The organism is Brevundimonas intermedia (assembly GCF_027922165.1).
GTDB classification, from domain to species: domain Bacteria; phylum Pseudomonadota; class Alphaproteobacteria; order Caulobacterales; family Caulobacteraceae; genus Brevundimonas; species Brevundimonas intermedia.
Window position 1 is genome coordinate 86,645 of the sequence record NZ_BSFD01000004.1, and the last position, 55,887, is coordinate 142,531.

The window sequence follows — 55,887 nt, forward strand, 5'->3', positions numbered from 1 at the left end:
CCACAGGCGGCGAGGGGAAGGAACAACAGGCCTGCACCCAGCAGGACCGCCCTACGCCACTGTGAATTCGCCACCTTGATCCCTCCATGACACACAGCCCGCCGCAGTGTGTCACATCAGGAACAATTCAACCTCTTAAAGATTTGTCGAAGGTCGCCAGCAGTTTGGTCCAGCCGTCCTTGGCGTCGGCCTCGGCGTAGCTGGCGCGATAGTCGGCGTGGAAGCCGTGGGGCGCGTCGGGATAGACGATGATCTGGCTGCCAGTCTGGCCCGCGCGGGCCAAGGCCTCGCGCATGCGCTCGACGCTGGCCAGGGGAATCCCCTGGTCCTTTCCGCCGTACAGGCCCAGCACCGGCGCCTTCAGATCGCCGGCAAGATCGACCGGCCAGGGCTGGCCGGACGAGACCTGCACCGGGGTCGCGTCGGCGGCGGGGGCCAGGCGGCCGTACCAGGCCACGCCGGCGCCGATGACGGCGAACCGCGCCGCCGCCTGCCACACCACCTTGCCGCCCCAGCAGAAGCCGGTGATCCCGACCTTGCCATCGCGCGCCCACAGCTGCTGGCTGGCCCATTCCAGGGTGGCCGACAGATCGCCCATCACCTGTTCGTAGTTCGCCGCCCCGACGATCTGCATGATCCGGCCCATGTCGGACAGGGGCGCCGGATCCTCGACCCGGTTGAAGAAGGCGGGAGCGATGGCGGCGTAGCCCTGTTTGGCCAGGCGACGGCAGATGTCCTTGATATAGGCGTGAACGCCGAAGATTTCAGACACGACGATCACAACCGGGAAGGGTCCGTCTCCGGCCGGACGCGCCACATAGGCCGGCAGCTGGAACCCGTCGGGGGCCGGATAGGTCACCTCCGCCGTCTCCAGCCCGGCGGCGTCGGTGGTGATCGGCTGGGCCTCCTTGGCCAGGGCCGCGACCGCATAGCCGGAGAACAGCAGGCCCCCCAGGGCGCCCACCGCCCGGCGGCTGAGCTTCAGATCATCGGCGGTCTGGCCTTCGGGACGGATCAGGGTGGTCATGGGACGGCTCCAGAAACGGGGGAGCCGCAGACCATCACGACGCGTCCGAGGCGTCCAGTCAACTTAGGCGGAAGTCGATCGGATCGGCTTGGCGAAACAGACGGCCTCCGGTCGGCCGACATAGCGGCCGTAGGGCGGAATTTCGCGATAGCCGGCGCGGCGATAGAAGCCTACAGCCGCGGTGTTGACGCGGCGCGTTTCCAGACGGATTTCGTCATAACCGAGGCTTTTCGCCCTCGCCTCAAGCGCCGTGAGCACGGCCGAGCCCACCCCCTGGCCGGCGACCGCCGCATACATGCGCTTGATTTCGGCGACCCCGGGCTGGAGCGGACGCAGGGCGCCGCAGCCGAGGGGCCGCCCCTGCTCGTCCCGCGCCAGCAGGAAGGCGGCGCCGGGACCGCGCACATCGTCCGCGTCGAACGAGGCCTGGCCGCTGGAGCCCGTGATCGCCGCCAGTCGCTGGGACAGGGCGGCGATCAGGACTTTGGCGTCGGCATGGTCGGGATCGGCGTCCTCGATAAGGATCATCCGGGGTCGATCCTCAGTGCCGGAAAACGCGGACTCCAGTGAAGGCCATGGCGATGCCCTTTTCGTCCGCGGCGGCGATGACCTCGGCGTCGCGCATGGAGCCGCCAGGCTGGATCACTGCGGTAGCGCCGGCCGCGACCGCTTCCAGCAGGCCGTCGGCGAAGGGGAAGAAGGCTTCGGAGGCGCAGGCCGAACCCTCGGCCAGGGACTGGGTCAGACCCTTGGCCTCACCAGCCTCCTTGGCGCGGATGGCGGCGATGCGGGCGCTGTCGCGGCGGTTCATCTGGCCGGCGCCGATGCCGGCGGTCTGGCCGTCCTTGGCGTAGACGATGGCGTTGGACTTGACGTGTTTGGCCACGGTGAAGGCGAACAGCATGTCCTGGATCTCGGTCGGCGTCGGCTGGCGCTGGGTGACGATCTTCAGGTCCGACGGCTTGATCAGGCTACGGTCGCGGCTCTGGACCAGGAAGCCGCCGGCGACCGAGCGGAAGACCTCGCCCGGTCCGTGCGGATCGGGAAGACCGTCCGTGATCAGCAGGCGCAGGTTCTTCTTGGCGGCGAAGACGGCCTTGGCCTCGTCGTCCGCGCCGGGGGCGATGACCACCTCGGTGAAGATGCCGGTGATGGCGCGGGCGTCGTCGCCGTTCAGCGGGCGGTTGACCGCGATCACGCCGCCGAAGGCCGAGACGGCGTCGCATTCCAGCGCGCGGGCGTAGGCTTCCGACAGATCCTTGCCCACCGCGACGCCGCAGGGGTTGGCGTGTTTGACGATGACCACGGCCGGGGCCTCGAACTCGGCGACCAATTCATAGGCGGCGTCGGCGTCGGCGATATTGTTGTAGCCCAGCTCCTTGCCCTGGACCTGGGTCGCATAGGCCACGCCCGGCCGGCGCTCGCCGGTGCGGTAGAAGGCGCCGGTCTGGTGCGGGTTTTCGCCGTAGCGCAGGGTCTGGGCCAGGGATCCGGCGATCGACTTGCGGGCCGGCGCCGCGTCCTCGACCTGGTTTGCGAACCAGCCGGAGACGGCGGCGTCATAGGCGGCGGTGCGGGCGAAGGCGCGGGCGGCCAGCCGCTTGCGCAGGGCCAGATCGGTCGAGCCCTCGGCCTTCAGCGCCTCAAGGATCAGGCCGATGGACTCGCCGTCGACGGCGACGGCGACATAGCCGTGGTTCTTGGAGCCCGAACGGATCATGGCCGGACCGCCGATGTCGATATTCTCGACCGCCGCCTCGAACGATCCTTTCTCGCCAGGTTGGGCCGCCGCAACCGTGGATTCGAACGGATAGAGGTCGATCCAGACGATATCGATGGCGCCGATGCCGTGGTCGGTCATGGCCTGGGCATGGTCGGCCGCGTCGCGCACGCCCAGCAGGCCGCCGTGGACGATGGGGTGCAGGGTCTTGACCCGGCCGTCCATCATCTCGGGGAAGCCCGTCAGGTCGGCCACATCCTTGACCGGCAGGCCCAGTTTCGCGATCGCCGCGCGGGTGCCGCCGGTCGAGACCAGTTCGACGCCCAGGTCGTGCAGGGTGCGGGCGGCCTCTTCCAGCCCGGCCTTGTCGGACAGGGAGATCAGGGCGCGTTGCGGCTTGACCCGGTCGGGGGCGGGCGGGAAGTCGGGAGCGGCGGGCATGAAGCGGCGTCCGTGAAGGCTGGGGGAGGATGGCGCGCCCTCTAGCGCCAAACGGGCTCCCCGTCACCCCACGGACGGTTTCTAGGTCGGATCGCCGCTCGCGCCCGCCGGGCTCAGCTTCCAGCGGATCCGGCTCTCGCTGTCGGTGCGGGCCGAGCCGCGCACCACGATCTGCAGCGAGCGACGGGTCAGGCCGGCGTCGATATGGACGCTGGGTTCGATGGCCACGTCGGGGCCGTCGGTGCGGAACCACCAGCCCCGGCCTGAGGCGCCGCGCAGCAGGATCGAGCGGCGGTCGCGCGCCAGCGAGGCCTGGACCCCCGGCTCCAGATGGAAGCGGATGGCGTAGGGGGCGGCGATCTGGCGGATCATCTCCTTGCGGCCCGGCGTCGGGAACAGCTTCTCCTCGGCCCGCAGCTCGTCCATCCGCTGGTCGAGATAGAGGCGGCGCTGGTGGTTCAGGCCGAAGGCCTCGTTCCAGCCGTCATGCTCCATGTCCAGCCAGACCGCGCCGTCGCCGTCGCGCTGATCGGTGGTGACATGGATCGGCGGGCCGACCAGGCGGGGGCCCAGCAGTTCGCCCTTCCAGCCGCCCAGGGGTTCGTTCAGCGACCGCTCGCCCAGGGTCAGGGTCGAATGGCCGGGCGTCAGCCGCAGGGCCTGACGATCGGTCGAGGCCGGGGTCCAGCCGGAGCCGGTGATCAGACGATCCTTGCCGCAGGCGATCTCCAGCGCCATCGGCTGGGCGCAGGCGGAGGCCCCCCAGGCGCCCCCTGCGGGCGGGGCGGCGTCGGCGAGGATGGTCAGCAGAGGGCTGGCGATCCGGGTCAGGCCGGCGACGGCGCCGAACGGCGGATGCTCGGGCTCGGCCTTGGTGCGGGCGGTGGCGGCCTCGTCATGGGCGCGGGCGGCGGCGACGCGGGCGACGGTGGACGGGCCCCCGCCCTGGAAGCTGGCCAGACGGCCGTCCGGCAGGGTCAGCAGGCGCAGGCCCTCGGTCAGGCGGGCGATGGCGCCGGTCACGGCCTCGGGCGTGGGCTCCGACAGTTGCGCCAGGGCGTCGTCAAGGGTCAGCAGGTCGAGCAGAAGCTCCAGCCCGGCCTCGGGACTGCGCGAGGCGTGGCCGCCGTCGGGCTGGACGGTGGTCTTCAGCGCCCCGGTCAGGCCGGACAGGGCGCGACGGCGCAGGCCTTGGCCCGGCGCGCCGGCCAGGACGCAGCCGCCGATGGCCGCCGCCGTCAGTCGTTCGGCGCGGGAGGCCAGGCCGCCGGGCGGGCGCAGCAACTGGCGGGTCTGGCGCGCCAGAGTGTCGGCCAGCTTCAGCCGTTCGGCCTCGGTCGCGACGGCGCCCATCTTGCGGGCGGCGCAGGCCAGGTTGATCACCCGGCGCGGCAGGATTTCGGGGCCCCAGGCGAAGGGCGACCAGCGGGCGAAGGCCTCGGTCCAGGCCAGGGTCAGACGCAGGGCCTCGCGGGCGCCGCGCTCGCCCTGGGCCATCAGGGCCGGCAGCCAGTTGAAGGCGTGCAGTTCGACGGCGAAGGGCCGCGACGGGCTGGGGCGGTTCCACGGATCGGCCGGGGCCTCGACCTCCATCGAGGCGCCCGCGAGGATGAAACGGCCGACCAGCAAATTCTTGCCCGGCGCAGCGTCGTGCGGCCGGAAATCGCGCGGCGTGGCCGCAAAGGCCGTGACCTTTCCGCCGCCCAGCACCGGGCTCAGCGTCAAGCCGTAGCCCGGCAGGCCGTAAAGTTCGATCCACAGCTGGCGGGTCAGGATCCGCCCGGCGATGGCGGGCCAGAGGCCGGGGCCAGTGTCGGTCGCGCCCGAACGGATCGGCGTGCGGACCGGCGCGCCGGCCAGGCCGGGGATCTGGCCGGAGGCGACCTCGGGCGTGGCCTCCTGGCCGCGCGGACTGAAAGGGCCGATCGGGCTCACGCGGCGGCCGGCGCGGCCTTCAGGGCGGCGATATTGGTCGCATAATCGCCCTTGAACACGAAGGAGCCGGCGACCAGGGCGTCGGCCCCCGCGGCGACGCAGGCGCCGGCGTTGGCCGAGGTCACGCCGCCGTCCACCTGCAGATGGGCCGCCGATCCCGCGCGATCCAGAATGGCGCGGGCCCCGGCGATCTTGCGCAGGGAACTGTCGATGAATTTCTGTCCGCCGAAGCCGGGATTGACCGACATGATCAGCACCAGGTCCACCAGATCGACCACTTCTTCCAGGATCGACAGAGGCGTGGCCGGATTGAACACCACCCCGGCCTTGGCCCCCAGCTGGCGGATGCGGCCCAGGGTGCGGTGCAGGTGCGGGCCGCTTTCGGGATGGACGGTCAGCAGGTCGGCCCCGGCGTCGCGATAGGCCTCAAGCCACGGATCGACCGGCGCGACCATCAGGTGCACGTCGAACGGCAGGCTGGTGTGCGGCCGGATCGCCTTCACAATGTCCGGACCCAGGGTGATGTTCGGCACGAAATGGCCGTCCATCACATCGACATGGATCCAGTCGGCGCCCGCCGCTTCGAGCGCACGGACCTCTTCACCCAGGCGTGCGAAATCGCTGGCGAGGATGGACGGGCAGATCAGGGGGGTAACGGCCATGGCCATCGGATAGGACGGCTTGCCCGCGGGGGCAAGCCGCCGGGCGTCAGGAAACCCGTTCCAGCTTGGCGGCGAAGAAGCCGTCGAGGCCGCCGTGTTCGGCCCACATGGAGGGCAGGATGCGCAGCCAGCCTTCGGGCGTCAGGGCTTCTTGCGGGGCGCCCAAGGCCGTGGGGTCTGCCGCGACGGTGCGGAAGCCGGGGTTGCGGCGCAGGAAGGCGATGATCTGGGTCTCGCCCTCCTCGCGCTCCAAGGAACAGGTGCAATAGACCATCCGGCCGCCCGGCTTGACCCGTTCGGCGGCGACGTCGAGCAGCCGGTGCTGGACGTCGGCCAGTTTGGCGACCTCGGCCGGTTTGGTGGCGCGCAGGACTTCGGGATTGCGGCGGAAGGTGCCAGTCGCGGTGCAGGGGGCGTCCAGAAGCACGGCGTCGAACGTGCGGTCGTCTTCCCAGTCCTCGGCGGGAACGGCGATCACCTCGGCGGTCAGGCCGGTGCGCTCAAGGTTCTGGCTCAGGCGTTTCAGGCGCGGGGCCGAACGGTCCAGGGCCACGACCGATGCGCCGGCGGCCGCCAGCTGCAGGGTCTTGCCGCCGGGGGCGGCGCACATGTCCAGAGCGGTCTCGCCGGGTTTGACGTCCAGCAGACGGCCAGGGACGGCGGCGGCGGCGTCCTGGACCCACCAGTCGCCGTCGTCGAAACCGGGCCAGGTCGCGACGTCGCCGCGACGGCCGGTGCGGACGGTTCCGCCCTCAAGCGCCTCGCCCTCGACGGCGGCGGCCACGGCGGCGGGATCGACGCCGGGCTTCAGGCTGAGGTCGGTGGCCGGCTCCTCGCGCGCGGCCAAGGCCAGGCCGGTCAGGGCCGCCTCGCCATAGGTCGCCTTCCAGCGGGCGGCGATCCAGTCGGGCAGATTGCTCTCGGCCGTGGTCAGGCCGGGGCCGTCGCGGCCAACGCCGCGCAGCACGGCGTTGACCAGGTTCTTGTAGGGCCGGGTCTTGGGATCGCGTTCGGCCAGTTTGACGGCGGTGGAGACGGCGGCGAAGGCGGGCGTCTCCAGCACCAGGGTCTGGGCCAGGGCGATCCGCATCAGGGTGCGGACGGCCTCAGGCGGCGATTTTTGCAAACGGCGGTTCAGGATCTGGTCGATCTCGCCCAGGCGACGCAGGGCGGCCATGGCCACGGCGCGGGCGAAGGCGCGATCGACGGGCTCCAGGGCGCGGGCGGCCGGCTGCGACAGGGCCTCGTCCAGGCCGTTGCGCTTCTCAAGCGCCGCATTCAGCAGGATGCCCGCCACGACCCGCGCCTCGACCCCGATGTCGTCCTGCGACGGACCGGTTTCGGCGGCGGCGGGCGCCGGGGCCGGGCGCGGCCGGCTCTTGGTCGCCATCCGGCGTCCGCGCGCGTCCGAGTTCCGCCCGCTCCGGGCGTCGGCGCTCAAACCGCCACCTGCGCGCCCAGCTCGACCACGCGGCCGGGCGGGATATGGAAGAAGTCGGTCGGATTGGCGGCGTTGCGCATCAGGAAGATGAACAGCCGGTCCTGCCACAGAGGCATGCCCTGGCGCGCCGACGGGATCAGCGAGCGACGGCCCAGGAAGAAGCTGGTCGACATGATGTCGAACTTCAGTCCCTGTTTGCGGCAAAGGCCCAGGGCCCGGGGCACGTTCGGGGTCTCCATGAAGCCATAGGTGATGGTCAGCTTCTTAAAGTCGTCGTTGATCGGCTCCATCCGCACCCGGTCGGCTTCCTTGACGCGCGGCCGCTCGGAGGTGCGCACGGTCAGGATGACGTTCTTCTCGTGCAACACCTTGTTGTGCTTAAGATTGTGCATCAGGGCGACCGGGGCGACGTCGGGATCGCTGGTCAGGAAGATGGCCGTGCCGGGGGCGCGGTGCGGCGGACGGGCCTGAAGCATCTCGATCAGGTCGTTCAGCGGCAGACTGTCCTTGCGGGTCTTGGTCGTCAAGATCTGAGTGCCGCGCACCCAGGTCCACATGATCAGCACCAGACAGGCGCCCAGCACCAGCGGCATCCAGGCCCCATCGGGGATTTTCAGCAGGTTGGAGGTCAGGAAGACGCTGTCGATGAAGGCGAACGGAATAAGGGTTCCGGCCACGGCCCACATCGGCCATTTCCAGCCCTTGGTGATGACGGAATAGGCCATCAGCGTATTGACCAGCATGGTCCCCGTCACGGCCACCCCATAGGCGGCGGTCAGGTTATGCGAGCTCTGGAACACGACCAGCAGGACCAGGACCCCGACCATCAGGAAGGTGTTGACCGCCGGCACGAAGATCTGGCCGGCCTGGGTCTCGGAAGTGTTGCGAATGTCGATGCGCGGCAGCAGGCCCAGCTGGACCGCCTGTTGCGTGACCGAGAAGGCGCCGGTGATCACGGCCTGTGAGGCGATGACGGTGGCGGCGGTGGCCAGGATTAGCATGGGCCAGTAGGCGAACTCGGGCACCATGTTCCAGAACGGGTTTTCAGCCGCGCCGGGATTGTCGAGGATCAGGGCGCCCTGGCCCAGATAGTTCAGCGTCAGGCAGGGCAGGACGAAGGCCAGCCAGCCCATACGGATCGGCGACTTTCCGAAATGGCCCATGTCCGCATACAGGGCCTCGGCCCCCGTCACGGCCAGGAAGACGCTGCCCAGGATGATGAAGCCCAGGAAGCCGTCATTGATCAGCAGCATGACGCCATAGTGGGGCGACAGGGCGCGCAGAACGCTGATGTCGTCGAAGATATGATACAGACCCAGCGCCCCCAGGCACAGGAACCAGACGGCGGTGATCGGGCCGAAATATTTGGCCAGGCTGGCGGTGCCGCGCGACTGAACCATGAACAGGGCGATCAGGATCCCGGCCGAGATCGGCACGATGAAGGGGTCCAGCCGACCGCTGAGGCCCGGCGCATCCTGCAGGCCTTCGACGGCCGAGAGCACCGAGATGGCAGGCGTGATGATGCCGTCGCCATAGAAGAGGGCCGCGCCGCAGACGCCCAGGATGAAGATCCAGGCGCTGCGTCGACCGACGGCGAACTGGGCCAGGGCCATCAGCGACAGGGTGCCGCCCTCGCCCTTGTTGTCGGCGCGCATCAGGAAGAAGACATATTTGAAGGTCACGACGACCATCAGGGCCCAGAAGGCCAGGGAGACGACGCCGATCACGGCCAGGTCGCCGCCGACGCCGGACTGAGCGTGAGCGATGGCTTCACGCAGGGCGTAAAGCGGGCTGGTGCCGATGTCGCCGAACACCACGCCGATCGCGCCCAGGGTCAGGGCCCAGAAGCCGCCGTGCTTGGCGATCTGGCCCCCGGGGGCGTGGGACTCGGGTCCCGTGGCGTGGGTGGGTTTGTCCGGCGTATTCGACGCGGCGGGGAGAGCGCCCGCGTCGTGGGGAGTATCCCCGGCCATGCGTATCCTCCGGGTCTCCGACGACAGGTCGAGCCCTTCAAAGCGGCGAGCCTTTAGGCTCATTCCGCGCCCGCTTCAATCGTGACGCGCGGGATTCGCTTTCGCAGCGGGGGCCGGCATTTGTGATTCGGCGTCGGAACGCCTATTTTACCTGCAGGAACACAAACATGTCAGACAGCCAGCGCTTCCCCGTCGCCGCCCACGCCCTGGCCTATATGGCCCACAAGGGCGCATTTTCGCCTGCCCAGGCGGCCCCCAGCGGGGTGCTGGCCTCGTCGATCCCGACCAATCCCGTGGTTGTGCGACGGGTGACGGCCCTGCTGGCCAAGGCCGGATTGATCGCCACCCGCCCCGGCGCCACCGGCGGCTCCTGGCTGCTGCGTCAGCCCGAGGATATCCGGCTGGACGAGGTCTTGCGGGCCGTCAACGGTTGCGCCCACATCGGATCCCCCCCCGCCGGGGCCAAGGGCTGCCCGATCAGCGAACATATTCCGCGCCAGGTGGCTAAGGCCCTGACCGCCGCCGACGAGGCCGCGACCGAGGCCTTGTCCAAGATCACCATCGCCGATCTGCTGGCCGAAAATCCGATGTCGCTGGCGGCCTTCACGCCGCACAAGTCCTGCCCCGTCGCGGCTTGACGCTCGGATGAGCCGGACGGTTCTCGTCACCGGCGCCTCGGCCGGCATAGGGGCGGCCTTGGCCCGCACCTATGCGGCAAACGGCTGGAACCTGATCCTGACCGCCCGGCGTGAAGGGCCGCTTCAGGCCCTGGCCGATGACCTGGGCGCCGCGCACGGCGTGACCGCGACCGTGATCCCTGAGGATCTGTCCGACCCGGCCGCCCCTGAACGGTTGATCGCCGCCGTTGCAGCCCGGGGTCTGACGGTCGACGGCCTGATCAACAATGCGGGCTTCAGCCGGGTGACGGGGTTCCTCGACACGGATCTGAGCGCCCACCGGGCCATGATCCAGGTCATGCTGACCGCGCCGGTCGAACTGTCGCGCCTGGTCCTGCCCGGCATGGTCGAGCGAGGCTTCGGCCGGGTGCTGAATGTGGCGTCCCTGGCGGGTCAGATGCCGGCGACCGGCGGCGACACCCTGTATGGGCCGATCAAGAGCTTCCTGATCAAGGCGTCCCAGGGCCTGTATCTGGAGACCCTGGGGACGGGCGTCCATGTCACGGTGCTGAACCCCGGCTACACCCTGACCGAGTTCCACGACGTCAATGGGTCTCGCGATCAGGTGTCGCGCGCCTATCCGGCCTGGATGTGGATGGACGCCGCCCGCGTCGCCCGCATCGGCTATGAGGCCTGCGAGGCGAACCGGGCCAGCGTGACGCCGGGGATCATGAATAATCTGATGGCCGGGCTGGCGCGGTTCCTGCCCGACGGACTGGCGCTGCGCATGGTGGCGAACCACGCCAAACGGCTGGACCGACTTTAAGGGGCCGGATTGGGCGTCCGGGCGGTTTGCAGGGCGTCCATCACCACCCCTTCGGTCAACAGTTGCGGCAGGATGCGGGGTTCGCCGCCCGACGCCGGATAAAGCAGATACAGGGGCACGCCCGAGCGGCCGTGGCGCTCCAGCTCGCGGGTGAGGGCGTCGTCGCGGCGGGTCCAGTCGCCGACCAGATAAACGGCGTTCGCCGCCTGCAAGGCTTCGGCCACGCGCGGCGAGGACAGGGCGGCGCGCTCGTTGATCTTGCAGGTGACGCACCAGTCGGCGGTGAAATTGACCAGGACCGGACGGCCCTGGGCCTGGGCGGCGCCGACGGCCTCGGCGGACCAGGGGGCGGCGGCCAGTGGGCCCGCCTCGGTCGCCTGCCCCGGCGCCTCCGCGCGGCTGGCGGCGAGGCCAGCGAAGCACAGGGTGAAGAAGACGGCGAGGAAGGCCGCAACGGCGCTGACGACGGCGGTCCCGCCCTCAGCCCGGCGCGCCTGGTTTATCCCCGCCAGCCAGAGGCCGAAGGCCAGCATCAGGGTGGCGACGAGGAACAGCCCGAAGGCCTCCGCTCCAGCCTGGCGCGCAAAGACCCAGACCAGCCATAGGGCCGCGCCGTACATGGGGAAGGCCAGCAGGCCCTTCAGCCGCTCCATCCAGGGACCGGGACGCGGAAAACGCCGCAGCAGGCCGGGCGACAGGCTGACGACCAGATAGGGCAGGCCCAGGCCCAGGCCCAGCATCAGGAAGATCAGCAGGGCGGCGGGCCAGGGCATCAGCAGGGCGGCGCCCAGGGCGGCGGCCATGAAGGGGGCGGTGCAGGGGGCGGCGACGACCACGGCCAGCACGCCGGTGAAGAAGGCGCCCGTTCCGCCGGGCAGGCGCGACAGGGGACCGGCGCCCGCGCCTTGAAGGCCTGCCCCGACGTGGAAGACGCCCGACAGGTTCAGTCCGACCGCCAGCATCAGCAAGGCCAGGCCGGCGATCACCGCCGGGGACTGGAGCTGGAAGCCCCAACCGATGGCCTCGCCGCCCGCGCGCAGGGCCAGCAGCACACTGGCCAGGACCAGGAAACTGGCCAGCACCCCGGCCATGAACAACAGGCCGTCGCGGCGGGCTTCACTGGGCTGATGGGCCGAGGCGGTCAGGGCCGCCGCCTTCATCGCCAGAATGGGGAAGACGCAGGGCATCAGGTTCAGGATCAGACCGCCCAGCAGGGCGAACAGGGCCGATTGCAGGATCAGGACTAGGCCGGTCTTTAACGGGGTGGGCGTCTCGACCTCTCCCGACAGAGCCCGGCCGCCGGTGGTTCCCGCCAGAGGCGGGCCGGGGCGGGCCGTGATCTCCCAGGCGCCGGCGTCAGTCGCCAGGACGCCCGAGACCGGACCGTTGAGGCCCCCGGCTGTCAGGTCGCGGGCGGGGGCGAGCCTCAGGCTCAGGCCGTTCGGCCCGGTCTGGCCCGACTGGGCGGCGGCGTGGTCGATGACGCCGCCCTCGAATGGATAGAAGACGGCCTGGGCCGGTTCGCCCTCGGCCAGGGCTGCGGTCAGGGGGCCGCCCGTCGCAGACAAAGTCAGGACGCCGTCGGCCAGGGTCGCGCGGGCCTCGATGCCGGCGGGGCGGGGCGCGGCGGCCAGCACGGCCTCGATGGCGGCGCCGTGATCGGATTCACGCGGCGGGACGCCCTCGCGGATCGGCAGGTCCAGGCGCAAACTCATCTGCACCGGCACGCACATCTGGTCGCTGCACACCAGGAACAGGACGTCGGCGGTCAGGGGCAGGACGGTTCCGGGACGAGCCGAGGCCGGAACCTCGATCGGCACGGGCAGATAGACTTCGCCGGAATAGCCGTAGTTGACCAGGCTCATCAGCCGCTGGCGACTGGGCAGGGGCCAGACGATTTCGCCGGCCTTCACCCCCGGGGGCAGGCGCCAGTCGACGGTGGTCGGTCCGCCTGAATCGCCGGGATTGCGCCAATAGGTATGCCAGCCGGTCGCGATCTTCTGGCGCACCGCGACGACCACGGTCGATCCCGGCGCCGCCCACTGCGACAGGGGGACCAGTTCAGCCTCGATATTGTCAGCCTGCTGCGGTCCCGCCGGGATCGGCGTCGCCGTTTGGGCGGGACGGCTGACCGGCTGCGCCGTCGCCGGGATCGAGCCGCCCGACAGGACCAGAAGGCAGAGGGCGAACAGAAGGGCCATGGCGCGCATGGCCGTGCTTTTAGGCCCTGGCGACAAGTCTGTCAGCGTATTCAGTCGCCGCGCCGGCCCCTATCGGCGCGGTCGGGCGTCCACCACCACCTCGGTGCGGCGACGCAAGGGCTCGGCGGCGCCGCCCGCCGTCGTCGCGCCCGCGTCGCCTGCCGCCGCCACTTCAAACGCCGGAGCCGGTAGGCCCGCAGCGCTCAGAGCCTCGGCCACGGTCCGGGCGCGACGTTGCGAAAGGCTCAGATTGGCCTCGCTCGCCCCTGTCGCATCGGCCAGGCCGAGCACCTGGACACTGCGCACCTCGCAGGTCCGCAGCACGCCGGCCGCCGCATTGATGGCCTGGCCGGCCGCATCGGTCAGCCGCGCCTCGTTTTCGCGGAAATAGATGTCGAACCGCACAGGCATGCAGGGCGAACCGCTGGTCACGATCTCATCCCGCCGCATCGGCGTCGCACAGGCCCCGAGCGCCAACGCCCCGGCCAAGGCTGCAATTCCAAAATTATTCATGCCCATCCCATTCCCCTCAAATGAAAGGGCGGCCCGCCCATGACGAACCGCCCTTCTGAAACCCGATCAACCCGACAGGACCAGCCCGCCGAGCTTGGTCGATCAGTAACGGCGTTGGCCGTTGTCCCAGTAGCATTCGTCCTGGCGGTTATCGTAGCAGTAGTAGGTGCGACCTTGGCTGTCGCGGTAACGCTGCTGGTTGTTGCGGTCCTGGGCCGAGCCGCGGATCGCGCCGGCTGCGCCGCCCAGGGCGCCGCCGATGAGGGCGCCGGTGGCCGCGTTGCCGCCGCCGACATTGTTGCCGATGACAGCGCCTGCGACGGCGCCGAGGCCGGCGCCGATGGCGCCCTGGCGGACCGTCTGGTTCGAATTGCCGTAAGGGTCGCTGGCGCAGGCCGAGGCCAGAAGGCCGGCCCCGGCGATCGCGATGATGGCCTTGTTCATGATAAAATCCTCTATCTGGGTTCGCCCCGAAGGCGAGAACGCTGGAATACGGCTCCGGTTCCCGTGTCTATCGTTGTTCTGCAGAAGGCGTTAAGCTTCATTTTCGGGCCTGGCTCGATCGCGTGGGGGAAATTATGCGGTTTTCAAAGATGGTGCGCGCTGTTGACGGCGCCGAAGGTCCGCTCTGGACGCGGCGCAAGAAGAAAAAAGCCTCGGCCGCCCCGCTGATCAATGTGCTGGTGACGCTGCTGGCCCTGATCGGCGTCTTGACCCTGGTGCTGTCGATCAAGGAACGGTCGGTCGAGGCCGCAGGCCGGATGGTGGACGGCTGGATCGCAACCGGCTGGACCGAAGCCCGGAAACTGGCGGGGCGCGCTCCTGAGGCCGCCGATGTCGCAGCCGACAAGGCAGGCCAGGCCGCGACCAAGACCGGCGATGCGCTCGAGACGGGCGCGGCGACCGCCCGCGACGAACTGAAGCAATAGCCAAGCTTTAGGGAACGGGCGCGCGCGCCGAGCGTTTGGGCGCCATGACCGATATCGTCAGTCCCGAACCCGAGGCCGGCATCGGCCAACCGCAGGGCGCGCCCTTGCACGTCCTGACGCCTCATGCGCCGCTGAAACGGGTGGTCATGCTGGTCAATCCTTTGTCCGGCAGCGTGGGCCCGCGCGCCGCCGCCGAGGCGGAGGCGACGCTGGCGGACTATGATCTGGAAAGCCAGGTGGTGGTCCTGGACGGCGGCAATTTCGATCAGGCCATCGCCGAGGCCTTCGCGGCGTCGGCGGACGTCATCTTCGTCCTGGCGGGCGACGGAACGGCGCGGTCGGTGGCGTCGAAGGCGAAGCCGAACGGGCCGATGATCGCCCCCCTGCCGGGCGGGACGATGAACATGCTCCCCAAAGCCCTTTACGGCACGGCCGACTGGAAGCTGGCGCTACGCCGCGCCCTGGAAGAGGGCGCGCCCCAGGTCGTCTCGGGCGGCGAGGTCGAGGGCGAATATTTCTATTGCGCGGCCATACTGGGGTCGCCGGCCCTGTGGGCGCCGGCGCGCGAGGCTATGCGGACCGGCAAGGTCAAACTGGCCTGGGCCTATGCGCGGCGGGCGCTGAAACGGGCCTTCACCGGTCGGTTGAGGTTCAGTCTGGACGGCGGCCCCCGACGCCGGGCCGAGGCCCTGGTGCTGATCAGCCCGATGATCTCCAAGGCCATGGAAGAGCCGAACGGGCTGGAGGCGGCGGCGATGGACCCGTCCGACGCCAGCCAGGCCTTCCGTCTGGCCGCCAACGCCCTGTTCAGCGACTGGCGCCATGATCCGGCGGTTTCGACCCGCGCCGCCAAACGGATCGATGTTCGAGCCCGCTCCCGGATACCGGCCGTGATAGACGGCGAACCCGTTCTGCTGAAATCCGAGGCGACCGTGCGATTCATACCCAAGGCGTTCCGCGCCCTCGCGCCTCGACCCCCGGCGGCCGAGGACAGTCTGTAATGGGGCGGGTTCTTCAGTTTTCCGACGTCCATTTCGGCTGTGAGCACAAGGGGGCGGTGGCGGCGGCTCTGGAATACGCCCACGCCACGACCAATGATCTGGTGCTGATCACCGGCGACATCACCCAGAAGGGCTATCCGGCCGAGTTCCGGGCGGCGGGCGAATGGATGCGGGCCATGCCCGAGCCACGCTTCGTCATCGTCGGCAATCATGACGTCCCCTATTGGAGCCCTGTCGCCCGGCTGTTCCACCCGTGGCACGCATTCGAGACGGCGACCGGTTTTCCCGCCCACGACGGCCAGTTCTGCAACGACACGGTGATGGTGCGCGGCGTCGTCACAGCGCGCGGCTGGCAGGCGCGGCCGAACTGGTCCAAGGGCGTCATCGACCTGGACCAGACCCGGCGCGCGGCCGAGGCCCTGCGTCAGGCGCCGATCGGCGCCCTGCGCATCCTCGCCTGCCATCACCCCCTGATCGAGATGATCGGCGCCCCGATGACGGGGGAGGTCAAGCGCGGAGACGAGGCGGCCCTGATCTTCGCCGAGGCGGGTGTGGATCTGATCATGACAGGGCATGTCCATGTCCCCTTCGCCCTGCCGATCGACCTGGCGGACCGGTGTTCCTACGCGGTCGGCTGCGGAACCCTGTCGCATCGCGAACGGGGGTCCCCGCCCGGGTTCAACCAGGTGGACTGGGACGACAGGACCATCACCGTCACCGCCCTGGCGTGGGATGGTCAGGCCTATAGTTCGCAGCAGATCTGGCGCCTGCCGCGCCGCCAGGACACCCGCAAGGCCGCCACCGCGCCGAGCCCCAATACGCCTGGCGCGCTGGAGAAGGCGGCGGTTTGAGATCCGCTCGTCATCAGCGGGTTTAAAATGAAAAAGGGCCGGAACTCGCGTTCCGGCCCTTTGGTCTTGTCGGATGGACGCCCCTATAATCGGGGAGCGCCGCGCCCGCGCAGTCCGCCGGCCACAAGGGCGATGACGAACAGGATGATGGCGATCACGGCGATGAATTTGGCGATCTCGAACGAGAAGTTCGCGATGCCGCCGAAGCCGAGAACGGCTGCGATCAAGGCCACGACCAGGAAGATAATTGCCCAGCGAATCATGGGTTTAGCTCTCCTGCGTTGATGTTGCCGACGGCGGCCTTGCGACCGTTCGTCCCGTCGGCAGATCAACGATCACGGACGCAGGGCGTTCCGTTGCAGGATGGATAAACCTCAGCGCCGACGGCGCCGTTTGGCGTAGCCGCCCTGGTCCATCTTGCGCTCCGCCACCATGCTGGCGACGATGGCGGCGAGCGCGGGATTGCGCAGCAGCAGGAAGGCCGCGCCCAGGCCGCCCACTGCGCCGATTATCGGGCGTTCGCGCACAATGTGGATCAGCTTGCCGACCAGACCGTCCGGCGCATCCTCCTCTTCCTCGTCGCCATCACTGTCGCCCTTCAGGAAGATCAAGGCGACGATCAGGGCGACCAAGGCGAACAGGCCGAAGGTGATGGCGGCCGCGCCCAGAGGCGTGGTGATCAGGCTGATGGCGTAGAAGACGGCCACGCCGAGAAACACCACAGCCAGGAATACGCTCGCGGCGACCACGCTGGTCGCCACGATCCGTTTGACGATGCCCTTGAACATCAGCGGTGGCGGCCGGCCAGCAGCAGGCCGAGCACGACGCCGACGCCCAGGGCGATGGCGGTCGACTGGACCGGACGTTCTTGAACGCGTTCGACGATGTAGCGTTGAGCCTCGTCCAGGCGTTCGGCGGCGTCGTCATAATATTCACGCCCGCGCACCCGGGCGGTGTCGTAATAGCCGCGCGCCTGTTCGCGCACTTCCTCGCCCTTGGCGCGCAGCTTGGCCTCGGCCTCTTCGGCCTTCTCGCGCAGGCGTTGGGTTTCCTCGCGGGCGCCGGTCTTCAGATCCTCCTTGAGGGTCTTCAGGTCGGCCTTGATGTCTTCTCTAGCCTTGGTGGTGGCCATGGTGCGCGCTCCGGTTTTCAAGCTTGGCGTTAGAATAGGGGACCCCGTTTGCGAACGCTACACCGGGGGCGAAGTTCCCGTCGATCCATAAGGCCTTATGGGCCGGTCGGCCTCGTCAGGGACGATCCGCCGCATTAGATTGCGCCCATGACCGACTTCCTGTTCGCGCCCCGCCCTGTCCCCAGCCTGCCGATCACCGGCGACGACCGGCGTTTCCCGGTCCGCCGCATCCTGTGCGTGGGCCAGAACTACGCCGCCCATGCGCGGGAAATGGGCTCAGACCCGGACAAGCAGTCGCCCTTCTTCTTTTCCAAGCCGGGCGACGCCCTGGTCTCGGACGGCGCCGATCCCGCCTATCCGTCCGCGACGGCGAATCTGCATTTCGAGGCCGAACTGGTCGCCGCCATCGGCGAGGGCGGGCGGATCGTGGGCTGGGCGGTCGGCTGCGACCTGACCCGCCGCGACCTGCAGGCCGAGGCGAAGACGGCGGGCCGTCCCTGGGACGCGGCCAAGGGGTTCGATCAGTCGGCCCCCTGCGGCGCCCTGACCCTGGGCGCCCTGCCGAACCCGGCGGGGACCATCGCCCTGACGGTCAATGGCGAGACAAGACAGTCCAGCACCCTGGACGACATGATCCTGAATCCTGAGCGGATCGTCGAAGAGGCGGGCAAGCTGTGGTCGCTTCAGGCCGGAGACCTGATCTTCACCGGCACGCCGTCGGGCGTCGGTCCGTTGACGCGCGGGGATCGGGTCGTGGTGACGATCGACGGGCTGGAGCCCCTGAGCTTCGAGATAGTCTGATGATCCTGCACGGCTATTGGCGGTCAGGCGCAAGCTATCGGGTCCGCATCGCCCTGGGACTGAAGGGCCTGACCTATGAAACGGCGGCCCATGACCTGCGCCAAGGAGAGCAAAAGGCGCCCGACTATCTGGCGCTGAACCCCCAGGGCATGGTGCCGGCGCTTCAGGACGGCGACCTTATCGTGACCCAGAGCCCCGCCATTCTGGAATGGCTGGAAGAGACCCATCCCGAACCGGCGCTGCTGCCGAAAGAAGCGACGGACCGCGCGCATGTGCGGGCCATGGCGGCCCTGATCGGGTGCGACATCCATCCGCTGAACAATCTGCGGGTGCTGAAGTCCTTGCGCGGAGACTTCGGCGCCGATCAGGCGACCGTCGACGCCTGGGCCGCGCGGTGGATCACGCCGGGATTCACGGCCCTGGAGACGTTGGTGGCGCGCCACGGCGAGGGCTGGTGCTTCGGCGACGCGCCCGGCCTGGTCGATTGCTATCTGATCCCGCAGCTCTATTCGGCGCGACGGTTCAATATGGATCTGGCCGCCTGGCCGAGGCTTCTGGCGGTCGAAACCCGCGCCTTGGCGCATCCGGCCTTTCAGGCCGCCGACCCGGACCGACAACCCGACGCCGACGCCTGATCCGGGATATCGGCGGTGGATAAGTAAGGTTCGCGTAAGGTCTTGCTCAGCCTCCCTTAAGTATTGGGGGGCAAGATAGGAATGTGACGCATTCCTCCGCCACCCCTTCGGCGCCCTCGCCCATTGATCGCCTGGCTCTCGCCGTGGTGACCGAGCCTCAGCGCCCGCTCAATTCCCTGTTGAACAGCCAGACCGGCGCGCGCGAAGACGCGATGCGCTTCCTGCTGCAGACCGGATCCGACGCCGGCGTGCGAATGATCGCGACCCGTCCCGGGGGCGACGGCGAACGCCTGCTCGGCCAGGCCTGGCCCTTCCCCTCGCCCTTCCGTGTCACGGTGCGCACCGTGTCCCTGAATGAAGGCCTGGACCGGGTCGAAGCCCGGGCGCGCCGGTCGCTGGAACGACTGGGCCTGCCGCGCGGCGAGGCCTTGCTGGTCGACAACGCGGCCGATCTGGCCGGGGCCGAAGGCCGCGCCCTGTGGGATCGTCTTCAATCCTTGAAGGATCGCGGCCTGTTCCGCAGCATCGGCTTCTGCGCCACGATCGAGGACGGGCCCGCCCTGCTGGCGCGACGTCTCGAGGCCGATGTGGTCCAGGTCTCGTGCAATCTTCTGGATCAGCGCGCGGCGGCAGAGGGGGTTCTGGACGAGCTCAAATCCGTCGGCGCCCAAGTCCATCTGGCTTCCGTCTTCGCCGGCGGCCTGCTGTTCTCGGGCGGGGACGACCTGCCCTCGCATCTGGCCAACTATGCTCAGGTCCTGTCGCGGACGCGTCGGCGTTTGGCGGAACGGCGTTGCGACCCGATGCAGGCGGCCCTGGCCTACGCCTTTTCACTGAAGGCTGTGGATCGTGTGGTGGCCAGCGTCGCCTCGGCCGCCGAGCTGCGCGCCATCCTGGCCGCCGCCCACGCGCCCAGCCCCGATCTGAACTGGTCGGAACTGGCGCTCGAGGCGCCGGCGGCCTTCGCCGCCGACGCCCGCGCGCGGATCAGTAGCGCAGCCTGACCCCGACATAGGCCGAGCGGCCGGGTTCGCCGTAGCCCAGCACCTGCTGATACTGCTCGTCGGCCAGGTTCTCGATCCGGGCCGTCAGCGTGACCTTGTCCGTCAGCTGATAAGCCGCGTTCAGATTCGCGGTGACGAAGCTTTCGCGCACGCCGCCGGAGTCATCCTGGTCGCCCTCGGCGCGGACGGTCAGGGCGCCCGAAAGCCGATCCCCCGTCCAGCCCAGGGTCGCCGAACCGGCATGTTCAGGCACGCGCAGCAGGCGGGCGCCCGTCGTGCGGTCCTCGGCGTCGGTCCAGGCATAGGCCAGGGTTAGGTCGAATCCGGCCCAGAGTTGAGCGCGGCCTTCCAGCTCGACCCCGTCGGAACGGGTCTTGGCGACATTGATGTAGCGACCGGCGGAATAGGTGATCTGGTCGTCCACGTTCAGGCGGTAGACGGTCGCGCGACCGTCGAAACGGCCATCGGCCGAGGCCCAGCCCAGTGCGATCTCGACGCTGTCAGCGGTTTCCGGCTTCAGTTCCGGCCAGGGCAGAGGCGCGTAGCAGTAGTCGCAGACGGCCTGGCTGACGGTCGGGGCCTTGAAACCCGTGCCATAGGCGCCGGACAGGATGAAGCCGCCGGCCAGATCATAGGCCGCCGAAATCCTGCCGGTGGTCTTCGAGCCGAAGTCGTCGGTGTCGTCGTAACGAAGCCCGCCGGTCAGGTTCAGGGCGCCGATGTCGTATTTGGCCACGCCGAAGACCGAGGTCGTCGCCAGATCGCGCGCCTCGCCCGAGGACAGGTCGGCCGAGGATTCCTCGCGTTCAGCGCCGAAGGCATAGGTCACGCCTCGCGCCGCGCCGTCCGCCTGCCAGCGATAGGCCTGACGGTCGCCGCTGAAGGTCGAGCCGAAGCCGCCGCTGTACGAGGTGCGTTCGATGTTGGAGGCCGAGACGCTGAACTGATGTTTCAGGCCCAGGGCCGTCAGGCTGGCGCGGCCGAATCCGGCCCATTGTTCGGACTCCTGGGTGTCGTCGGTGTCGGCCAGGGCGTAGGTCGGGGCCGGGAAGCCGTCCAGATCGGCCTCGCTCTTGGACCATCGGGCCGAGCCGTCGAACTTGACCGTGTCGGAGACGGCGTAACGTCCCTTCAGACCGACGGTGGTGTTGGTGAAGCCGTCGGCCTCTGAATTGCCGTCGGCTTCGTCGGCGGCGGAAATCCCGTCCGTGTCGAAGTGCGAGACATAGGCGCTTACGGCGTAGGTCTCATTGGCGACGCCGGCGGCCAGGCGACCGCGCACGGTGTCGAAACTGCCGGCCTCAGCCTCGGCGCGCAGGCCGTCGATCTCCTTGGTGGTGAAGGCGATCACGCCGCCGATGGCGTCAGACCCCCACAGCGACGACTGCGGGCCCGACAGGACCTCAATCCGGGCGACGTCGCCCAGGTCGAAGCCGGAAAAATCATAGGCGCCATTGATCTCGGCCGGGTCGTTGACCGAGACGCCGTCGACCAGAACCAGGGTCTTGCCCGGCGTGGCGCCGCGCATGCGGACCTGGGCGACGCCTCCAAAGGCCCCTGAACGGGTCACGGACAGCCCGGGGACGTCCGACAGGATGTCGGCGGCGAAGACGGCGCCGCGCTGTTCGATGGTGTTGGAGTCGATGACGCGTGCGCCGGGCGTGTCGGCGACGATGGCGGGCAGACGAGTGGCGGTGACGACGACGTCGTCCAGCGAAGTCGCGTCGTCGGCCGCCAGGGCGGGTGCGGCGAAGGCGGCGGCCATAGCCGCCGTAGAGAGAAGAATGGAGCGCTTCATTGAGCGGAAATCCCCGATGTCGGCTCCGCGAGTGCGCGCGAGGAACCGGTATGAGCGAGCCGATCCGCCGGGCCTGAAAGGTCCGGACGGCGCAAGATCGGGTCGCTGCGACGAGAAGTCCCCGCGCCTCTGTCTGGTCCCGGACAGCGGACGAGCGACATAGGCGGCCAGGTCTCCTGGCTTGCGGGTCATAAACCGCCGTCCTCGCCTTCCCAGTTTCCCAGTGGCGCCGAGGTGAAGAACCCCGGACGGACGACGCTCTCGCCGCCTACAGTTGCGGGCACAGCCACGGTGTCTCACCGTGTTCCCTTAACCGCCTGACGCGGCCTATCGCAGGGGCGACAAGCTTGTGCAAGGGCGGCTGAACGGGCTTGAGCGGTCGGCTGCGATCCGTCACCCTGACGGCATATGAACGCGCCCGCTTTTCCCTCCCCCGAACATTCGCCCGAAGTCGCCGCCTCACTGGAGGGGGCGACGCCGTTCATGGCGCAGTATCTGACGGCCAAGGCCGGACAGCCGGACGCCATACTCTTCTTCCGCATGGGGGATTTCTACGAGCTTTTCTTCAAGGACGCCGAGGTGGCCGCGGGCGCCCTGGGCATCACCCTGACCAAGCGGGGCAAGCACCAGGGCGAGGACATTCCCATGGCCGGGGTGCCGGTTCACGCCATGGAGGGCTATCTGGCCCGGCTGATCCGCCTGGGCCACAAGGTCGCCATCTGCGAACAGCTGGAAGATCCCGCCGAGGCCAAGAAGCGCGGCGGCAAGGCCGTGGTCCATCGCGGCGTGGTGCGGGTGGTCACGCCCGGCACCCTGACCGAGGACAGTCTGCTGGACGCGCGCGGCGCCAACCGGCTGGCGGCGGTCGCGGTGCGCAAGGGCCGGGCGGCTGTGGCGGTGGTGGAGCTGTCGTCTGGCGCCGTGGACAGCGTCGCCTGCGCGCTGGAGGATCTGGGCGCGGCCCTGGCGGCGTTTCGCCCGTCCGAGGTGCTGGTTACGGACCGGATCTATTCCGACCCGGCCACACGGGACGCCCTGGACGGGTCCGGCGGCGTGGTCCAGGCCCTGGCCAGCGCTATAGCCGAGCCACAGGCGGCGCGAGCTCGGGTCGAACGACTGTACGGCGTGGCGGCCCTGGACGGCTTCGGCGCCTTCGAGGAGGCCGAGATATCGGCCCTGGGTCTGATCGCCGCCTATCTGGAGACGACCCAGGCCGGCAAGGTCCCGGCCCTGGCCCCGCCGCGCCGGCTGGGCGAGAGCGGCTTCCTGGCCATCGACCCGGCGACGCGGACCAGTCTGGAGATCGACCGGACGCAGCGTGGCGAGCGCGAAGGCTCGCTGCTGGCCTGTATCGACCGGACCGTCACCTCGGGCGGGGCGCGGGCCCTGGCGGAACGGATCGCGCGGCCGCTGCGCGATCCGCTGGCGATCAACGAACAGCTCGACGCGGTCGAATGGCTGCTGGATCGGCGCGACCTGCGGCGCGATCTGCGCGACGGTCTGAAGGCCTCGTCGGACGTGGCGCGGGCGGTCGGGCGGCTGGCGCTGGGGCGCGGGGGACCGCGCGACCTGGCGGCGGTGCGCGTGGGCCTGTCGATTGCGGAGGGGATCGCGGGCCTGTTCATCGGCCAGGTGGATCCGATCACGGGTCAGCCGCGCCGCATCGCCCTGGCTTTGGACCGGCTGATCCTGTCGCCGGACTTGTCGCGGCTGATGGTGGACCTTGCCGAGGGCCTGGTCGACGAGCCGTCGCATCTGGCGCGCGACGGCGGCTTCGTGCGCCCCGACTATCGGCCCGAACTGGACGCCGCCCGCACCCTGCGCGACGACAGCCGCCGGGTGGTCGCCGATCTGGAGGCGCGCGCCGTCGCGGAATCCGGCGTGGCCTTCAAGGTCAAGCACAACGCCGTCCTGGGCTATTTCCTGGAAACCTCGGCCAAGGCGGCGGAAGGCCTGCTGCGGGCCGGGCCGGACAGCCCCTTCATCCACCGCCAGACCCTGGCCAGCCAGGTGCGGTTCACCACCGTCGAACTGTCGGAACTGGACGCCAAGATCAGCCAGGCCGGCCATCGCGCCCTGGCCATCGAGGCCGAGATCTTCGAGACTTGGCGGCGCGAGGTCGCCCGTCTGGCCCAGCCGCTGCAGGCGGTCGCCGAGGCCCTGGCCGAGCTCGACGCCCACGCGGCCCTGGCCGAATGGGCGCAAGACGTCGGGGGGACCCGACCGGTGGTGGACGACAGTCTGGTCTTCTCGGTCGAGGCCGGGCGGCATCCGGTAGTCGAGGCGGCGGTCAAGGCGGCCGGCGATCCCTATACCCCCAACAATGCGCGTCTGGACGGGTCCGGATCCGATTGCGCGCGCCTGGCCATCGTCACCGGGCCGAACATGGCGGGTAAGTCGACCTTCCTGCGCCAGAACGCGCTTCTGGTGATCCTGGCCCAGGCCGGGGCCTTCGTGCCGGCGCGGTCGATGCGGCTGGGCGTGGTCGACCGGTTGTTCAGCCGCGTCGGGGCCGGCGACGACCTGGCGCGGGGGCGGTCCACCTTCATGATGGAGATGGTCGAGACCGCCGCCATCCTGACCCAGGCCACGCCGCGCAGTTTCGTCGTGCTGGACGAGATCGGGCGCGGCACGGCGACCTATGACGGCCTGGCCATCGCCTGGGCCACGGCGGAGGCTCTGCACGACGTCAACCGCGCGCGCACCCTGTTCGCCACCCACTATCACGAGCTGGCCCAGTTGGAGACGCGGCTGGACCACGTCTGCAACCTGTCCATGACTGCCCGGGAATGGAACGGGGATCTGGTCTTCCTGCACGAAGCGGCGCCGGGGGCCGCGGACCGATCCTATGGCGTGCAGGTGGCCAAGCTGGCCGGGGTGCCGCTGGCGGTCGTCGCGCGAGCTAAATCGGTGCTCGAGCGACTGGAAGGCGAGAAGGCCGCGACAGCGCGACTGGACGACCTGCCCTTGTTCGCCGTGGCCGAGCCGGAGCCGGTGCGCGGCCCTTCGCAGGTGGAGGCGGCCTTGCAGGCGGTGGACCCCGACGCCCTGACGCCGCGCGATGCGCTGGAGACCCTCTACAGGCTGAGGGGCCTGCTCCCTTCCGGGTAAGGGTTCATACCTATCGGTTCCAAATCTTAACCCTGTTCGCCGAAGATCAGTCTTAAGTTAGATTGAACTGTGCGGATTCGGCCATGAAACTCAGCGCGCTCTCCCTTTCGGCCAAGACGGCCTTGATGGTCATCGCCGCCCTCGGCGTGCTGACGCTCGTCCTGACAGCCGTGGCCGCCGTCCTGTTGACCCGCGACGCCGAAGCCCATGCCGCAGAGCGGCAAGAGGCCAATATGCGGGTCGCCTGGGACGTCCTGGCGGACTATGGCGACGGCTTCTCGGCGCGGGACGGTAAACTGTACGTCGGCTCGACGCCGATGAACGACTTCGTCGAGCCCGTGGACCGGATCAAGGCCCTGGTCGGCGGCACGGCCACTGTCTTCCTGAACGATCTTCGGGTCACCACCAATGTGGTCAAGGACGATGGATCGCGCGCCGTCGGCACCAAGCTGAAGCCCGGCCCCGTCTATGACGCCGTGCTGAAGTCCGGCAAGCCCTATCGCGGCCAGACGGAAATCCTCGGCAAACCCTATTTCGTCGCCTATGACCCGATCAAGAACGCTGCAGGCCAGACCATAGGCGTGCTGTACGTCGGCATTCCCAAGGTCGACTTCATGGCCTCGGTGAACCAGGTGATGATCGCCCTGTTCGCCTGCGGTCTGGTCGCCGCCCTGCTGGTGGTCGGGGTCTGCCTGGCCGTTTCGCGCCGGATGTTCTCTCCGCTGAAGGCCCTGTGCGAGCGGATGGAAGCCCTGCGTCAGGGCCGCACCGACTTCGACGCCCCCTGGGTCTCGCGCGGCGACGACATCGGCCAGATCTCCCGCGCGGTCATCGCCTTCCGCGACGCCGCCGTCCGCCAGAAGGAGAGCGAGGCCGAGACCGAGGCCATGCGCGAGACCGCTCGCGCCACCCGCGCCGCCGGCGAAGCCGAACGCGAACGTCTGGCCGAAGAAGACGCCGTGGTGGTCGAGGCCCTGGGCGACGGGCTGGCGGCCCTGGCGCGCGGCGACCTGAACCACCGCATCACCGTCACCTTCGCCGAGCGCAGCCGCAAGCTGAAGGAAGATTATAACGCCGCCGTCGACACCCTGGCGGGAACCATGGGCGACATCATCGAACTGGTCGGCGCCATGCGGGCGGGAACCACGGAGGTGTCAGGCGCCACCGACGACCTGTCGCGCCGCACCGAACGTCAGGCCGCCGCCCTGGAACAGACCGCCGCCGCCCTCGACCAAATCACCGTCACTGTCCGCAAGACGGCGGAGGGCGCCCAGTCGGCGGCCGACATCACGGCCCAAGCCCGTGGGGGGGCCGACGCGCGCGAACAGATCATCGCCGACACCACAGCCGCCATGGGCGAGATCGAGGCCACCTCGGGCCGGATCAGCGAAATCATCGGCGTCATCGACGAAATCGCGTTCCAGACCAATCTGTTGGCTCTAAACGCGGGCGTCGAGGCGGCCCGTGCGGGCGAGGCGGGTCGCGGCTTCGCCGTCGTGGCCTCCGAAGTGCGCGCCCTGGCGCAACGCTCGGCCGACGCCGCGCGAGAGATCAAGGGCCTGATCGCCGCCTCCAGCGCCAGCGTCGGCGAAGGCGCCCGGCTGATGTCCCAGACCGGCGGCGCCCTGACCGCCCTGATCAGCCAGGTGGCCGAGATCAACCAGCTGGCGGCCGATATCGCCGCCTCGGCCAAGGAACAGGCCGTCGGCCTGGCCGAGATCAACGTCGCCGTGAACCAGATGGACCAGACGACCCAGCAGAACGCCGCCATGGTCGAACAGACCACCGCCGCCAACCAGGCCCTGAGCCAGGAGGCCGAGAAGCTGGCCGAACTGGTGTCGCGTTTCCGTATCGGCGAGACCGCGCGCGGCGGTCATGGGCAGGATGACCGGACGTCCTGGGCCGCCTAGGCCCTATCCGCCCGGACCCAGACAAAAGGCCCGCCCGGCGATCCCCGGGCGGGCCTCTTTCATTTCAGACGCCTGGCCAGTCGCGCCTGATCAGGCCTGCATCATCCAGCCTTCGACATCCATGGCGGCCTGTCGCACGGCCTCCGAACGGGTCGGGTGGGCGTGGCAGGTGCGGGCGATGTCTTCCGAGGCGCCGCCGAAGCTCATGGTGATGGCGGCTTCGTGGATCATTTCGCCGGCCTGGGGGCCCATGATGTGGACGCCCAGAACCTTGTCGGTGGCGGCGTCGGCCAGCACCTTGGCGAAACCGTCGGTCTCGTGGTTGATCTTGGCGCGGCTGTTGGCGGTGAAGGGGAATTTGCCCTTCTTGTAGGCGACGCCGGCGGCCTTCAACTGGTCCTCGGTCTGACCGACCCAGGCCACTTCGGGGAAGGTGTAGACCACGCTGGGGACCAGGGCGTAGTCGACGTGGCCGTATTTGCCGGCGATGGTGTCGATCACGGCCACGGCGTCTTCTTCCGCCTTGTGGGCCAGCATCGGGCCGTGGGTCACGTCGCCGATCACCCACACGCCATCCGCCACCTTGAAGTGGTCATGGTCGATGAAGCCGCGCTTGTCCGGCGTGACGCCGACGCTCTCCAGACCCAGGCCCTCGGTGTAGGGGCGGCGGCCGATGGCGACCAGGACGACGTCGCCCTTGAGGGTCTCGGCAGCGCCGCCGGCCGACGGTTCAACCGTCAGCTCGACCCCGTCCTTGACCGACTTGGCGCCCGTGACCTTGGCGCCAAGTTTGAAGCTCATGCCCTGTTTGGTCAGGGTGCGCTGGAAGGCGGTGGCGACCTCGGTGTCCATGCCCGGCGTGATCCGGTCCAGGAACTCGACCACCGTCACCTCGGCGCCCAAGCGACGCCAGACCGAGCCCAGTTCCAGGCCGATGATGCCGGCGCCGATGACGATCAGCTTCTTCGGCACGGCCGGCAGCGACAGGGCGCCGGTGGAATCGATCACCTTGCCGTCTTCGAAGGCGACGCCGGGCAGGGGGGTGGGCTCCGAGCCCGTGGCGATGACGATGTTCTTGGCGTCCAGCGTCTGGACCGAACCGTCGGCGGCGGTCACCTCGACCTTGCCTTTTCCTACGATCTTGCCGCGACCCTTGATCCAGTCGGCCTTGTTCTTCTTGAACAGGAATTCGATCCCCTTGGTCAGGGCGGTGACGCTGTCGTCCTTGGACTTGTGCATCTGACCCAGGTTCAGCTTGGGCTGGACCTCGATGCCGATCTTGGCGAATTCGCTGTTGGCGGCGTCGAACATTTCCGACGCGTGCAGCAGAGCCTTGGACGGCATGCAGCCGACGTTCAGGCAGGTGCCGCCCAGGGTGGCGCGCATCTCGACACAGGCGACCTTCAGGCCCAGCTGGCCGGCGCGGATCGCGGCGTTATAGCCGCCGGGGCCCCCGCCGATGATGACGACGTCGTAGGGAGCGGTGGCTTCGGCCATGATATCCTCTGGTCTTCTGGCGCGTGGGGGCAGGCGGGCGGACACTAGCGCCGACCCGGCAAGGGTCAACCGCCGCGCATCATATGGGGCGTCGGAATCGACCTTTGCAGGGGGCGGCGGCGCTCAGGACGCGGTTTCTGGCGCCGTTTCGTCCGTAGAAGGCCGGTTTTCGACACGCTCTCCATCGGCATCGCGCTCCGACGGCAGGGTGACGGAGACTTCCGCCCCTTCGCCTGGGGTGCTGTCGATGGCCAGGACTCCTTCGGACTGCCGCGCAAAGGCAAAGGCCTGCGACAGGCCCAGGCCCGCGGCGTCGGGACGGGTGGTGAAGAAGGGCTCGGCCGCGCGCCTCAGGGTGTCGGCGTCCATGCCCGGGCCGGAATCGCGCACGCTCAGCTTCAGGCCGCCGTCCGGAAGGACCGCCAGACGAACCGCGACCGAACCCGCGCCATTCGAGGCTTCGACCGCGTTTCGGGTCAGGGCCAGAACCGCGCCCTCGAAAGCCGCGGGATCGATCAAGGCGAAGGCGGGCTGGGCGGGCGTCTCGATCATCAGGTCGATGGCCGATCCCGCCAGCAGGCGCAGCTTGGTCTCCAGCCCGGACAGCAGCACCCCTATATCCAACCGCTGCAGATTGGTCCGGTCCTCGTCCTGGGAAAAGGCGCTCAGACGCCGGGTCAGGCGTTCGCCGCGCTGACCGGCGGCCAGGGCGGCCTGGCCCAGGCGACGGACGCGCTCGGGCTCATCGACATGGCGCAACATCAGGTCGAGGGCCGAAGTCATGACCCCCAGCAGGGCGTTGAAATCATGGGTCACGCCGCCGGCCAGACGTCCGACATTGGCCATGCGGCGCTCGGCCTCCAGTTCGGCGCGGACCGCGCGTTTGGCCTCTTCCGCCTGCGCTATCGTATCCAGCAGGGCCTGGTTGTGGGCCGCCAGGATCTCGCGTTCGCGCTGCGCAAAATCGGCCTGGGCCGCCTGGATCGCCGAGGCCACCGGATCGGAGTCGTCCGGGGCGTCCTCGATTTGCAACGCCAAATCGGACTGGGCCTCTGCCAAGCTAACAACTGGTTGGGCGGTCGAGGCCTCCACCATGGGGGCGCCGGCCAGAAGGATGGCGTCCGGCCGGTCGGTCTCGTCGGTCAGCGTCAGCAGGGTCCAGCGGATGCCCGCGCCGTCGGCGTCGACCGTCTCGATCGGCGCCGGACTCTCGTCCTCGATGGACAGGGCGGCGCGCAGGGCCTGACGGCCTTCGGTGCGGCGGTCCAGCGGCAGGAACAGATCAGCGAAGTCGGAGCCCGTCACGCCTTCGCCGCGCCCCAGCATGACCAGGGCGGTGCGATTGGCCTGGCGGATGCGGCCTTCGGTATCGACCACGACCAGGGCGCTGGACGCGGCGTCGAACACCCGGTCGGCCAGGCTGACGCGGCCCGGCGGCGGCGGGGGCGGCGGGGCGGGCTCGATCGCCGGGGTGGTCAGGACGTCGGTTTCGACGATGGCCGCGATGGAGCCGGTGACCTGACCCCTGTCGTTCTCGATCGGCATGGCGGTGACCGAGACCAGCATCTTCTTGCGGGTCGCCGCATTCATCATCAGGTGCTGGAAGCCCCGCACCGTCTGACCGCGCAGGGCGCGGGCGCTGGGCAGAAGATCCGCCGGAATGGGCTTGCCGTCCGGGAAGGTGATGCCCCAGGTCGCCGAATGGAAGCGCAGGCCCAGCAATTCGGCGTCGCGCCGACCCAGCAGCTGATGGGCCGCGCGGTTGGCGAAGACGAACTTGCCGGTGCTGTCGGTCTCGACCATGGCCACAGGCACGGCGTTCATGGTCTCGAACAGACGCTTGTCCGAGGACTCGGCGACCTTCTGCACGAGGTCGAGCTGATCAGTGGCGCTGGCGTGGCGGGCGCCGTGGGTGACGGCGAACCAGAGAGCGACGGCGGCTATGGCATAGCCGACGACGGCCAGAATGCCGAAGATCAGCGTCCAGTTGACCTCGCCTTCGAGGAACATCGATCGATCCGTCTCAATTTGGGGCGCGGCCCGCCCGTTCTCGGCCCTGCTGTGCAAGGGCTGAACCAGCGATCCGACGATTGGGGAGTGTGGGAACAGCCTGACGACATCGGCATGGGCGCCGTCAAGCGCCTGAGACGCGACTTGTTCACCGCGCATGAAAAAAGGGCCGGACGTCGCCGTCCGGCCCTTTCGTCAATGGTCTTTGGAGTGACCTTAGAAGGCCATCCGGGCGACGATTTGATACCAGGGGCCGGCCGATTCCGTCTCCAGTTCATACTCGTCGTAGTCGCGGTCGATCTGTTCGGCCTCGGTGTTGAACTTGTCGAACACCTCGTCCTTCGACGAGTCGAGCAGGTTCGAACCGGTCAGGCGGATGACGATGTTTTCGGCCACCTTCTTCTCGATGAAGACCTCGAGGTCGGCGCCGTAGCTGGTCTTCACCTCTTCCGAAACGACCCGAGACAGGGCGTCGCCCTGTTTGCGATAGGTCGCGCCGAAGGCGGCGCCCCAGGTCGAGATGTCGTGGGTGAAGCCGGCGTTGAAGACGTATTCCGACTGGCTGTTGAAGCGACGTTCGCCCATGAAGTCGTCCACGGCGCTGTCGAGCCAGGAGTAGTTCAGGAAGACGCCGGTCGTTTCCATGCCGATGAAGTCGAGCGGCGTCGAAAGATCGAACTCCAGGCCCCAGACTTGGCCGTCGCCGACGTTGTCGACGCTGTAGATGAAGGTGCCGTCGCCGCCCGAACCTTCATCTCCGGTGTTCACGTCTTCGATCAGGTCGGTGATGTCGCGATAGAAGGCGTTGACGCCAACGACGCCGCGACGGCCCAGGCGACGTTCGAAGCCGACGTCCGCACCCCAGGCCGATTCCGGCTGCAGGTTCGGGTTGCCGACGAAGTCGCTGTCGCCGACCTCTTCTTCCAGAAGCGCGGGAGAGAGACGGTCGAAGTTCGGACGGCGAACGGTTCGGGCGGCCGAGAAGGTCAGCCGGTCGGTGTCGTTCAGCTTGATCCGCAAGCTCGCCGACGGCAGCAGGAAGGCATAGTCGTTTTCAGTCTGCTGGAAGATGACAGGATCGCCCGATTGGTTGGTGTTGGCGTTGATCGTGGTGTCCGTGGTCTCGTAACGCAGGCCGGCTTCCCACTTGGCGGGGCCGTTTTCGCCCGACAGCATGACATAGGGGTCGATGCGGGTTTCCTCGATCGTGCTCAGGCCGCCGGGACCCGCGATGAAGGGACCGAAGGCCGGAACCGCCGGCCGGGCGGCCGGAGCGTTGGGCACGTTGAAACGGATACGGGTCGTATCCGCGATATTGCTGTCGCGATCCTTCTTCACGCCTTGGACGCCGAACTCGAGCGTGAGGCCGTTCGACAGGTCGCGCTTGTGTTCCAGTGCCAGCGAGGTTTCCTCGTCGGTGATATCGGTGCTGGTCGAATCGAGCGTGTAGCGATCCTCGTCGGGGAAGGGGATGATGGGGCGCCCTGTACCCTCGGAGCGCAGGTATTCAGACTCCCCTTCGAACTCGTACTGCTCGTCCTTGATCGAGGCGTAGCCGAGCTTGAACTTGGTCTCGCCGCCCAGCATTTCGCGGACATAGCGCAGGTTCAGCGACAGGTTGTCGGTCTGGATATCGACGTCGTTGTCGTTCACCGTGCTGATATTGGCGTCAGTCTCGACGCCATTGACGTACTCGATCGAGTCCTCGTCCTGATAGCGGTCCGTGCGAACGAAGACGCCCGACAGGTTCAGGCGGCCGCCGGCGACATCGACGTCGTATGAACCGTTGAAGGAGTAGTCAGTGCCGTCGCGGACGTCACTCTGCACCTCAGTGTTGTCGAGGGTGCCGTTCGGCTCGTCGAACCGCTGGCTGTACTTTTGCTTGGGATTGCGGCGGTCCTGGATATTGGCGCCCAGAAGCAGACGGCCCGGACCGGCCTGACCGCCCCAGACGGCGCCATAGGTGCCGCCCCATGAGCCGTATTCGCTGTCTTTCCAGTTCAGCGCGCCCAGCCGAACATAGCCGCCGTCCAGCGACAGGGCGTCGCGCAGGACGATGTTGATCGCGCCGGCGACGGCGTCGCCCGAGCGATTGGCCGAGGATGAACGAACGACCTCGACGCGCTCGATCAGTTCAGCCGGGATGCGATCGACGAAGAAGGAGCGGTCCACGCCGGCGCCGGGAACCCGCTCGCCGTTGATCAGGATTTGGGTGTAGCCCGAGTCCAGACCGCGCAGGCGCACGCCGTCGGACTCCAGCACGTCCGACAGGAAGGCGACCGACGGCACGCGCTTCAGGGCGTCGCCGGCGGTCAGCGGCTCGAAGCGCTGGAAATAGTCGAGGTCATAGGACAGGGTCGGAACGACATCGTCGGTGCGGTTCCGCATCGCCGGCTCGCCGGTGACGATGATTTCCTCGAGCGCGGTGACGGGCGCCGCGTTGGCTTCCTGGGCCTGAACCGCGCCGGCGAAGGCCAGCGAAGCGAGGGACGCGAGCGACGCGCCCGCGAGCAGTTGCAATCTCATGATCTTGATCCCCTGACGTCGGGCTATGCCTTCGACGAATGTTGGGCGCTTAAACTTGAGCGGCGACGCGTCCATGACGAATAGACGACGTCTAGTGCGAGCTTTTAAGTCGCGTGCGCGACAAGTGTGATGTGTGCGGATCAATGTTCGCCGAGCCGCCCGGCCTGCGGCGTCATCGTCCTTGACCGACCGACGGCGCCTGTGGTCTCGGGAGCCGTCCCTGGAGAGGAGGATCCCCATGAAGTCGTCCATCAAGCGCGCCGGCGCCCTGACCGCCACCGTCTGCCTTCTGGCCCTGTCCGGGGCGGCCCTGACGGCCTGCGCCACGCACGAAGTCGATTTCCAGGGCGAAGGCGAAGGCTTCGTCGGGCCGGGCGCGCCGGTTCAGGCGGTGCTGGAAACCCCGTCGGTCGGCACGGCCGGCCAGGACGCGGCTGACGATCCCGCCGTCTGGGCCTCGGCCTCGCCGGTGACGGTGATGGGCAAGACCACGCCGGGCTTCATCGCCGGAACGGACAAGAAGTCCGGCCTCTATATCTACGGCTTCGACGGCCAGATCCTGCAGTTCATGCCGGAAGGCCTGCTGAACAATGTCGATCTGACCGAAGGACTGAGCGTCGGGGGGCGGCCGCAAGTCGTCCTGGGCGCCAGCGACCGGACGCCGGGCAAGACCGGGATCTCCCTCTATCTGTTCGATCCAGCAGGAACCGGTGGGAACGGCGTACGGCCCTGGGGCGCCATCGCCACCGACGTGATCGAGCCCTATGGCTTCTGTTTCGCGCGGCGCGGCGCCGAAATCCATGCGATCCTGGTGGGCCATGAGGGCGAACTGCGTCAGTTCGTGCTGAGCGTGGATGCGGCGGGACAACCGGTCTCGCGCGAGGTGCGTCGCGCCGAGATCGGCACGATTTCCGAAGGCTGCGCCGCCGACGAGGCGACCGACGCCCTCTATATCGCCGAGGAAAACGTCGGCCTGTGGCGCTACGGCCTCAATCCGGCGAGCGGCGCGGCGCGCACCTTGGTGCAGCCGATCGCCAAAGACATTCTTGTCGCCGACGCCGAAGGCCTGACGACCCTGACGGACGGCGACAAACGCTATCTGATCGGCTCCAGCCAGGGCGACTCGACCTTCCCGGTCTGGCGCATCGACGGGACGGCGCCCGAGTACAAGGGCCGCTTCAAGATCGTGGACGGCGTCGTGGACGGGGTCACCGGCACGGACGGCCTGGCGGCCGCCAGCGGCGTGGTCGGCCCCTTCCCCGAGGGCCTGGTGGTGATCCAGGACGACGTGAACGACGTCGGCACCCAGAATTTCAAATATGTGGACTGGCGCGACATCCGCCGCGCTCTGGGGCTGTAAGCGCCTACTGATCCTCGTCGAATTTGCGGGCGACGAGGTCCGTCAGGGCCTCGATCGCTTCCTCGGCGTCAGCGCCTTCGGCCGCGACATCAATGCTGCAGCCGATGCCGGCCCCCAGCATCAGCAGGCCCATGATCGAGCGGGCGTCTACCGTCACCCCGTCACGCGTGACATGGATTTCGCTGTCGAAGCTGGAAGCCAGTTTGACGAACTTGGCCGAGGCGCGGGCGTGCAGGCCGCGCGTGTTGCAGATGTTCAGCGTCGCCTTAACCGTCATTTTTCGCCCGCGAGCACCCAGGACGCCACCGAGATATATTTCCGTCCGGCGTCCTGCGCATGAGCGACGCAGGATTCCAGCGTCTCGCGCCCCCGCACGCTGGCCAGTTTGATCAGCATGGGCAGGTTCAGGCCGGCGATGACCTCGGCATGGGTCTGTTCCATCACCGATATGGCCAGGTTGGACGGGGTGCCGCCGAACATGTCGGTCAGCAGAATCACGCCGTCGCCGTCATCGACAGCGGCGGCCGCATCGACGATGTCACGCCGACGGCGCTCCATATCGTCCTCAGGACCGATACAGATGGCCGCGACGCCGCGCTGCGGCCCGACCACATGCTCCATCGCCGATAGAAATTCAGAGGCCAGTCCCCCGTGGGTGACGATAACAAGGCCAATCATGAGAACTTCACTCGCATCCCACCCCGAACCATCCCCGGACTTCCCCGTGTCCGACAGGGAGGCCGGACGCGTCCGTTTGGGACCGCAAGGCCGGTGTCATAGACCCGTTATGCGCGGGTTCAAAGCGTCTGAAGTGCGACTGCGACCATGTCGACGGCCGAGGCGGGCCGGGGATCCAGGGCCAGAAGGGGCAGGTCTATCCCCGAGAAACGCCGCGATTGCGGCTCTGGCAGGCGTTCGACGGCCTCGGGCAGGCAGGCGACGGCTAGGACGATCCGAGCCGTCAACCGTGTCCTGACGGACACGATTCCGACCCCGCGCGCCTCGATACGGCCCGCGATGACGGCCGGAGCCGTGGTGTAAAGCGCGCCGCCGGAGGCCCAGACCTGGGTATAGTCGTCACTGACCAGCCGCCACCCCCGCCCGATCAACCGCAGGGCCAGGTCGCTCTTTCCGGCCCCGGACGGCCCCAGGATCATCACCCCCTTCCAGGCCCCGGCGTGGTGCACGGCCACCGTAGTGGCGTGGACGGGCGGTTCGGACGTCATGGCCGGCGCCCGAACCCGAGGGCGGAAGGCAGGCCGATCTCGAACCGGGCGCCGATCACCAGGCCATCGTCGCCTGTGCGGTTGGACGCCGTGACCAAACCGCCATGCGCCTCCACGATCTGTTTGACGATGGACAGGCCCAGGCCCGAGTTGGACCCGAAGGCCGCCCCCTTCGGCCGCGACGTATAGAAGCGCTCGAATACGGTCTCGAGGTTCTCAGGCGGTATGCCGGGGCCCTGATCTTCCACCCGGACACGGATCGGCAGATCGCCCTCGACCTCTTCCAGCACCACCCGCACCTCGCCGTCGGCCGGACTGAAGGATCGGGCATTGTCGATCAGATTGCGGAACACCTGGCCCAGGGGACCGTCGCGGCCCGCCACCTTCAGGGTCTGGGAAGGGCGTTCGAACCGCACAGGGATTTCGCCTGGGCGGGCCGTCGTCTCGTAGACGCTGACGATATCAGCCAGCAGTCTATTCAGATCAATGGGGCGGGGCCGGTCACGCGACAGCTCCGCGTCCAGGCGCGAGGCGTTGGAAATGTCGGTGATCAGCCGGTCAAGCCTACGTACGTCCTGTTGCAGCAGGTTGGTCAGCTTCTCCCTCTGGGCGTCGGTCTTGACCAGGGGCAGGGTTTCGAGAGCCGAGCGGATCGAGGTCAAAGGGTTCTTGATCTCGTGCGACACGTCGGCGGCGAACCGCTCGATGGCGTCCATCCGCGTGGACAGGGTGTCAGTCATGGATTCCAGCGACCGCGCCAGATCGCCGATCTCGTCCTTGCGCTCTTCCAGATCAGGCAGGGAGATGGCCCGCGCCCGCTGCAGCTTAACCTGATCGGCCGCCGCAGACAGCCGCATGATTGGCCGCGCCACGAACAGGTGCAACACCAGCGACGCCAGCAGATTGACGGCCAGGGCCACCAGGGCGAAGGGCACCAGGGCCCGTCGCTGGTCGTCCAGGATTTCATCGACGTTGCCAGCTTCCAGGGTCAGAACGCCCAGGACCTGGCGCACATGGCGGATGGGGATGGAGACAGACACGACCCGATCGCCGGACTCGTTGCGGCGTACGGTGGTCTGGGGCTCGCCGGCGAGGGCGCGTTCGACCTCCGCGGCGACCTCCGCCTCGACCTGTCGCTTGTGCTCGGCGTCGCGGTCGGTCTTTTCGGCCTGGTCGGCAGGCAGGGGGGAACCGGCCGGATGCGCCGGCGGCAGGGCCTGGCCGGGAATATTCTCGGTCACCTCATAGCTGTCGATGACCGGCAGGCCGTTGATGTCGTACAGACGCACCCGCTGACCGTTGGGCACGAAATTGTCACGCAGCCAGTTGGCGGCCTGGCCGACGTCGAGCTCGGGCGTCGGCACCCCCCGACTGATGCCCAGCTCGCCCAGCACATTGCCGAGCAGTTCCGCCTGCACCGTCAAGGATTCCTGACGGGCCTGGATCAGGCCCTGGCGCCATTCGTTCAGCACCAGGGCGCCGCCGAACAGGATCAGCAGGCTGAGCAGGTTGAGGGCCAGGATAAACCCGCCCAGCCGCGACCCGCCGAAGCGAAGCCTCGGCTGGCGGGTAGGGTCCTCGTCGGGCTCGCGCCCGCCGGGATGATCAGCTTTCGCGGTAGCGGTAGCCGACGCCATACAGGGTCTCGATCGCGTCGAACTCATTGTCCACGGCGCGGAACTTCTTGCGCATCCGCTTGACGTGGCTGTCGATGGTGCGGTCGTCGACATAGACCTGATCGTCGTAGGCGGCGTCCATCAGATTGTCGCGGCTCTTCACGAAACCCGGGCGCTGGGCCAGGGCCTGCAGCAGCAGGAACTCGGTGACGGTCAGCTTTACCGGCTTGCCGTCCCAGGTCGATTCGTGCCGGGCCGGGTCCATGCTCAGCTTGCCGCGCTTGATCGCCTTGCCCGAGACTTCGGCCGAGGGCTCAGGTTCGATCCCGTCGGCGCCGGTGCGGCGCAGCAGGGCCTTGACCCGTTCGATCAGCAGCCGCTGGCTGAAGGGCTTGTGGATATAGTCGTCGGCGCCGAGGTTGAAGCCGAGGATCTCGTCGATCTCCTCATCCTTCGAGGTCAGCATGATCACAGGAATCTGCGAGGTCTGGCGCAGGCGGCGCAGCACCTCCATCCCGTCCATGCGCGGCATCTTCACGTCGAGGATGGCCAGGTCCGGCGGGGTGCTTTCCAGCGCCGCCAGGCCTGAAGCCCCGTCGTGATAGGCCGTGATCTTGTGGCCATGGCTTTCCAGCGCCAGCGAGACGGACGCCACAATGTTCTCGTCGTCGTCGACCAGGGTGATATTGGCCAAGTGGTCTTCTCCTGAACTTCCCGTTCCCGCGAACGAGAACGCACGGCAAGCGTAACCGTTCGATCACGGTCACATTAGGGCCAAGGCAGATGGGCCGCCAAGCCGCCGGTTTCAACGATAGACGGATCGGTTTCCGTCGGCGCAAGGAAAATTCACCCTGAAAACTCCGTTTTAAAGGCTTGGCCCCCAGGGTCCGCGCATGGCCGGTCCGATTCACTATGAAGTCTATATCCGCAGGACGGTTCCGGCGTCCTGGTCCCTGCTGATCGCGACCGAGGACCGCAAACATGCGCTCGAGACCGCCGAGGACCAGCTGTCCAACCGCTTGGCCGCCGCCGCCCGCGTCACAAAGGAGACGCTGGACCCGGACACGATGGAGTTCAACAGCCTCACCATCCTGACGATCGGCGCGCCGGAGGAAAAGAAGAAGCCCAAGCCGACCGAGGCCGCTCGCCCTGCCTGCAGCGCCCCGGCCGAACTCTATACGCCCCATGCGCGGGCCCTGATCGCCCGGGTGCTGGAGGACTGGCTGAAGCGGCAGGGGGTGACGGCGTTCGAACTGCTGCACCGGCCGGACCTGGCGGAGCGTCTCGACGCCTCGGGCGTGGAGCTTCAGCACGCCGTCCAGAAAGTCGCCGTGCCGGAAAGCCAGGCCAGCGGACAGGATTTGCACGCCGTCGTGCGCCACTACCAGCGGCTCGCCGAGGAGTCGGTCGCGCGCCTGATCAAGGCCGGCCGGGCAGGCCTTTTCCCTTCGTTGAAGAACCAGTCGATCGCCGACCTGGCCCATCGTCTGATCGCGACCCAGGATCGGACCTTCGTCATGGGCGGCGTGATCGCCCACGGCCTGGCCGATCGCAAGGGGGCGCGCGAGCGGTTGGACTGTCTGATGGATATGGTCGCGGCCGCCCCGCCGGACGGCCAGCCTCGCGCCCTGGTGCTGGGCGCAGTCGAGCAGATCGCGTCCGAGATGCTGGCGGTCCGGTCCAATCTGGCGGAGATTCTCGGTCCCTCGCTGGATCACGGAGCCAGTCTGGCCGCCGTGGTGCGCATGATCGCACCCCGAGAGGTCGAACGGCTGATCGGCCTGGACCCCCGGATGGCCCTGATGACCCCCGTGGTGGAAGGCCCTGCGGCGCGCCTCGGTCAGGGTCTGGCGGACGGCTATTTCCCGAAACTATCGACGTCGCTCGCCCGGATGGTGACGCGCGAACTGGCGAGCCAGAGACGCCTCAGGGCCAATGACCCGGTCGGAGAGATCGACATCCTGCGGACCCTCGCCATGGCCCTGACGGCGGCGGCGGGACGACTGCTGACGCTGGAGGAGGTGCAGAACGCCTTCGTTGACCGCTCAAAGAGCCTGGTCACCCCCGACTTCGTCGCCGCCTATGTCAGTCAGTGCAAGACGGTCCTGTCGGAGGCCGAATATCTGACGCGACTGTGCGAAAACGTCACCGGCGGCGCCAACAAACGGGCGGCGGCGCGCTGGCTAAGCGCCTGTGTCACATCCCTTAGGCTGGAAAACGAGATGCGCCAGACGACGCCCGGCGGGCCCAGCGTGTCGCAGAAACTGCTCGTCCTCGCTCGACTTCAAAGGTCGGTGCGCGCCGTGCAGCTGGGCGATATCGACGAGAGAGAAATTTCGACCGCAATCGGCGTCCTGGGCGGAACGCTGGAGGCGGACGCCGGCCTGCTGAGCCAGATCGGACGGGCCCAGGCCACGCCGGTTCAGAAGCTGACGGCCCTGATGAAGATGATCACCGGCGAGACCGCTCCGCTGGGCCCGGCGGCGGACCGGGCGCGCAGCGAAGCCATCAAGATGCTGCGCCTGCCCGAAATCCGCGACGCCACAGCCGGCGAGGCGGCGCTTCAGGCCATGATGCAGGCTGCCGGTCTGAAGATCTGACCCTCAGTCGAAGATGTCGAAGATGCTGTCGCGCTTCTTCTTCTTGTAGCGGTAATCGTCGTCGTCCCGACGGCGATCATCGCGATAGCCTCGATCATCCCCGTACGGCCGCGCGCCGCCGCCCCAGGGCTGAGCTTGGGGCTGAGCTTGGGGCTGAGGCGGCGGGGCATAGGACTGGGGCGGCGCCTGTGGCGCGGGCGCTGAGGCCCGTCCGTCCTGAGCCGCGGACTCCATCAGCTTTTCCAGTTCGCCACGATCAAGCCAAACGCCGCGGCAGGTGGGGCACATGTCGAACTGCACCCCGTCGCGATCCAGGGTCTGCATCGGGGAATTGTCGTTCGGGCACATCAGAAGGGGCATGAGGTCTCCACGCGGATCAGGAACAGGATCAAGAAACGGGCGCCGACGCGAGGGATCCGAGGGGGGCGGTCCGTTCGCATCGGCGCATCCGTACGGTGCGACATCGCATCGTCCCGACCCGGCGAGGCAGGGGAACACTCGCCGTTCGCGACGACGCCAGAGGGGCCCGTTCCGCGCATTCAACCTAGGCGCCGCGAGCCCGCCCCGCCATGCGTCCTGGCGCCACAGGGGGCCGCCCCCAGGCGCAACAGCCTTTGGTCCGGGACTAGCCCCGCTTGGACGCCTTGCGGAAGGCGGGCTGGGCCATAGCGACATTGCGCGCCGAGACGGTCTTTTCCTCGGCCTTGGCGCCGACCTGGGCGTTGAACCCGTGACCGGCCTTGGCCTTCTTGGCGGCGAGCGCCTGTTTCAGCTTGTCGGCGGCGGTCGGTGTCGGTTGATCGTTCATGCCGCCACCCTAGCACGGCTGCGCCCCCGAGTCTGGCCGAGAAGCCTCAGGTGCGCATTAACCGGCGGCACAGGTCGTCCAGCTGCTCCAACGAGCCATAGCGGATGGTCAGCTCGCCCTTGCCGCTACGATCGTTCAGCTGGACGTTCAGGCCCAGGGCGTCGGCCAGATCCTGCTGCAGGGCGGCGACGTCTGCGGCGCCCTCCCCTGCCGGCGCCGACGTCGCCTTGACCGGCTTGGGACCTTCCGCCGCGCGACGCGCCAGGGCCTCGACTTGGCGCACGTTCAGGCCCTCGTTGAAGGCCTGGTCGGCCAGGGCGGCGGCGTTGGGCGCGGTCACCAGGGCGCGCGCATGGCCGGCCGTCAGCTTGCCGTGCCGCACATACCACAGCACCTCTTCCGGCAGCTGCAGCAGACGCAGGGTGTTGGCGATATGGCTGCGGCTCTTGCCGACGATGCCCGCCACCTGGTCCTGGGTGCGGCCGAACCGCTCCATCAGCACCCGATAGGCGTCGGCCTCCTCCAGCGGGTTCAGATCGGCCCGCTGGACGTTTTCGATGATGGCGACTTCGAACACCTCGACGTCGTCCATTTCGCGGACGACGATCGGCACCTCGGTCAGGCGCGCGGCCTGAGCGGCGCGCCAACGGCGTTCGCCGGCGATAATCTGCCAGACCCCGTCTTCGCCGGGCTGGGTCCGGACCAGGATCGGCTGCAACACCCCCTTGTCGCGGATGGAGGCCGTAAGCTCTTCCAGATGCTCTTGGGTGAAGATCTTGCGCGGCTGGTCTGGGTTGGGCTTCAGGCTCTCGATCGGCGCCAGTTGGACACCCGAGGGCATGGGGGCGCCGGCCGCCGTCGGCGCCTCGACGTTCTCGCCCATCAGGGCCGACAAGCCGCGTCCCAGACCTCTTTGTCGTTCAGCCAAGATACTCTTCCGTTCTTCTAGAATTCAGACGCGCGGCGTCACGCCGCCAATTTCAGGCGCTGGCGCTCGCGTTTCACCACTTCCTTGGCCAGACGCAGATAGGCCTGGCTGCCGGCGCACTTCAGATCATAGATCAGAGCGGGCTTACCGAAGGACGGCGCCTCGGCCACCCGCACATTGCGCGGGATGACGCTGTCATAGACCTTGTCTCCGAAATGGGCGCGGACATCATTGGCCACCTGGCCCGACAAGGCGCTCCGACGATCGAACATGGTCAGGACCAGCCCCTGGATTTCCAGCGCCGGATTAAGGCTCTGCTTCACCATGTCGATCGTGCGCATCAACTGGCTCAAACCCTCCAGCGCGAAGAATTCGCATTGTAGCGGCACCAGAACCGCATCCGCCGCCGCCATGGCGTTCAGAGTCAGCAGGTTCAGAGAGGGCGGACAGTCGATCAGGACGTAGTCATACGCGGTAGGGCCGTCGTCATGCGCCCGCAAGGCGTCCCTCAGACGGTAGGATCGACGATCCGCCTGGCTCAGTTCAATCTCGACACCGGACATGTCAGCGTCTGCCGGCACGATCCAGAGGCCCGGAACCGTGGTCTGCACCGCAGCGTCATCAACCGAGCGCTGATCGACCACCACGTCATAGATGGTGACCCGCCGCGTTTCACGTGGAACGCCCAAGCCGGTAGACGCATTGCCCTGTGGGTCCATATCGACGATCAGAACCCGCTTGCCGATAGCCGCCAGGGCCGTGCCCAGGTTGATGGCAGTCGTCGTCTTGCCGACTCCGCCCTTCTGGTTGGACACGGCGAGAACGCGGGCAGGCAGTTTGCTAGTGCTGGGGGCGGGCACGTCGAACACTCCGGACTGTCACGATACGGCCGCGCGGGTCGCTTTGCGACGGGGCCAGTTCAGCTTCGAAATGCCAGGATTTCCGCGCCTCAATCAACTCGGATTCGGCCTTCTCCCCCTTAAGGAACAGACCTTGTGCACCCCTTTGGAAGTAGGGCTGTGCATAACCCAGCAGCCGCTCCATTGGCGCCACAGCCCGGGCCGTCACAATGTCACACGTGACGCCCTGTTCCTCAGCGCGCCCATTGATCACCGTCGCCGGCAGATCGAAAGCATCAACGATTTCCTGAAGGAATCGGCAGCGCTTGCCCAGGCTGTCGATCAACCAGACGTGCGCCCCGTCCCGCCCCTTCAACAACAGGGTCAGGACTACGCCGGGAAAACCGGCCCCTGCCCCCAGGTCGGCCCAGGTTCGGGCGTCGGGCGCATGGGTCAACAGCTGGGCGCTGTCCCAGGCGTGGCGATTCCAGAAGTCCGGCAAGCTGTCCGGCCCGACCAGATTCATCACCTCATTGGCGTCAGCCAGCCGAATGCGGAAGGCTTCGAGGTCCGCCATCTGCGCCGGAGACGCCCCCGTCCTGGCCTGAAACGCGGCGCGTTCATTGTCCAGCATCAGGCTGCGACCGAAGCTTTAGGCGCTTTTTTCACGTGGGCGAGCAAGGCCGTCAGAGCCCCCGGAGTCATCCCCTCGATCCGCCCCGCCTGGCCCAGGGTGCGCGGCTGAACCCGCACCAGCTTTTCGCGCACTTCATTCGACAGACTGCCGATCGCCGCATAGTCGAGGTCGGCGGGGAGAAGCAGATTCTCCTCCCGCCGCAAGGCTTCAGCGTCGATGGCCTGACGGTCAAGGTAGTTGGCGTAGCCGGCGTCGATCTCGACCTGCTCACGGACATCAAGATCCCATTCGGCGATGTCTGGCCGCATACTGACGAAATGATCCAGGCTCACATCCGGGAAGGCGAGCAGCTCCCGCATAGACCGTCGTCGCCCGTCGGCGTTAACGGGAATTCCCAGCGCATTGGCCTCTTTCGGCGTAAAGAGGGTTTCACGTGAAACAACACCGGCCACGGATAGTTTCTCAGCCTTGTCCGAAAACCGCCGGGCGCGGGCCGTACCGACGATTCCAACAGCCATACCGAGCGGCGTAAGCCTCTGATCGGCATTGTCCGCACGCAGAGTGAGCCGATACTCCGCCCGGCTTGTGAACATCCGATAGGGCTCGGTCACACCCCGCGTCACCAGATCGTCGATCATCACCCCGATATAGGCCTGCTCTCGGCCGAGGATCACCGGCCCCTGCCCGGCCGCCGCTCGCGCCGCGTTCAGCCCCGCCATCAGCCCCTGGGCCGCCGCCTCTTCATAGCCGGTCGTGCCGTTGATCTGACCGGCCAGATACAGGCCGGGCCGCTTCTTCACTTCCAGCGCCGGGCTCAGTTCACGGGGATCGACATAGTCGTATTCGATGGCATAGCCGTAACGGAACACCTCGACCGCCTCCAGGCCGGGGATGGTCCGCAGGAAGGCCAGCTGGGTCGCCTCCGACACCGAGGTCGAGATGCCGTTCGGATAGACGGTCGGATCGTCCAGACCCTCTGGCTCCAGGAAGATCTGGTGGCTGGTCTTGTCCGCAAACCGCACCACCTTGTCCTCTATGGAAGGACAATAGCGAGGCCCCCGCCCCGACAGCTTGCCCCCATAGACCGCGCTCTCACCAAGGTTCTCGGCGATGATCCGATGGGTCTCCTCAGTCGTGTGGGTCACGCCACAGGCGATCTGTTTCACGTGGATGCGGTCGGTCATAAAGGAGAAGGCCGACGGCGTCTCGTCCGCCTGCTGCATCTCCAGCCGATCCCAGGCGATGGTGCGTCCATCCAGCCGCGCCGGGGTGCCGGTCTTCAATCGACCCATCATCAGGTCTGCCGCGTGCAGATCCGCGGCGAGACCCGTCGAGGGATCTTCCCCATGACGTCCCGCAGGGATTCGCTCGTCGCCACGATGGATCACGCCATTCAGGAAGGTGCCGGTCGTCAGGACCACAGCCCCCGCCCCCAGGGTCTCGCCGTTGCCCGTCTTAACCCCGACGACGCGGTCGCCGGCCAGGATCAGGCCTTCCGCCGTCCCTGCCATCCGGCTCAGATTGGGCGTCGCCGCCAGCTCCGCCTGCATGGCCTCGCGATAAAGACGGCGGTCGATCTGACTGCGCGGCCCCCGAACAGCGGCCCCCTTTGACCGGTTCAAAAGCCGGAATTGGATGCCCGACACGTCGGCAAGACGCCCCATGATTCCATCCAGGGCGTCGATCTCGCGCACCAAGTGGCCCTTGCCCAGCCCCCCGATGGCGGGGTTGCACGACATCTCGCCGATGGTCTCAAGCTTCTGGGTCAACAGCAGGGTGCGGGCGCCCGCGCGCGCCGAGGCGGCCGCCGCTTCACAGCCGGCGTGGCCGCCGCCGATCACGACGACGTCGAAAGATTTATCCATGGGGGTGGTCATCCGCGCCACATAGGCCAAACGGGCGGATTTCGCCAGTCCCGGCGCTCAGGCCAGAGTTCGTCGAACGGGGTCATACTTACGGTGTTTCACGTGAAACACCGGTATTACTTTCCTATACAGAATGTGGAGAAGACTTCGCCGAGCACGTCCTCGACCCCGATCTCGCCCGTGACCCGCCCCAAGGCCCCCGCTGCGCGACGAAGATCATCGCCTGCCATTTCAGGCGCGATGGCCAGGGCGCGGCGGGCCGCATCCACCGCCTCAAGCGCCTCGGTCAATCGCAGCCTATGCCGCTCGCGCGTGATGGCCGGGAAGTCGGCGCCTGACAAGTCCAGCGCCAGCCGCTGCGCGATCCAGTCGTGCAAGCCGGCCAAACCTTCGCCTGTGCGGCTGCTGACACAGATCGACTCCAACCCCTCTCCGTCAAAGACCGCCATGCCCTCGTCCGCCTTATTGGCGACGATCAGGTCGCCGGGACGAATATAGTCCGCCGCTAGACCTTGTGGGTCTCCCGGCGCACGGACCCAAAGCCGCAACTCGGCTTCCTGCGCCCGACGCCGCGCCCGTCGGACCCCCTCGGCCTCGACCGGATCCTCGCTGTCTCGCAATCCCGCTGTGTCCGACAGGGTCACGGCATAGCCCCCGATCACCAGGTCTGCGTCCAGCACGTCCCGTGTCGTCCCTGCAATCGGGGTGACGATGGCGGCCTCCCGTTCGATCAGGGCATTGAACAGCGAGGACTTGCCGGCATTGGTCTCGCCGATCAGGACGATGCGATAACCGTCGCGCACCCGTTCGCCCCGGCGACCCGCCGCCACGGCCCGCCGCAGATCGTCCGCCAGCCGCTCCAGCACCGGTCCGGCTGTCAGCGCCAGATGGTCCGGCACATCCTCGTCCGGAAAATCGATCTCCGCCTCGACCAGGGCCAGGGCGTGCAACAGATCCCGGCGGAAACCGGCATAGGTGGCGCTGAGCTGCCCATCCAACTGACCCAAGGCCTGTCGCGCCTGGGCCGTCGTCTCGGCGTCGATCAGATCGGCCACCGCCTCGGCCTGGGCCAGGTCCATACGCCCGTTCTGAAACGCGCGCCGCGTGAACTCGCCTGGCTCGGCGGGCCGCAAACCCAGGGCGATCAAGGCCTGGCTGGCCGCCTCGACGACGGCTCGCCCCCCGTGCAAGTGCAGCTCGGCCGCGTCCTCGCCCGTATAGGAATTGGGCGCCACAAACCGCAGAACTAGCGCTTGGTCGATGTAGGCGCCGTCATGGGTCAGGTTTCGCACTGACGCCGTACGCGGCTTCAACCGGCCCGCGCCCATCGCGTTCAGGGTCGGCTCGACCGCCGGCCCCGACAGTCTCAGAACAGCAATGGCCCCCCGACCGGGCGGGGTGGCGAGGGCGAAGATGGTGTCGGTCATGATCCTGCTGTCTCCTCCCCGGTCCGCGGGGAGGTGGCGCGGCGCGTCTTCCGCGCCGTGACGGAGGGGCTCTTTCCGCACGACCGGCGCCTCTGCGACGTCACGACCCCTCCACTGCTTCGCGGCTCCCTCCCCCTCACAGGAGGAGGAACCGACATTATTTAACCGCCGCTTCCATCAAGCGCCGGAACTGGTCCTGGGCCTGAAGTCCGAAACTGGTCCAGGTCTTCATCAGTTCGTCGGGTTGCATGGCGGCGACATTGGCTTCCATCCGCTTCTGCATCTCGGCCACCATCGCCTCGTTCAGAGGCGTGACGTCGGGCAGGCCCAGAAAGGCCCGGGCCTCGGCCGGGGTGCAATCGATCTCGACTTGAACCTTCATGCCTGCGGTCTCCTGTTCCACGTGAAACCGTCAGACGACGGATCAGGTGTTCATCGACTGGAAGAAGTCCGAGTTGTTCTTCGACTGGCGCAGCTTGTCGAGCAGGAATTCGATCGCGTCCTGCGGACCCATCGGGTTCAGGATGCGGCGCAGGACATAGGTCTTGGCCAGCTGGTCCTTCGGCGTGATCAGGTCTTCCTTCCGGGTGCCGGACTTCAGCACGTCAATGGCGGGGAAGATGCGCTTGTCGGCGACCTTGCGGTCCAGCACGATTTCCGAGTTGCCGGTGCCCTTGAACTCTTCGAAGATCACCTCGTCCATGCGGCTGCCGGTGTCGATCAGGGCCGTGGCGATGATGGTTAGCGACCCACCCTGCTCCACATTCCGCGCGGCGCCGAAGAACCGCTTGGGCCGTTGCAGGGCGTTGGCGTCCACACCGCCGGTCAGCACCTTGCCCGACGAGGGCACGGTGGCGTTATAGGCCCGGCCCAGGCGAGTAATGGAGTCCAGCAGGATCACCACGTCCTTCTTGTGCTCGACCAGACGCTTGGCCTTTTCGATCACCATTTCGGCGACGGCGACGTGGCGCGTGGCCGGCTCGTCGAAGGTCGAGGCCACGACCTCGCCCTTGACCGTCCGTTGCATGTCGGTGACCTCTTCCGGCCGTTCGTCGATCAGCAGAACAATCAGGAAGACTTCCGGGTGGTTCCGCTCGATCGACTTGGCGATGTTCTGCAACATCACCGTCTTGCCGACGCGCGGCGGCGCCACGATCAGGCAGCGCTGGCCCTTGCCCAGCGGCGCGACGATGTCGATCACCCTGCCCGAACGGTCCTTCAGCGTCGGATCCTGGATCTCCATGTGCAGCCGCTCCTCGGGATAGAGGGGCGTCAGGTTGTCGAACAGGACCTTGGTCTTGACCATCTCGGGGTCTTCGAGATTGATCGTGTCGACCTTCAGCAGGGCGAAATAGCGCTCGCCTTCGCGCGGCGCCCGAACCGCGCCATGGACCGTATCGCCCGACCGCAGGCCGAAGCGGCGGATCTGCGAGGGCGAGACATAGACGTCATCCGGGCCGGGCAGGTAGTTGGCGTCCGAGCTGCGCAGGAAACCAAACCCGTCGGGCAGGATTTCCAGCACGCCGTCGGCGATGATCTCGACTTCCTCGTCGGCCAGAGCCTTCAGGATGGCGAACAACAGGTCCTGTTTGCGCAGGTTCGAGGCGTTCTCGACTTCCAGCTGTTCGGCAAAGGCCACTAGGTCGGCCGGCGTCTTCTCGTTCAGCTCGGCCAGGGTGATGCGACCGTTGGGCACGACCGATTCGCCGTCGTCGTCGTCGTCCGCCGTGGTGTCCACGCCCGAATCCGCACCCGCCGCCTCGCCGGCTTCATGCTCGGCGCCGTGATGGGTCGGGGCTTCGGCCCCCAAACTCTCAGTCTGGGCGTTTTCGGTCTCGGGGGTGTCGTTATCGGTGACGTCGGTCATGATACAGGCTCGCGGACGCGCGCACGGAACCGCACGGCGTCAGGTCTCTGGAAATGTCTGGCCGTGAGGCCGAAGGGGAGCACGACGGGCTCCCGCTGGTCGAACCGGCGGGCGTCGCGGAAAGAGAGGGACCGCCGGAAGGACCGAACGGTTCACCGCCAGCGGAACCACAGGCTGCGGTTCAGGTCAAGCGGAGGCGTTGCGCTTTACCCTCTCCCCTTGTGGGAGAGGGCTTGAGCCTCGGAGAGCCGCAGGCGATCCGTCAGGCGAAAGGGTGAGGGGTCAAACCGTGTCCAAGGCCTGAACACCCCTCATCCGACCTCGCTTCGCTCGGCCACCTTCTCCCGCAAGGGGAGAAGGATAAGGATCACCCGAAGGTCCACTCCGTCGTCACCGACAGCACCATGATGATGGCCAGGACGAACGGGACCTCGTTCGTCATCCGCCAGAACTTGCCGGAATATTTCGACGTCCCCGCAGCGATCTTCTTGCGCTGCGCCGCCAGAAAGCCGTGCCAGCCACTGAGCAGGAAGACCCCGACCAGTTTGGCGACCATCCACGGCTCGGCCAAAAACGCAGCCCCCCGCGCCGAGACGTCGATATGGATCAGCCACAGGCCGAAGCCCCAGGCCAGGATCATGGCCGGGTTGACGATGATGCGCAGCAGCCGGGTCTGCCACAGCCTCAACAGCGCTTGCATTTCGCTGCGTAGGGGCTCGGGCTTGGCGTTCTGTTCGGCGTCATAGGCATAGAGCCGCGGCAGGAACAGCAGCCCGGCCATCCAGGCGATCACCGCCAGAATGTGCAGGCCACGCGCGAGGTCATAGGGGTTCATGCCGCATCCTTGCGCTGACGATAGGGGCAGGCCTTCCAATCCGCCTTGCAGCCCGGCCCAAAGGGCGCGACGCCAGTCCGCCCCAAGGCGCCGACCGTCGCATCGGCCAGGGCGTCGATGAACAGCGGCGCCGTCCCGACGGCCGGCGCCCTCAAATACAAACTGACCCCTTTTTCGTGGGCCAGTTCGCCGTATTCGATATCCAGTTCGACCAGGGTCTCGATATGTTCGGAGACGAAGGCGATGGGGGTGATCACGACCCCGACCCCGTCCCGACCGGCCTGTTCGATGGCCTCGGGCGTCGACGGGCCCAGCCATTTCATCGGCCCGACACGGCTCTGGTAGCAGAGGGCGTGATCGATCGGCCCCCGGTCGCGTTCGATGGCGGCGACTACAGCGGCCACGGTCGTCTCGACCTGTTCCTGATAGGGGTCGCCCTTGCTGCTGACCAGTTTCTCCGGGATGCCGTGGGCGGAAAACAGGACCCGAACAGAGGTCTCCCCCGCCTCGTCCAGCTTTGTCCCGATGGCCTGAGCCTGAGCCTCGACCCAGCCGTCGGCGCGGGGATAGCAGCAGACGGCCCGACTGACGCCGGACCCGGCATAGGTCTCGTTCCAGATCTTCAATGAGGACTGGGTCGTGGTGGTCGAGAACTGCGGATAGAGGGGCAACAGCACGACTTCGTCGGGGCCGAAGGCCGCCACATCCACGGCGGTCTCCTCGGTAAACGGATGCCAGTAGCGCATGGCGATGAAGACCTGGACCTCATCCCCGGCCAGGCGCGTGTTCAGCACGGCCTCAAGGGCCTCGGCCTGACGGCGCGTGCCCGGCAACAGGGGCGAACCGCCCCCCATCAGGGCGTAGTTGGCCTGGGCGCTCGTCTCGCGCCGGCTGGAGATCAGCTTGGCCAGGGGCGTCCGCACAATCCCCGGCAGACCGATGATGGCCGGGTCATTGAACAGATTGAACAGGAAGGGCTTCACCGAGGCCTGATCGTCGGGCCCGCCCAGATTGAACAGCACCACCGCGATCCGGCGGCCTTTCAGGGTTTCAGTCATTGAGCGCCGATCCTTTTCAGAACCCGTTCGACATGGTCGATGGGCACGTCCGGCAATATGCCATGGCCGAGGTTGAACACCCACGGCCCCTGGCCCCAAGCTTCCATCAGCTGATCCACCCGGCGGTCCAGCAGTTCGCCCCCGGCGCGCAGCAACAGGGGGTCCAGCGCGCCCTGGATCGGCTTGATCTGCTGCACCCGTTTGCCGACCTCGAGCGGGCAGGCGGTGTCCAGGGCGACGGCGTCCACCTCAACCTCCTGCGCATATCGCTCTGCAAGCGCCGCAGAGCCCCGTGGGAAGCCGATCAGGGGCACGGTGACGCCCAGCTCCCGGGTGCGCTTCACAAGCGCCTGGTGGGGCTTCAGGACCAGTCTTTCGAACAGGTCGTCGGGAAGCCCCTCGGCCCAGCTCTCGAAGATCTTCAGCACCTGGGCGCCGGCGTCGGCCTGCATCTTCAGATACCGCGCCGTGGCCTCGACCAGAACCTCCAGCGTCTCGTCCACACGACGGGGGTCGGCATAGGCGTAGGTCCGGGCCTGGGCGCGCTCGCCCTTGCCGATGGTCCGGTGCTCGCCGTCCAGCATATAGGTCGCCACCGTCCAGGGCGCGCCGGCGAAACCGATCAGAGCGCGTTCCGGCTCCAAGGCCTTGCGCACGATCGACAGGGTCTCGCCCACGGCCGACAGATGCGCGCCCGCCTCGGGCGCCAGTTCCGCCATCCGTCCGGGGATCGGCATTTCGCCCAGCCGCGGCCCCTCTCCCGTCTCGAACCACACGTCCTGGCCCAGGGCGCGCGGGATCAGCAGGATGTCGGCAAACACGATGGCCGCGTCGAAGCCGAACCGACGCATCGGCTGAAGCGTCGCCTCAGCCGCCATCTCGGGATTCAGACAGAAGGCGATGAAGTCCGGCGCCTCGGCCCGGAGCCGTCGGTACTCGGGCAGGTACCGTCCGGCCTGGCGCATGAACCAGACCGGCGGACGATCCAACGTCTCCCCTCGGAGAGCCCGGATCATCACGGGGGTCTGAACGGGGTTCTGGGTCGGATCGGTCATGTCGGACGATTAAGGTCACAGCCCCCCGCTCTCAATCCCTAATCAGATTAAGAATTAAAAGATTCGAAGTGGCAGGTAGGGCGATGGAATGGTGGGGACGAATCCAACGGCGGGGGCGGAACAAAAGCGGATATCCACGAGGGCACGGACCCGATCGGGGATGCGGAACAGGACTATCCAGCCGGTGGACAATCCCTAACGAAACCTTAACGCCAAAGGGTTTGCGAGGGCTGGCGGCTGTGAACGAGGTAAACCCCCGTTAACCCTTCATTAGGATTTTCCACAGCCAAGCCAAAATCGGTTTTCCGCCTTGGGATGAACCGGGATCGAACCCTTGGGGTCATCCACCCTCATCCCCGCTCGCAGGCGGATCGATCAGGCGTTAAGGAGAACGGCGCCCCGACGGTCACCCGCCGTCCCCAAGGCGCCCCGAGTCTGTCAACAGGGAGTCGATCTCGCATGAGCCCCGCTCGTCCCGGTCCTGCGCGTCTAGCCACCTATTTCCATGTCCATCTGGTGTCGGACTCGACCGGCGAGACCTTGAACGCCATGGCCAAGGCGGTGACGGCCCGGTTTGACGGGGTCATTCCGATCGAACACATCTACGCCCTGGTCCGGTCCGAGAAGCAGATGGAGCGGGTGTTGCAGGAGGTGGCGGCTGCGCCGGGCGTGGTTCTGCACACCCTGGTGGATCGGGATCTACGCGAACAGCTGGAAGAGGGCTGCCGCCGGCTGGACATGCCCCAGATCGGCGCCCTGGATCCCCTGGTCGGCGCCATGTCCCGCTATCTGGGCGCGGCCCTGTCGACCCGCGTCGGGGCCCAGCACGCCCTGGACCACGACTATTTCAACCGGATCGCCGCCCTGGATTTCGCCATGGCCTATGACGACGGCCAAGGCTCGCTGGAACAGCTGGAGGGCGCCGACGTCGTCCTGTGCGGCGTCAGCCGGACCTCCAAGACCCCGACCTGCATCTATCTGGCCCACCGGGGGATCCGCGCCGCCAATGTGCCCCTGGTGCCGGGGCAGGAGGACGGAGAGCGTCTGACGCGGCTGAAGAACCCGCTGGTCATCGGCCTGACCGTCTCGCCCGACCGTCTGGTCCAGATCCGGCGCAACCGGATCGACAATCTGAACGCCAGCCAGTCCTCCAACTATACGGACCAGGACGCGGTCCGCGACGAGACGATCAAGGCCAAGCGCGCCTTTGCTCGGCGGGGCTGGCCCACCATCGACGTCACCCGTCGCTCGGTCGAGGAAACCGCCGCCGCCATCACCAACCTGCTCAGCGAGCATCGCAATCACAAGATCGGAACGAGCTGGTAGATGATTATTTCCGCGGCGCTATCGTCCTCCGGGCTGCTTGAGCGCGAACCCCTCATCCTGGCGTCCAAGAGCGCCGCCCGCCGCGCCATGCTGGAAAACGCCGGCGTCCCGTTCGAGGTCCGCGTCGCTGGGGTGGACGAGGACGCGATCAAGGCCGTCTCGACCGATCTGGACCCCGCCGCCCTTGCGGTACGGCTCGCCGAGGCCAAGGCCCTGGCCGTGTCGCGCGATGACGAAACCGCCTGGGTGCTGGGCTCTGACCAGACCCTGGCCTTCGACGGCGGGCTGATTTCCAAGGCCAGATCGCTCGAGGCGGCGCGCGACCGGCTGAAATCCATGCGCGGCCGCACCCACCACCTCCATTCGGGCGCCGCCCTGGCGGTGAAGGGCCAGATTGTCTGGTCGGGCGTGGATACGGTCGAGATGCGGATGCGCGACTTCTCCGACGCCTTCCTCGACGCCTATCTGGCGGCTGAGGGCGAGGCCCTGCTGGCTTGCGTCGGCTCCTATCGGCTGGAGGGGATGGGGTCGCAGCTGTTCGCGGCGATCGACGGCGACTATTTCACCGTCCTGGGACTGCCCCTGTGGCCGGTCCTGGCCGAGCTGCGCCGCGCCGGAGTCCTGCCCGCATGAGCCGTCATCGCATTACGGGCGCGGCCCTTGTCGGCGGGATCGCCGGCAATCCGGTGGCCCATTCCCTCAGCCCCGTCATCCATAACGCCTGGCTGGCGGCCGGCGACATCGACGGCGCCTATGTGCCCTTCGCTCCTGTCGACGCGGCCGGGTTCGAGGCCCTGGTGGCGGCGGGTCGGGCGGGACTGATCACGGGTTTGAACGTCACCGCTCCGTTTAAGGAACAGGCCTTCGCCCTGGCTGATGCGGCCACGGCGGCGGCCAGCCTGACAGCTTCGGCCAATATCCTGACCTTCGACGACGGCTGGGTTCTGGCCGACAGTTCGGACGGCCTCGGCCTGATGCTGGGGCTTAAGGAACAGGCCCCGGATCTGAACCTCGTCGGCCGGCCGGTTGTCATGCTGGGCGCGGGCGGCGCGGCGCGGGCGGCGTCCGGCGCTCTGGTCGAGGCGGGGGCCGAGGTCCGGATCGTCAACCGTTCGCCCGACCGGGCCCTGGCCCTGGCCGCCGATCTGGGTCCCTCGGTTCAGGTCATGCCGGCGTCCGAAGCCCTGGACGGCGCGGTACTGGTGATCAACGCCCTCAGCGTCCAGCCGGATCTGGATTTCGCCGCCGTCGCTCCGGGCACGGTGATGATGGACATGACCTACAAGCCCCTCGCCACACCCTTCCTGACGGCGGCGCGGGCGCGGGGCCTGCCGACCGTGGATGGTCTGGCCATGCTGATCGGTCAGGCGGCGCCCTCGTTCCAGGCCCTGTTCCGCCGCCCGCCCCCGCCGCTGGACCTGCGCGCCCTGCTGACGGCGCATCTGAGCCAGGCCAAATGATCGTCCTCGGCCTGACCGGCTCCATCGGCATGGGCAAGTCGACCACGACCGCCATGTTCGCCGACCTGGGCGCGGTGGTGTGGAACGCCGACGACGCCGTGCACCGGCTCTATGCGCGGGGCGGCGCCGCTGTCGAACCCGTCGACGCCGCCTTCCCCGGCGTGGTCGTGGACGGGGCCGTTGACCGCACCCGTCTGGCCGAGGCCCTGGGGCGGGACGAGACCGCCTTCCGCCGGCTGGAATCCATCGTCCATCCCCTGGTGGCCCAGGGTCGGGCGGGCGATCTGGAGACGGCGCGCGCGTCCGGCGTGAAGCTGGCGGTCCTCGACATCCCCCTGTTGTTCGAAACCGGCGGCGACGCCCATGTGGACGCCGTGGTGGTGGTCACCGCCGATGCGGCGATCCAGGCGGAACGCGTCATGGCCCGCCCCGGCATGACCCGCGACCGGTTCGAGGCCATCCTGGCCCGCCAGCTGCCCGACGCGGAAAAACGCGCCCGCGCCGACTTCATCATCGATACGGGCCGCGGGCTCGAGCCCGCCCGCGCCGATGTCGCCGCCATAGTCGAGACCGTGCTGGATCCGGCGTGGATATCTCCGCGTCAGGGCAAGGCCGGTCTTTCGCAAAGCGACGAACGACTCCATTAAGGGCCAATGGCGCGCGAGATCGTTCTGGACACCGAGACCACCGGCTTCGACCCCAAGACGGGCGACCGGCTGATCGAGGTCGGCTGTATCGAAATTCAGGACCTGCTGCCGACCGGTCGCACCTTCCACCGCTTCGTCAATCCCGAACGCCTGATCCCGCCCGACGCGATCCGGGTCCACGGCATCACCGACGATAAGGTCAAGGACGCCCCAAAATTCCACGAGATCGCCGACGATCTGATCGAATTCATCGGCGATGCGCCGATGATCGCGCACAACGCCGCCTTTGACCGCAACTTCATCGACTATGAGTACAAGCTGTGCGGTCGGCCGATCACCGGCGAGGCGCGCTGGATTGACACGCTGAAACTGGCCCAGGCCCGGTTTCCCGGCATGCCGAACTCGCTGGACGCCCTGTGCAAGCGGTTCAAGGTGTCGCTGGTCGAACGCACCCTGCACGGCGCCCTGATCGACGCCCGTCTGCTGGCCGAGGTCTATCTGGAGCTGCGCGGCGGCAAGGAGCGGGTGCTGGACCTGTCGGCCGCCCCGGTCGCCGGTCGGGACCCGTCCGGCGTCATCCAGGCCGCCGCCTATGGCGTCCGCCCGCGTCCACTGGCCCCGCGCTCGACGCCGGACGAACAGGCCGCCCATATCGCCTTCCTGGCCGAGGTCCTCAAGGACCGGTCCCTGTGGGACGCCTATGGGGTCAAGCTCGAGGAAGACGCGGCCTGAGCGCAACCATTCCCCCTCCCCCTGCGGGGGAGGGGCGTCGCGGAGCGACGGGGTGGGGGCGGCCAGGCGACAGCGCACGGATTTGAGCAGATAGGTCGGTGGGGCCTTGCTCAGCCCGGCCCACCCGGCTTCGGCTGCGCCTCCGCCCCCCTCCCCCTGCGGGGGAGGAAGACTGTCGTTCGTTCTTAAGCCTGGCCGGTTTCGGCCGGCTGCTGGGCGATCTGCTGCTGGCGCGCGATATAGATGGCGGCGAAGTCGATCGGGTCCAGCATGAAGGGCGGGTAGAAGCCGCCGTCCGCCGTGGCGCGCGCGATGATCTCGCGGGCGAAGGGGAACAGATAGCGCGGGCATTCAATCAGCAGCAGGGGCTCAATGTCCTGCTCCTGGACATTGGCCAGCTGGAACAGGCCGCCATAGACCAGCTCGACATGGAAGACCGCCTGGTTTTCGTGGCTGGCCTTGATCGACAGCTTCAGGTCCAGCTCGAACAGTCCGTCCGGACGGCCCTGAGCCGCCATCTCGACGCCCAGGTCGATGGCGGGCTTGCCGTCGATGCGCAGGGATTCCGGCGCGCGCGGGTTTTCGAACGAGAAATCGCGGACATATTGCGCCAGGATGCGGAAGCCGGGACCGGCGGGCTGGCCTTGCTGCGGCTGGGCGCCGTTCGGGGTGTTGGTGTCGGCGGGCGGAGCGGCGTCGGTCATGGGCGTCTTCGATTACGGAAAAGGGCCGATTGGGCCGGGAATAAGGCGCCGCGACTACCACGCCGAGACGCTTGGCCGCAACGTCGCTCGCTCTCCAGGGGCGCGCATCGCCTTGCGTCCTCCTATATGAGACCCTAATCGTCTCCATGGCGCATCCTCGCTCGCGCGCCGAAAGTCAGGAAGTCCCCTTGCCGGTCCAGTTCCAGATCGTGATTTTCGCCGTCATCGCGGCGATTGTCCTGTTCCAGCTCTATAATGTGTTGGGCAAAAGGGTCGGCCGTCAGCCGCAGGAGGACGCCAAGGCCCTCCCCCCATCGCCGACCGCCACGCCCGAGG

At 67.8% G+C, this 55,887-nt stretch carries 53 protein-coding genes and 1 riboswitch (1 of these 54 running past the window's edge); of the genes, 18 read left to right on the top strand and 35 right to left on the bottom strand.

What is annotated here, in order from left to right; genetic code table 11:
* Positions 1-127: 127 nt before the first annotated feature.
* The 7 genes from PKE72_RS08575 to PKE72_RS08605 form a co-directional block, all read right to left on the bottom strand.
* On the bottom strand, positions 128-1,027 hold the full coding sequence (locus PKE72_RS08575) for a dienelactone hydrolase family protein (RefSeq protein ID WP_271164962.1): 900 nt from the start codon (positions 1,025-1,027) through the stop codon (positions 128-130).
* A 63-nt stretch (positions 1,028-1,090) separates the two neighbouring features.
* A complete protein-coding gene (locus PKE72_RS08580) occupies positions 1,091-1,555 on the bottom strand; it encodes a GNAT family N-acetyltransferase (protein ID WP_271164963.1) in 465 nt (154 codons plus the stop codon).
* Positions 1,556-1,568: 13 nt separating this feature from the next.
* Positions 1,569-3,188 carry a bifunctional phosphoribosylaminoimidazolecarboxamide formyltransferase/IMP cyclohydrolase gene (gene purH, locus PKE72_RS08585; RefSeq protein WP_271164964.1) on the bottom strand — a complete coding sequence of 540 codons (1,620 nt, stop codon included), beginning with the start codon at positions 3,186-3,188 and terminating at the stop codon, positions 1,569-1,571.
* 81 nt (positions 3,189-3,269) lie between these two features.
* Entirely contained in the window at positions 3,270-5,123 is a 1,854-nt protein-coding gene (locus tag PKE72_RS08590; protein WP_271164965.1) for a heparinase II/III family protein, read from the bottom strand.
* The gene (gene rpe / locus PKE72_RS08595) at positions 5,120-5,785 is read right to left on the bottom strand and encodes a ribulose-phosphate 3-epimerase (protein WP_271164966.1); all 666 of its coding nucleotides are present in this window, start codon (positions 5,783-5,785) and stop codon (positions 5,120-5,122) included. The genes PKE72_RS08590 and rpe overlap by 4 nt, the downstream gene beginning before the upstream one ends.
* A 46-nt stretch (positions 5,786-5,831) precedes the next feature.
* Positions 5,832-7,175 (bottom strand): RsmB/NOP family class I SAM-dependent RNA methyltransferase, encoded by a 1,344-nt coding sequence (locus PKE72_RS08600; RefSeq protein ID WP_271164967.1) that lies wholly within the window; start codon positions 7,173-7,175, stop codon positions 5,832-5,834.
* A gap of 47 nt (positions 7,176-7,222) precedes the next feature.
* Positions 7,223-9,199, bottom strand: coding sequence for a potassium transporter Kup (locus PKE72_RS08605; RefSeq protein WP_271164968.1), 1,977 nt, complete (start codon positions 9,197-9,199; stop codon positions 7,223-7,225).
* Positions 9,200-9,366: 167 nt separating this feature from the next.
* Between PKE72_RS08605 and PKE72_RS08610 the strand changes: the two genes are divergently transcribed.
* Together PKE72_RS08610 and PKE72_RS08615 are read left to right on the top strand one after the other, a co-directional pair.
* On the top strand, positions 9,367-9,837 hold the full coding sequence (locus PKE72_RS08610) for an Rrf2 family transcriptional regulator (protein ID WP_271164969.1): 471 nt from the start codon (positions 9,367-9,369) through the stop codon (positions 9,835-9,837).
* A 7-nt stretch (positions 9,838-9,844) separates the two neighbouring features.
* Positions 9,845-10,642 carry an SDR family NAD(P)-dependent oxidoreductase gene (locus PKE72_RS08615; protein WP_271164970.1) on the top strand — a complete coding sequence of 266 codons (798 nt, stop codon included), beginning with the start codon at positions 9,845-9,847 and terminating at the stop codon, positions 10,640-10,642.
* Here the strand turns inward: PKE72_RS08615 and PKE72_RS08620 are convergent.
* The 3 genes from PKE72_RS08620 to PKE72_RS08630 form a co-directional block, all read right to left on the bottom strand.
* Positions 10,639-12,852 (bottom strand): thioredoxin family protein, encoded by a 2,214-nt coding sequence (locus PKE72_RS08620; protein ID WP_271164971.1) that lies wholly within the window; start codon positions 12,850-12,852, stop codon positions 10,639-10,641. The two genes, PKE72_RS08615 and PKE72_RS08620, sit on opposite strands and share 4 nt — an antisense overlap.
* 60 nt (positions 12,853-12,912) lie before the next feature.
* Positions 12,913-13,356, bottom strand: coding sequence for an OmpA family protein (locus PKE72_RS08625; protein ID WP_271164972.1), 444 nt, complete (start codon positions 13,354-13,356; stop codon positions 12,913-12,915).
* A gap of 102 nt (positions 13,357-13,458) precedes the next feature.
* Positions 13,459-13,800 carry a YMGG-like glycine zipper-containing protein gene (locus PKE72_RS08630; RefSeq protein WP_271164973.1) on the bottom strand — a complete coding sequence of 114 codons (342 nt, stop codon included), beginning with the start codon at positions 13,798-13,800 and terminating at the stop codon, positions 13,459-13,461.
* A gap of 149 nt (positions 13,801-13,949) precedes the next feature.
* Between PKE72_RS08630 and PKE72_RS08635 the strand changes: the two genes are divergently transcribed.
* Genes PKE72_RS08635 through PKE72_RS08645 form a run of 3 tightly spaced genes read left to right on the top strand, consistent with a single transcriptional unit; the run spans position 13,950 to position 16,137 of the window.
* Positions 13,950-14,285 (top strand): hypothetical protein, encoded by a 336-nt coding sequence (locus PKE72_RS08635; RefSeq protein WP_271164974.1) that lies wholly within the window; start codon positions 13,950-13,952, stop codon positions 14,283-14,285.
* 44 nt (positions 14,286-14,329) lie between these two features.
* Positions 14,330-15,286, top strand: a complete 957-nt coding sequence (locus tag PKE72_RS08640; protein ID WP_271164975.1) for a diacylglycerol/lipid kinase family protein — start codon at positions 14,330-14,332, stop codon at positions 15,284-15,286.
* Positions 15,286-16,137 (top strand): metallophosphoesterase family protein, encoded by an 852-nt coding sequence (locus PKE72_RS08645; RefSeq protein ID WP_271164976.1) that lies wholly within the window; start codon positions 15,286-15,288, stop codon positions 16,135-16,137. Before PKE72_RS08640 ends, PKE72_RS08645 begins: the two co-directional genes overlap by 1 nt.
* Positions 16,138-16,220: 83 nt before the next feature.
* On the opposite strand, the gene PKE72_RS08650 is transcribed toward PKE72_RS08645, so the two are convergent.
* The 3 genes from PKE72_RS08650 to PKE72_RS08660 form a co-directional block, all read right to left on the bottom strand.
* Positions 16,221-16,400 carry a DUF1328 domain-containing protein gene (locus tag PKE72_RS08650; protein ID WP_008262305.1) on the bottom strand — a complete coding sequence of 60 codons (180 nt, stop codon included), beginning with the start codon at positions 16,398-16,400 and terminating at the stop codon, positions 16,221-16,223.
* Positions 16,401-16,511: 111 nt separating this feature from the next.
* Positions 16,512-16,925: a hypothetical protein gene (locus tag PKE72_RS08655; protein WP_271164977.1), complete on the bottom strand. Its 414-nt coding sequence runs from the start codon at positions 16,923-16,925 to the stop codon at positions 16,512-16,514.
* Entirely contained in the window at positions 16,925-17,269 is a 345-nt protein-coding gene (locus PKE72_RS08660; protein ID WP_271164978.1) for a glycine zipper domain-containing protein, read from the bottom strand. Before PKE72_RS08660 ends, PKE72_RS08655 begins: the two co-directional genes overlap by 1 nt.
* Before the next feature lie 147 nt (positions 17,270-17,416).
* Here PKE72_RS08660 and PKE72_RS08665 point away from each other — a divergent pair, with 147 nt between their 5' ends.
* The 3 genes from PKE72_RS08665 to PKE72_RS08675 all read left to right on the top strand — a co-directional run bounded on the left by PKE72_RS08665 (position 17,417) and on the right by PKE72_RS08675 (position 19,709).
* A complete protein-coding gene (locus PKE72_RS08665; RefSeq protein ID WP_271164979.1) occupies positions 17,417-18,070 on the top strand; it encodes a fumarylacetoacetate hydrolase family protein in 654 nt (217 codons plus the stop codon).
* Positions 18,070-18,705 carry a maleylacetoacetate isomerase gene (gene maiA, locus PKE72_RS08670; protein WP_271164980.1) on the top strand — a complete coding sequence of 212 codons (636 nt, stop codon included), beginning with the start codon at positions 18,070-18,072 and terminating at the stop codon, positions 18,703-18,705. The genes PKE72_RS08665 and maiA overlap by 1 nt, the downstream gene beginning before the upstream one ends.
* 83 nt (positions 18,706-18,788) lie before the next feature.
* The gene (locus tag PKE72_RS08675; RefSeq protein ID WP_271164981.1) at positions 18,789-19,709 is read left to right on the top strand and encodes an aldo/keto reductase; all 921 of its coding nucleotides are present in this window, start codon (positions 18,789-18,791) and stop codon (positions 19,707-19,709) included.
* Here the strand turns inward: PKE72_RS08675 and PKE72_RS08680 are convergent.
* The gene (locus tag PKE72_RS08680; protein WP_271164982.1) at positions 19,693-21,507 is read right to left on the bottom strand and encodes a TonB-dependent receptor plug domain-containing protein; all 1,815 of its coding nucleotides are present in this window, start codon (positions 21,505-21,507) and stop codon (positions 19,693-19,695) included. The genes PKE72_RS08675 and PKE72_RS08680 overlap by 17 nt on opposite strands.
* 149 nt (positions 21,508-21,656) lie before the next feature.
* A riboswitch (cobalamin riboswitch) is annotated at positions 21,657-21,839 on the bottom strand.
* Between the two features lie 76 nt (positions 21,840-21,915).
* On the opposite strand from PKE72_RS08680, the gene mutS reads away from it, so the two are divergent.
* Entirely contained in the window at positions 21,916-24,618 is a 2,703-nt protein-coding gene (gene mutS, locus PKE72_RS08685; RefSeq protein WP_271164983.1) for a DNA mismatch repair protein MutS, read from the top strand.
* Positions 24,619-24,701: 83 nt separating this feature from the next.
* Positions 24,702-26,528, top strand: a complete 1,827-nt coding sequence (locus PKE72_RS08690; protein WP_271164984.1) for a methyl-accepting chemotaxis protein — start codon at positions 24,702-24,704, stop codon at positions 26,526-26,528.
* Between the two features lie 90 nt (positions 26,529-26,618).
* Here the strand turns inward: PKE72_RS08690 and lpdA are convergent, their stop codons facing one another.
* The 3 genes from lpdA to PKE72_RS08705 all read right to left on the bottom strand — a co-directional run bounded on the left by lpdA (position 26,619) and on the right by PKE72_RS08705 (position 32,561).
* A complete protein-coding gene (lpdA, locus tag PKE72_RS08695) occupies positions 26,619-28,025 on the bottom strand; it encodes a dihydrolipoyl dehydrogenase (RefSeq protein ID WP_271164985.1) in 1,407 nt (468 codons plus the stop codon).
* 123 nt (positions 28,026-28,148) lie between these two features.
* On the bottom strand, positions 28,149-30,035 hold the full coding sequence (locus PKE72_RS08700) for a PAS domain-containing sensor histidine kinase (RefSeq protein WP_271164986.1): 1,887 nt from the start codon (positions 30,033-30,035) through the stop codon (positions 28,149-28,151).
* A 216-nt stretch (positions 30,036-30,251) separates the two neighbouring features.
* Positions 30,252-32,561 (bottom strand): TonB-dependent receptor plug domain-containing protein, encoded by a 2,310-nt coding sequence (locus PKE72_RS08705; RefSeq protein ID WP_271164987.1) that lies wholly within the window; start codon positions 32,559-32,561, stop codon positions 30,252-30,254.
* Between the two features lie 238 nt (positions 32,562-32,799).
* On the opposite strand from PKE72_RS08705, the gene PKE72_RS08710 reads away from it, so the two are divergent.
* Positions 32,800-33,921, top strand: coding sequence for a phytase (locus tag PKE72_RS08710; RefSeq protein ID WP_271164988.1), 1,122 nt, complete (start codon positions 32,800-32,802; stop codon positions 33,919-33,921).
* Between the two features lie 4 nt (positions 33,922-33,925).
* On the opposite strand, the gene PKE72_RS08715 is transcribed toward PKE72_RS08710, so the two are convergent.
* From PKE72_RS08715 to chvI, 5 genes are all read right to left on the bottom strand, one after another.
* Positions 33,926-34,198 carry an HPr family phosphocarrier protein gene (locus PKE72_RS08715; RefSeq protein ID WP_271164989.1) on the bottom strand — a complete coding sequence of 91 codons (273 nt, stop codon included), beginning with the start codon at positions 34,196-34,198 and terminating at the stop codon, positions 33,926-33,928.
* Positions 34,195-34,599, bottom strand: coding sequence for a PTS sugar transporter subunit IIA (locus tag PKE72_RS08720; RefSeq protein ID WP_135193946.1), 405 nt, complete (start codon positions 34,597-34,599; stop codon positions 34,195-34,197). The genes PKE72_RS08715 and PKE72_RS08720 overlap by 4 nt, the downstream gene beginning before the upstream one ends.
* Positions 34,600-34,718: 119 nt before the next feature.
* Complete coding sequence (locus PKE72_RS08725) at positions 34,719-35,147, bottom strand: HPr kinase/phosphorylase (RefSeq protein ID WP_271164990.1); 429 nt, start codon at positions 35,145-35,147, stop codon at positions 34,719-34,721.
* Positions 35,144-36,784 (bottom strand): two-component sensor histidine kinase ChvG, encoded by a 1,641-nt coding sequence (chvG, locus tag PKE72_RS08730; RefSeq protein ID WP_271164991.1) that lies wholly within the window; start codon positions 36,782-36,784, stop codon positions 35,144-35,146. Before chvG ends, PKE72_RS08725 begins: the two co-directional genes overlap by 4 nt.
* Positions 36,753-37,457: a two-component response regulator ChvI gene (chvI, locus tag PKE72_RS08735; RefSeq protein WP_271164992.1), complete on the bottom strand. Its 705-nt coding sequence runs from the start codon at positions 37,455-37,457 to the stop codon at positions 36,753-36,755. Before chvI ends, chvG begins: the two co-directional genes overlap by 32 nt.
* Positions 37,458-37,656: 199 nt before the next feature.
* Between chvI and PKE72_RS08740 the strand changes: the two genes are divergently transcribed.
* Positions 37,657-39,363, top strand: coding sequence for a hypothetical protein (locus PKE72_RS08740; RefSeq protein ID WP_271164993.1), 1,707 nt, complete (start codon positions 37,657-37,659; stop codon positions 39,361-39,363).
* Between the two features lie 3 nt (positions 39,364-39,366).
* On the opposite strand, the gene PKE72_RS08745 is transcribed toward PKE72_RS08740, so the two are convergent.
* From PKE72_RS08745 to hemE, 12 genes are all read right to left on the bottom strand, one after another.
* A complete protein-coding gene (locus tag PKE72_RS08745; RefSeq protein ID WP_271164994.1) occupies positions 39,367-39,723 on the bottom strand; it encodes a TFIIB-type zinc ribbon-containing protein in 357 nt (118 codons plus the stop codon).
* Positions 39,724-39,988: 265 nt separating this feature from the next.
* Positions 39,989-40,171 (bottom strand): hypothetical protein, encoded by a 183-nt coding sequence (locus PKE72_RS08750; protein ID WP_271164995.1) that lies wholly within the window; start codon positions 40,169-40,171, stop codon positions 39,989-39,991.
* Between the two features lie 46 nt (positions 40,172-40,217).
* Positions 40,218-41,099: a ParB/RepB/Spo0J family partition protein gene (locus tag PKE72_RS08755; protein ID WP_271164996.1), complete on the bottom strand. Its 882-nt coding sequence runs from the start codon at positions 41,097-41,099 to the stop codon at positions 40,218-40,220.
* Positions 41,100-41,137: 38 nt separating this feature from the next.
* A complete protein-coding gene (locus PKE72_RS08760) occupies positions 41,138-41,935 on the bottom strand; it encodes a ParA family protein (RefSeq protein WP_271165090.1) in 798 nt (265 codons plus the stop codon).
* Between the two features lie 4 nt (positions 41,936-41,939).
* Positions 41,940-42,572: a 16S rRNA (guanine(527)-N(7))-methyltransferase RsmG gene (rsmG, locus tag PKE72_RS08765; RefSeq protein WP_271164997.1), complete on the bottom strand. Its 633-nt coding sequence runs from the start codon at positions 42,570-42,572 to the stop codon at positions 41,940-41,942.
* Positions 42,572-44,440, bottom strand: a complete 1,869-nt coding sequence (mnmG, locus tag PKE72_RS08770; protein WP_271164998.1) for a tRNA uridine-5-carboxymethylaminomethyl(34) synthesis enzyme MnmG — start codon at positions 44,438-44,440, stop codon at positions 42,572-42,574. Before mnmG ends, rsmG begins: the two co-directional genes overlap by 1 nt.
* 116 nt (positions 44,441-44,556) lie before the next feature.
* Positions 44,557-45,867 carry a tRNA uridine-5-carboxymethylaminomethyl(34) synthesis GTPase MnmE gene (gene mnmE, locus PKE72_RS08775; protein WP_271164999.1) on the bottom strand — a complete coding sequence of 437 codons (1,311 nt, stop codon included), beginning with the start codon at positions 45,865-45,867 and terminating at the stop codon, positions 44,557-44,559.
* Between the two features lie 157 nt (positions 45,868-46,024).
* Complete coding sequence (locus tag PKE72_RS08780) at positions 46,025-46,249, bottom strand: DUF6489 family protein (RefSeq protein WP_271165000.1); 225 nt, start codon at positions 46,247-46,249, stop codon at positions 46,025-46,027.
* A gap of 42 nt (positions 46,250-46,291) precedes the next feature.
* On the bottom strand, positions 46,292-47,734 hold the full coding sequence (rho, locus tag PKE72_RS08785) for a transcription termination factor Rho (protein WP_271165001.1): 1,443 nt from the start codon (positions 47,732-47,734) through the stop codon (positions 46,292-46,294).
* Positions 47,735-48,101: 367 nt separating this feature from the next.
* A complete protein-coding gene (locus tag PKE72_RS08790) occupies positions 48,102-48,569 on the bottom strand; it encodes a CopD family protein (RefSeq protein WP_271165002.1) in 468 nt (155 codons plus the stop codon).
* The gene (gene hemH / locus PKE72_RS08795) at positions 48,566-49,627 is read right to left on the bottom strand and encodes a ferrochelatase (RefSeq protein WP_271165003.1); all 1,062 of its coding nucleotides are present in this window, start codon (positions 49,625-49,627) and stop codon (positions 48,566-48,568) included. The genes PKE72_RS08790 and hemH overlap by 4 nt, the downstream gene beginning before the upstream one ends.
* The gene (gene hemE / locus PKE72_RS08800) at positions 49,624-50,682 is read right to left on the bottom strand and encodes a uroporphyrinogen decarboxylase (RefSeq protein ID WP_271165004.1); all 1,059 of its coding nucleotides are present in this window, start codon (positions 50,680-50,682) and stop codon (positions 49,624-49,626) included. Before hemE ends, hemH begins: the two co-directional genes overlap by 4 nt.
* A 459-nt stretch (positions 50,683-51,141) precedes the next feature.
* Between hemE and PKE72_RS08805 the strand changes: the two genes are divergently transcribed.
* From PKE72_RS08805 to dnaQ, 5 genes are read left to right on the top strand one after another with little or no spacing between them, the layout of a single operon-like run.
* Positions 51,142-52,008 carry a pyruvate, water dikinase regulatory protein gene (locus PKE72_RS08805; protein WP_271165005.1) on the top strand — a complete coding sequence of 289 codons (867 nt, stop codon included), beginning with the start codon at positions 51,142-51,144 and terminating at the stop codon, positions 52,006-52,008.
* Complete coding sequence (locus PKE72_RS08810; RefSeq protein ID WP_271165006.1) at positions 52,009-52,641, top strand: Maf family protein; 633 nt, start codon at positions 52,009-52,011, stop codon at positions 52,639-52,641. It begins immediately after the preceding gene.
* Positions 52,638-53,468 carry a shikimate dehydrogenase family protein gene (locus tag PKE72_RS08815; RefSeq protein WP_271165007.1) on the top strand — a complete coding sequence of 277 codons (831 nt, stop codon included), beginning with the start codon at positions 52,638-52,640 and terminating at the stop codon, positions 53,466-53,468. The genes PKE72_RS08810 and PKE72_RS08815 overlap by 4 nt, the downstream gene beginning before the upstream one ends.
* The gene (gene coaE, locus PKE72_RS08820; RefSeq protein WP_271165008.1) at positions 53,465-54,115 is read left to right on the top strand and encodes a dephospho-CoA kinase; all 651 of its coding nucleotides are present in this window, start codon (positions 53,465-53,467) and stop codon (positions 54,113-54,115) included. Before PKE72_RS08815 ends, coaE begins: the two co-directional genes overlap by 4 nt.
* Positions 54,116-54,121: 6 nt before the next feature.
* A complete protein-coding gene (gene dnaQ, locus PKE72_RS08825; RefSeq protein ID WP_271165009.1) occupies positions 54,122-54,847 on the top strand; it encodes a DNA polymerase III subunit epsilon in 726 nt (241 codons plus the stop codon).
* 185 nt (positions 54,848-55,032) lie between these two features.
* Here dnaQ and secB read toward each other — a convergent pair whose 3' ends face one another.
* Positions 55,033-55,551, bottom strand: coding sequence for a protein-export chaperone SecB (gene secB / locus PKE72_RS08830; protein WP_271165010.1), 519 nt, complete (start codon positions 55,549-55,551; stop codon positions 55,033-55,035).
* A 146-nt stretch (positions 55,552-55,697) separates the two neighbouring features.
* Here secB and timA point away from each other — a divergent pair, with 146 nt between their 5' ends.
* Positions 55,698-55,887 carry the beginning of a TIM44-related membrane protein TimA gene (gene timA, locus PKE72_RS08835; protein ID WP_271165011.1) on the top strand. The gene runs 494 nt beyond the window's last position, so the window shows 190 of its 684 coding nt (coding positions 1-190); it begins with the start codon at positions 55,698-55,700; its stop codon lies beyond the right edge, outside the window.

Bases quoted from the DNA above. Each gene is read 5' to 3' on its own strand.
- PKE72_RS08575 (WP_271164962.1), bottom strand. From the start codon at position 1,027: ATGACCACCCTGATCCGTCCCGAAGGCCAGACCGCCGATGATCTGAAG.
- PKE72_RS08580 (WP_271164963.1), bottom strand. From the start codon at position 1,555: ATGATCCTTATCGAGGACGCCGATCCCGACCATGCCGACGCCAAAGTC.
- purH (WP_271164964.1), bottom strand. From the start codon at position 3,188: ATGCCCGCCGCTCCCGACTTCCCGCCCGCCCCCGACCGGGTCAAGCCG.
- rpe (WP_271164966.1), bottom strand. From the start codon at position 5,785: ATGGCCGTTACCCCCCTGATCTGCCCGTCCATCCTCGCCAGCGATTTC.
- PKE72_RS08600 (WP_271164967.1), bottom strand. From the start codon at position 7,175: ATGGCGACCAAGAGCCGGCCGCGCCCGGCCCCGGCGCCCGCCGCCGCC.
- PKE72_RS08605 (WP_271164968.1), bottom strand. From the start codon at position 9,199: ATGGCCGGGGATACTCCCCACGACGCGGGCGCTCTCCCCGCCGCGTCG.
- PKE72_RS08610 (WP_271164969.1), top strand. From the start codon at position 9,367: ATGTCAGACAGCCAGCGCTTCCCCGTCGCCGCCCACGCCCTGGCCTAT.
- PKE72_RS08615 (WP_271164970.1), top strand. From the start codon at position 9,845: ATGAGCCGGACGGTTCTCGTCACCGGCGCCTCGGCCGGCATAGGGGCG.
- PKE72_RS08620 (WP_271164971.1), bottom strand. From the start codon at position 12,852: ATGCGCGCCATGGCCCTTCTGTTCGCCCTCTGCCTTCTGGTCCTGTCG.
- PKE72_RS08625 (WP_271164972.1), bottom strand. From the start codon at position 13,356: ATGAATAATTTTGGAATTGCAGCCTTGGCCGGGGCGTTGGCGCTCGGG.
- PKE72_RS08630 (WP_271164973.1), bottom strand. From the start codon at position 13,800: ATGAACAAGGCCATCATCGCGATCGCCGGGGCCGGCCTTCTGGCCTCG.
- PKE72_RS08635 (WP_271164974.1), top strand. From the start codon at position 13,950: ATGGTGCGCGCTGTTGACGGCGCCGAAGGTCCGCTCTGGACGCGGCGC.
- PKE72_RS08640 (WP_271164975.1), top strand. From the start codon at position 14,330: ATGACCGATATCGTCAGTCCCGAACCCGAGGCCGGCATCGGCCAACCG.
- PKE72_RS08645 (WP_271164976.1), top strand. From the start codon at position 15,286: ATGGGGCGGGTTCTTCAGTTTTCCGACGTCCATTTCGGCTGTGAGCAC.
- PKE72_RS08650 (WP_008262305.1), bottom strand. From the start codon at position 16,400: ATGATTCGCTGGGCAATTATCTTCCTGGTCGTGGCCTTGATCGCAGCC.
- PKE72_RS08655 (WP_271164977.1), bottom strand. From the start codon at position 16,925: ATGTTCAAGGGCATCGTCAAACGGATCGTGGCGACCAGCGTGGTCGCC.
- PKE72_RS08660 (WP_271164978.1), bottom strand. From the start codon at position 17,269: ATGGCCACCACCAAGGCTAGAGAAGACATCAAGGCCGACCTGAAGACC.
- PKE72_RS08665 (WP_271164979.1), top strand. From the start codon at position 17,417: ATGACCGACTTCCTGTTCGCGCCCCGCCCTGTCCCCAGCCTGCCGATC.
- maiA (WP_271164980.1), top strand. From the start codon at position 18,070: ATGATCCTGCACGGCTATTGGCGGTCAGGCGCAAGCTATCGGGTCCGC.
- PKE72_RS08680 (WP_271164982.1), bottom strand. From the start codon at position 21,507: ATGAAGCGCTCCATTCTTCTCTCTACGGCGGCTATGGCCGCCGCCTTC.
- mutS (WP_271164983.1), top strand. From the start codon at position 21,916: ATGAACGCGCCCGCTTTTCCCTCCCCCGAACATTCGCCCGAAGTCGCC.
- PKE72_RS08690 (WP_271164984.1), top strand. From the start codon at position 24,702: ATGAAACTCAGCGCGCTCTCCCTTTCGGCCAAGACGGCCTTGATGGTC.
- lpdA (WP_271164985.1), bottom strand. From the start codon at position 28,025: ATGGCCGAAGCCACCGCTCCCTACGACGTCGTCATCATCGGCGGGGGC.
- PKE72_RS08700 (WP_271164986.1), bottom strand. From the start codon at position 30,035: ATGTTCCTCGAAGGCGAGGTCAACTGGACGCTGATCTTCGGCATTCTG.
- PKE72_RS08705 (WP_271164987.1), bottom strand. From the start codon at position 32,561: ATGAGATTGCAACTGCTCGCGGGCGCGTCGCTCGCGTCCCTCGCTTCG.
- PKE72_RS08710 (WP_271164988.1), top strand. From the start codon at position 32,800: ATGAAGTCGTCCATCAAGCGCGCCGGCGCCCTGACCGCCACCGTCTGC.
- PKE72_RS08715 (WP_271164989.1), bottom strand. From the start codon at position 34,198: ATGACGGTTAAGGCGACGCTGAACATCTGCAACACGCGCGGCCTGCAC.
- PKE72_RS08720 (WP_135193946.1), bottom strand. From the start codon at position 34,599: ATGATTGGCCTTGTTATCGTCACCCACGGGGGACTGGCCTCTGAATTT.
- PKE72_RS08725 (WP_271164990.1), bottom strand. From the start codon at position 35,147: ATGACGTCCGAACCGCCCGTCCACGCCACTACGGTGGCCGTGCACCAC.
- chvG (WP_271164991.1), bottom strand. From the start codon at position 36,784: ATGGCGTCGGCTACCGCTACCGCGAAAGCTGATCATCCCGGCGGGCGC.
- PKE72_RS08740 (WP_271164993.1), top strand. From the start codon at position 37,657: ATGGCCGGTCCGATTCACTATGAAGTCTATATCCGCAGGACGGTTCCG.
- PKE72_RS08745 (WP_271164994.1), bottom strand. From the start codon at position 39,723: ATGCCCCTTCTGATGTGCCCGAACGACAATTCCCCGATGCAGACCCTG.
- PKE72_RS08750 (WP_271164995.1), bottom strand. From the start codon at position 40,171: ATGAACGATCAACCGACACCGACCGCCGCCGACAAGCTGAAACAGGCG.
- rsmG (WP_271164997.1), bottom strand. From the start codon at position 42,572: ATGCTGGACAATGAACGCGCCGCGTTTCAGGCCAGGACGGGGGCGTCT.
- mnmG (WP_271164998.1), bottom strand. From the start codon at position 44,440: ATGGATAAATCTTTCGACGTCGTCGTGATCGGCGGCGGCCACGCCGGC.
- mnmE (WP_271164999.1), bottom strand. From the start codon at position 45,867: ATGACCGACACCATCTTCGCCCTCGCCACCCCGCCCGGTCGGGGGGCC.
- PKE72_RS08780 (WP_271165000.1), bottom strand. From the start codon at position 46,249: ATGAAGGTTCAAGTCGAGATCGATTGCACCCCGGCCGAGGCCCGGGCC.
- rho (WP_271165001.1), bottom strand. From the start codon at position 47,734: ATGACCGACGTCACCGATAACGACACCCCCGAGACCGAAAACGCCCAG.
- PKE72_RS08790 (WP_271165002.1), bottom strand. From the start codon at position 48,569: ATGAACCCCTATGACCTCGCGCGTGGCCTGCACATTCTGGCGGTGATC.
- hemH (WP_271165003.1), bottom strand. From the start codon at position 49,627: ATGACTGAAACCCTGAAAGGCCGCCGGATCGCGGTGGTGCTGTTCAAT.
- hemE (WP_271165004.1), bottom strand. From the start codon at position 50,682: ATGACCGATCCGACCCAGAACCCCGTTCAGACCCCCGTGATGATCCGG.
- PKE72_RS08805 (WP_271165005.1), top strand. From the start codon at position 51,142: ATGAGCCCCGCTCGTCCCGGTCCTGCGCGTCTAGCCACCTATTTCCAT.
- PKE72_RS08810 (WP_271165006.1), top strand. From the start codon at position 52,009: ATGATTATTTCCGCGGCGCTATCGTCCTCCGGGCTGCTTGAGCGCGAA.
- PKE72_RS08815 (WP_271165007.1), top strand. From the start codon at position 52,638: ATGAGCCGTCATCGCATTACGGGCGCGGCCCTTGTCGGCGGGATCGCC.
- coaE (WP_271165008.1), top strand. From the start codon at position 53,465: ATGATCGTCCTCGGCCTGACCGGCTCCATCGGCATGGGCAAGTCGACC.
- dnaQ (WP_271165009.1), top strand. From the start codon at position 54,122: ATGGCGCGCGAGATCGTTCTGGACACCGAGACCACCGGCTTCGACCCC.
- secB (WP_271165010.1), bottom strand. From the start codon at position 55,551: ATGACCGACGCCGCTCCGCCCGCCGACACCAACACCCCGAACGGCGCC.